The sequence below is a fragment of the Microcoleus sp. Z1_B2 genome, assembly GCF_036700325.1.
Taxonomy (GTDB): domain Bacteria; phylum Cyanobacteriota; class Cyanobacteriia; order Cyanobacteriales; family Microcoleaceae; genus Microcoleus.
Window position 1 is genome coordinate 97,869 of record NZ_JAUBOQ010000013.1, and the last position, 42,216, is coordinate 140,084.

General features: G+C 44.9%; 43 protein-coding genes and 2 rRNA genes. 22 read left to right on the plus strand and 23 right to left on the minus strand.

The window, feature by feature from the left end:
* Window positions 1–91 precede the first annotated feature (91 nt).
* The 3 genes from QT984_RS10005 to QT984_RS10015 form a co-directional block, all read right to left on the minus strand.
* Entirely contained in the window at window positions 92–556 is a 465-nt protein-coding gene (locus tag QT984_RS10005; RefSeq protein ID WP_333052012.1) for a YkvA family protein, read from the minus strand.
* A 49-nt stretch (window positions 557–605) separates the two neighbouring features.
* Complete coding sequence (locus QT984_RS10010) at window positions 606–1,793, minus strand: RNA-guided endonuclease TnpB family protein (RefSeq protein WP_333052010.1); 1,188 nt, start codon at window positions 1,791–1,793, stop codon at window positions 606–608.
* Window positions 1,794–1,876: 83 nt separating this feature from the next.
* Window positions 1,877–2,326 (minus strand): hypothetical protein, encoded by a 450-nt coding sequence (locus tag QT984_RS10015; protein ID WP_333052007.1) that lies wholly within the window; start codon window positions 2,324–2,326, stop codon window positions 1,877–1,879.
* 79 nt (window positions 2,327–2,405) lie between these two features.
* On the opposite strand from QT984_RS10015, the gene QT984_RS10020 reads away from it, so the two are divergent.
* Window positions 2,406–3,230 carry an NAD-dependent epimerase/dehydratase family protein gene (locus QT984_RS10020; RefSeq protein WP_333373875.1) on the plus strand — a complete coding sequence of 275 codons (825 nt, stop codon included), beginning with the start codon at window positions 2,406–2,408 and terminating at the stop codon, window positions 3,228–3,230.
* Window positions 3,231–3,327: 97 nt separating this feature from the next.
* Here QT984_RS10020 and QT984_RS10025 read toward each other — a convergent pair whose 3' ends face one another.
* The 5 genes from QT984_RS10025 to sufB all read right to left on the minus strand — a co-directional run bounded on the left by QT984_RS10025 (window position 3,328) and on the right by sufB (window position 9,376).
* On the minus strand, window positions 3,328–3,960 hold the full coding sequence (locus QT984_RS10025) for a Uma2 family endonuclease (protein ID WP_333052003.1): 633 nt from the start codon (window positions 3,958–3,960) through the stop codon (window positions 3,328–3,330).
* A 134-nt stretch (window positions 3,961–4,094) separates the two neighbouring features.
* Window positions 4,095–5,357, minus strand: coding sequence for a SufS family cysteine desulfurase (locus tag QT984_RS10030; RefSeq protein WP_333052000.1), 1,263 nt, complete (start codon window positions 5,355–5,357; stop codon window positions 4,095–4,097).
* Between the two features lie 166 nt (window positions 5,358–5,523).
* Window positions 5,524–6,867, minus strand: a complete 1,344-nt coding sequence (gene sufD / locus QT984_RS10035; protein ID WP_333373877.1) for a Fe-S cluster assembly protein SufD — start codon at window positions 6,865–6,867, stop codon at window positions 5,524–5,526.
* The gene (gene sufC, locus QT984_RS10040) at window positions 6,864–7,655 is read right to left on the minus strand and encodes a Fe-S cluster assembly ATPase SufC (protein WP_333051994.1); all 792 of its coding nucleotides are present in this window, start codon (window positions 7,653–7,655) and stop codon (window positions 6,864–6,866) included. Before sufC ends, sufD begins: the two co-directional genes overlap by 4 nt.
* 281 nt (window positions 7,656–7,936) lie before the next feature.
* Window positions 7,937–9,376: a Fe-S cluster assembly protein SufB gene (sufB, locus tag QT984_RS10045; protein ID WP_333051992.1), complete on the minus strand. Its 1,440-nt coding sequence runs from the start codon at window positions 9,374–9,376 to the stop codon at window positions 7,937–7,939.
* Window positions 9,377–9,563: 187 nt separating this feature from the next.
* On the opposite strand from sufB, the gene sufR reads away from it, so the two are divergent.
* Together sufR and QT984_RS10055 are read left to right on the plus strand one after the other, a co-directional pair.
* Window positions 9,564–10,262: an iron-sulfur cluster biosynthesis transcriptional regulator SufR gene (sufR, locus tag QT984_RS10050; RefSeq protein WP_333051990.1), complete on the plus strand. Its 699-nt coding sequence runs from the start codon at window positions 9,564–9,566 to the stop codon at window positions 10,260–10,262.
* 116 nt (window positions 10,263–10,378) lie between these two features.
* A complete protein-coding gene (locus QT984_RS10055; protein WP_333373879.1) occupies window positions 10,379–10,786 on the plus strand; it encodes a hypothetical protein in 408 nt (135 codons plus the stop codon).
* A gap of 1 nt (window position 10,787) precedes the next feature.
* Here QT984_RS10055 and QT984_RS10060 read toward each other — a convergent pair whose 3' ends face one another.
* The gene (locus QT984_RS10060) at window positions 10,788–10,970 is read right to left on the minus strand and encodes a hypothetical protein (RefSeq protein WP_333373881.1); all 183 of its coding nucleotides are present in this window, start codon (window positions 10,968–10,970) and stop codon (window positions 10,788–10,790) included.
* Between the two features lie 24 nt (window positions 10,971–10,994).
* Here QT984_RS10060 and rrf (QT984_RS10065) point away from each other — a divergent pair.
* The 5 genes from rrf (QT984_RS10065) to QT984_RS10085 all read left to right on the plus strand — a co-directional run bounded on the left by rrf (QT984_RS10065) (window position 10,995) and on the right by QT984_RS10085 (window position 12,630).
* Window positions 10,995–11,111 (plus strand): 5S ribosomal RNA (gene rrf, locus QT984_RS10065).
* A 216-nt stretch (window positions 11,112–11,327) separates the two neighbouring features.
* Window positions 11,328–11,450: a hypothetical protein gene (locus tag QT984_RS10070; protein ID WP_333270744.1), complete on the plus strand. Its 123-nt coding sequence runs from the start codon at window positions 11,328–11,330 to the stop codon at window positions 11,448–11,450.
* A gap of 238 nt (window positions 11,451–11,688) precedes the next feature.
* A 5S ribosomal RNA gene (gene rrf, locus QT984_RS10075) occupies window positions 11,689–11,805 on the plus strand.
* 155 nt (window positions 11,806–11,960) lie between these two features.
* Window positions 11,961–12,179 carry a DUF2283 domain-containing protein gene (locus QT984_RS10080; RefSeq protein WP_333207739.1) on the plus strand — a complete coding sequence of 73 codons (219 nt, stop codon included), beginning with the start codon at window positions 11,961–11,963 and terminating at the stop codon, window positions 12,177–12,179.
* 52 nt (window positions 12,180–12,231) lie between these two features.
* A complete protein-coding gene (locus tag QT984_RS10085; RefSeq protein ID WP_333231599.1) occupies window positions 12,232–12,630 on the plus strand; it encodes a transcriptional regulator in 399 nt (132 codons plus the stop codon).
* 189 nt (window positions 12,631–12,819) lie between these two features.
* Here QT984_RS10085 and QT984_RS10090 read toward each other — a convergent pair whose 3' ends face one another.
* Both QT984_RS10090 and vapB read right to left on the minus strand, forming a co-directional pair.
* Complete coding sequence (locus tag QT984_RS10090) at window positions 12,820–14,538, minus strand: hypothetical protein (protein WP_333338746.1); 1,719 nt, start codon at window positions 14,536–14,538, stop codon at window positions 12,820–12,822.
* A 127-nt stretch (window positions 14,539–14,665) separates the two neighbouring features.
* Window positions 14,666–14,887 carry a type II toxin-antitoxin system VapB family antitoxin gene (gene vapB / locus QT984_RS10095; protein WP_333338742.1) on the minus strand — a complete coding sequence of 74 codons (222 nt, stop codon included), beginning with the start codon at window positions 14,885–14,887 and terminating at the stop codon, window positions 14,666–14,668.
* Window positions 14,888–15,164: 277 nt separating this feature from the next.
* Here vapB and nadC point away from each other — a divergent pair, with 277 nt between their 5' ends.
* Window positions 15,165–16,049 carry a carboxylating nicotinate-nucleotide diphosphorylase gene (nadC, locus tag QT984_RS10100; protein WP_333373884.1) on the plus strand — a complete coding sequence of 295 codons (885 nt, stop codon included), beginning with the start codon at window positions 15,165–15,167 and terminating at the stop codon, window positions 16,047–16,049.
* A 147-nt stretch (window positions 16,050–16,196) separates the two neighbouring features.
* Complete coding sequence (locus QT984_RS10105) at window positions 16,197–16,319, plus strand: hypothetical protein (RefSeq protein WP_333373886.1); 123 nt, start codon at window positions 16,197–16,199, stop codon at window positions 16,317–16,319.
* A 48-nt stretch (window positions 16,320–16,367) separates the two neighbouring features.
* On the opposite strand, the gene QT984_RS10110 is transcribed toward QT984_RS10105, so the two are convergent.
* Both QT984_RS10110 and QT984_RS10115 read right to left on the minus strand, forming a co-directional pair.
* A complete protein-coding gene (locus QT984_RS10110) occupies window positions 16,368–17,396 on the minus strand; it encodes a C39 family peptidase (RefSeq protein ID WP_333051967.1) in 1,029 nt (342 codons plus the stop codon).
* A 616-nt stretch (window positions 17,397–18,012) separates the two neighbouring features.
* Entirely contained in the window at window positions 18,013–19,341 is a 1,329-nt protein-coding gene (locus QT984_RS10115; protein ID WP_333051964.1) for a pitrilysin family protein, read from the minus strand.
* 319 nt (window positions 19,342–19,660) lie between these two features.
* Here QT984_RS10115 and QT984_RS10120 point away from each other — a divergent pair, with 319 nt between their 5' ends.
* The 6 genes from QT984_RS10120 (at window position 19,661) to QT984_RS10145 (ending at window position 23,190) form a co-directional block, all read left to right on the plus strand.
* The gene (locus QT984_RS10120; RefSeq protein WP_333051961.1) at window positions 19,661–20,056 is read left to right on the plus strand and encodes a RusA family crossover junction endodeoxyribonuclease; all 396 of its coding nucleotides are present in this window, start codon (window positions 19,661–19,663) and stop codon (window positions 20,054–20,056) included.
* A complete protein-coding gene (locus QT984_RS10125) occupies window positions 20,053–20,724 on the plus strand; it encodes a hypothetical protein (protein ID WP_333051958.1) in 672 nt (223 codons plus the stop codon). The genes QT984_RS10120 and QT984_RS10125 overlap by 4 nt, the downstream gene beginning before the upstream one ends.
* Window positions 20,725–20,768: 44 nt before the next feature.
* Window positions 20,769–21,641, plus strand: a complete 873-nt coding sequence (locus QT984_RS10130) for an ABC transporter permease (protein WP_333051956.1) — start codon at window positions 20,769–20,771, stop codon at window positions 21,639–21,641.
* A gap of 364 nt (window positions 21,642–22,005) precedes the next feature.
* Complete coding sequence (locus tag QT984_RS10135) at window positions 22,006–22,215, plus strand: DUF2997 domain-containing protein (RefSeq protein WP_015176940.1); 210 nt, start codon at window positions 22,006–22,008, stop codon at window positions 22,213–22,215.
* 40 nt (window positions 22,216–22,255) lie between these two features.
* Window positions 22,256–22,642: a DUF1257 domain-containing protein gene (locus QT984_RS10140; protein WP_333051955.1), complete on the plus strand. Its 387-nt coding sequence runs from the start codon at window positions 22,256–22,258 to the stop codon at window positions 22,640–22,642.
* A gap of 77 nt (window positions 22,643–22,719) precedes the next feature.
* Complete coding sequence (locus QT984_RS10145) at window positions 22,720–23,190, plus strand: ferredoxin (RefSeq protein WP_333373888.1); 471 nt, start codon at window positions 22,720–22,722, stop codon at window positions 23,188–23,190.
* 95 nt (window positions 23,191–23,285) lie between these two features.
* On the opposite strand, the gene QT984_RS10150 is transcribed toward QT984_RS10145, so the two are convergent.
* The 6 genes from QT984_RS10150 to QT984_RS10175 all read right to left on the minus strand — a co-directional run bounded on the left by QT984_RS10150 (window position 23,286) and on the right by QT984_RS10175 (window position 27,672).
* On the minus strand, window positions 23,286–23,567 hold the full coding sequence (locus QT984_RS10150) for a YiaA/YiaB family inner membrane protein (RefSeq protein ID WP_190739554.1): 282 nt from the start codon (window positions 23,565–23,567) through the stop codon (window positions 23,286–23,288).
* A 361-nt stretch (window positions 23,568–23,928) separates the two neighbouring features.
* Window positions 23,929–25,050: a hypothetical protein gene (locus tag QT984_RS10155; protein WP_333338736.1), complete on the minus strand. Its 1,122-nt coding sequence runs from the start codon at window positions 25,048–25,050 to the stop codon at window positions 23,929–23,931.
* A gap of 106 nt (window positions 25,051–25,156) precedes the next feature.
* Window positions 25,157–26,134 carry a hypothetical protein gene (locus tag QT984_RS10160; RefSeq protein ID WP_333373891.1) on the minus strand — a complete coding sequence of 326 codons (978 nt, stop codon included), beginning with the start codon at window positions 26,132–26,134 and terminating at the stop codon, window positions 25,157–25,159.
* A gap of 56 nt (window positions 26,135–26,190) precedes the next feature.
* Window positions 26,191–26,559 carry a hypothetical protein gene (locus QT984_RS10165; protein WP_333373893.1) on the minus strand — a complete coding sequence of 123 codons (369 nt, stop codon included), beginning with the start codon at window positions 26,557–26,559 and terminating at the stop codon, window positions 26,191–26,193.
* Between the two features lie 59 nt (window positions 26,560–26,618).
* Entirely contained in the window at window positions 26,619–27,320 is a 702-nt protein-coding gene (locus tag QT984_RS10170; RefSeq protein ID WP_333373895.1) for a hypothetical protein, read from the minus strand.
* 85 nt (window positions 27,321–27,405) lie between these two features.
* Window positions 27,406–27,672 (minus strand): hypothetical protein, encoded by a 267-nt coding sequence (locus QT984_RS10175; protein WP_332959099.1) that lies wholly within the window; start codon window positions 27,670–27,672, stop codon window positions 27,406–27,408.
* A 254-nt stretch (window positions 27,673–27,926) separates the two neighbouring features.
* Between QT984_RS10175 and QT984_RS10180 the strand changes: the two genes are divergently transcribed.
* The 3 genes from QT984_RS10180 to QT984_RS10190 all read left to right on the plus strand — a co-directional run bounded on the left by QT984_RS10180 (window position 27,927) and on the right by QT984_RS10190 (window position 29,924).
* Window positions 27,927–28,250, plus strand: coding sequence for a helix-turn-helix domain-containing protein (locus QT984_RS10180; RefSeq protein WP_006634885.1), 324 nt, complete (start codon window positions 27,927–27,929; stop codon window positions 28,248–28,250).
* A gap of 15 nt (window positions 28,251–28,265) precedes the next feature.
* On the plus strand, window positions 28,266–28,955 hold the full coding sequence (locus QT984_RS10185) for an ImmA/IrrE family metallo-endopeptidase (RefSeq protein WP_333051939.1): 690 nt from the start codon (window positions 28,266–28,268) through the stop codon (window positions 28,953–28,955).
* Between the two features lie 87 nt (window positions 28,956–29,042).
* Window positions 29,043–29,924, plus strand: a complete 882-nt coding sequence (locus tag QT984_RS10190; RefSeq protein ID WP_333312621.1) for a YheC/YheD family protein — start codon at window positions 29,043–29,045, stop codon at window positions 29,922–29,924.
* Between the two features lie 39 nt (window positions 29,925–29,963).
* On the opposite strand, the gene QT984_RS10195 is transcribed toward QT984_RS10190, so the two are convergent.
* The gene (locus QT984_RS10195) at window positions 29,964–31,211 is read right to left on the minus strand and encodes an L-lactate MFS transporter (RefSeq protein ID WP_333051935.1); all 1,248 of its coding nucleotides are present in this window, start codon (window positions 31,209–31,211) and stop codon (window positions 29,964–29,966) included.
* Between the two features lie 358 nt (window positions 31,212–31,569).
* Window positions 31,570–33,348 (minus strand): arginine--tRNA ligase, encoded by a 1,779-nt coding sequence (argS, locus tag QT984_RS10200; RefSeq protein WP_333051932.1) that lies wholly within the window; start codon window positions 33,346–33,348, stop codon window positions 31,570–31,572.
* A 349-nt stretch (window positions 33,349–33,697) separates the two neighbouring features.
* On the opposite strand from argS, the gene QT984_RS10205 reads away from it, so the two are divergent.
* The 3 genes from QT984_RS10205 (at window position 33,698) to QT984_RS10215 (ending at window position 40,814) form a co-directional block, all read left to right on the plus strand.
* On the plus strand, window positions 33,698–34,093 hold the full coding sequence (locus QT984_RS10205) for a hypothetical protein (RefSeq protein ID WP_333051930.1): 396 nt from the start codon (window positions 33,698–33,700) through the stop codon (window positions 34,091–34,093).
* Between the two features lie 1,005 nt (window positions 34,094–35,098).
* Window positions 35,099–36,490 (plus strand): malic enzyme-like NAD(P)-binding protein, encoded by a 1,392-nt coding sequence (locus QT984_RS10210; RefSeq protein ID WP_333051927.1) that lies wholly within the window; start codon window positions 35,099–35,101, stop codon window positions 36,488–36,490.
* Between the two features lie 481 nt (window positions 36,491–36,971).
* Window positions 36,972–40,814 carry a PAS domain S-box protein gene (locus QT984_RS10215; protein ID WP_333373898.1) on the plus strand — a complete coding sequence of 1,281 codons (3,843 nt, stop codon included), beginning with the start codon at window positions 36,972–36,974 and terminating at the stop codon, window positions 40,812–40,814.
* Window positions 40,815–40,910: 96 nt separating this feature from the next.
* On the opposite strand, the gene QT984_RS10220 is transcribed toward QT984_RS10215, so the two are convergent.
* Together QT984_RS10220 and QT984_RS10225 are read right to left on the minus strand one after the other, a co-directional pair.
* Window positions 40,911–41,393 carry a GNAT family N-acetyltransferase gene (locus QT984_RS10220; protein ID WP_333051923.1) on the minus strand — a complete coding sequence of 161 codons (483 nt, stop codon included), beginning with the start codon at window positions 41,391–41,393 and terminating at the stop codon, window positions 40,911–40,913.
* 91 nt (window positions 41,394–41,484) lie between these two features.
* Window positions 41,485–42,081 carry a tRNA isopentenyl-2-thiomethyl-A-37 hydroxylase MiaE gene (locus QT984_RS10225; protein WP_333051921.1) on the minus strand — a complete coding sequence of 199 codons (597 nt, stop codon included), beginning with the start codon at window positions 42,079–42,081 and terminating at the stop codon, window positions 41,485–41,487.
* Window positions 42,082–42,216: the final 135 nt, after the last annotated feature.

Genomic DNA, 42,216 nt, shown 5'->3' on the forward strand with positions numbered 1-42,216 from the left:
ACTGACTACTGACTACTGACTACTGACTACTGACTACTGACTACTGACTACTGACTACTGACTACTGACTACTGACTACTGACTTCTAATATTATTTGCCAAACCAATCTTTCATTTTTTGTTTTGCTTGTTCTTTAGTATCAGCATTAATGTATACTGAAACAGTAGCTATTGCCGCCAGCAATACTCCTAAATCATCGGTAAATCCGATGCCGACTAATATATCGGGAATCGCATCGACAGGAGATATAAAATAGGTCAAAGCTCCAACTACAACTCCTTTTGCCCAAGCAGGCACGTTTGGGTTTTGAGCCGTATAGTAGAGAATCAAAGCTTTTTCAACTACTTCTCTTCCTGCGGTTAAAGCAAAGTTTTTAAGTTTAGCCCAAAAACTTTCATCTGAATAGTTAATTTGGGGGTTGCTGAGGTGTGTTGTGGTTTCTCTTCGGTCGATCACATCGAGAGGAATGCCCTTAGTTTTAAGCTGGTAAACAGCAGAATTGAAAGATGCTGAAACCTGATTTTTATTGGGCGCGGCCTCCCGTATTTGTTTCATGTCTGCGTTGACATCCACCCCGCCCTATAAGGGCGAGGATTCCTAAGACTCACGACTTAGGTTTCTGCTTCTGTCCCCTAGGGAGTTTCGCACCAGCCTTAACAGATTTACTCTGTTGGGGTCTTACAGTCGCTCCACAGACTGAAACGGCAAGCCCTGCCGCCAAAATGTTCTTCGCCGCATTGATATCACGATCATGGTGCGTCCCACAACTAGGACAATCCCATTCCCGAATATTCAACGGCAACTTGTCAACGATGTGTCCGCAATTTCCACATCGTTTAGAACTCGGAAACCAGCGGTCAATCTTAACTAAAGTGCGACCATACCAATCACACTTGTAGTCAAGTTGTCTGACCAATTCGCCCCAACTTGCATCACTTATAGAAGCGGCAAGTTTGGGGTTTTTAATCATATTCTTCACAGCTAAGTCTTCTACGGCGATGGTTTGGTTTTCACGCACCAACCGCGTCGTTAACTTGTGAAGATAGTCTTTTCTTGCATCAGTAATTTGTTGATGCACTTTCGCTACTTTGAGCCGTGCTTTGTAACGGTTATTTGATCCCTTTTGCTTACGGATTAAAGCTTTCTGCGCTCTTCTGAGCTTGCGATACTTTGTCTTAAATCCTTTGGGATTGGCAATCTTTTCACCAGTGCTTAAAGCAAGCAAGCTTGTAATTCCCAAGTCAATACCGACTTGATCACCTGTTTTGGGTAACTTTTCAATTTCAACATCTACCAGCAGAGAAACTGACCACCTGCCTGATGGTGCAAGCTTTACTGTAATAGTTGATGGTGTCGCACCATTAGGTAATGTCCGGCTCCAGCGAATTGGCAATGCTTGGGTGCTTTTTGCTAGGTAGACTTGTGCATCCCTAAATTTGAACGCTGACTTAGTGAATTCTGCACTACCACCATTGCGTTTCTTTTTGAAGTTAGGATATTTTGCCCGTCCATCAAAAAAGTTGGTATAAGCCGCTTGTAAATGTCTCAAGCATTGTTGCAATGGCACGCAGCTAACTTCGTTAAGAAAATCTAGTTCTTCAGTTTTCTTCCATTCGGTTAACATTGAAGAAGTCTCAGCATACCCTACCCGTTTCTGTTCTGTGTACCAAGCTTCAGTTCTTACTGCTAAAGCACGGTTGTAGACTAAACGGGCGCAACCCAAAGTACGTCGCAACAAACTTTCTTGTTCTGGCGTTGGGTAGAATCGGTAGCTGAAGGCTTTTAATGTCATATTTACCTTAAATGTGCTGCTTTACATAATAGCACGTCTTATGTGAAATAGTACGTCTTAACAAATATCTATGTAAAGCCGTCCTACAAGGACGGGGTTTCAGACCCATTTTCCTTGATGAATTCCTGCATGGCTTGGATTTGCAAGTCGGAAACCGCTAGCAGTTTTTTGGCTGATTGGATCGCCTCGCTTTCTGCAGGATGCAGCGTCTTATTTGCGCCAGCAATGTTAATTAAAAAATACATGACTCCCAAACGCAGCGGTTGTTGTGAATGGCTGAGTGTTTGCAAACAGTCGCCCAGTGATGGGGGACTGGCTGTGTAGGATTGGATTTGAGTCTTTGCAGAGTCAGAAAATTTGTCTAAATTTATGGTTTTAAACAACAAATCTAGTTCGTCAATATCAATGGAACCGTCGGCGGCTGCGATCGCAAACAAAGAACCATAAAAAGCTAAAAGTTCGCTTTCTGAGGAGGTGGCAAAAATATCTCTCTCGGACATGATGCTACTCCGATTGATAACGATGCTTTGCATTTTACCACAAAACTCAGCGCGCCATGATTTCAGAAACCGGCAATAATTTTAGACAGCATGAAACAATGGAGGATTTTTTATGAAAGTTGCGATCGTCGGCTGCGGCTATGTGGGTACTGCGACAGCCAAACATTTACGTGGCAAATCTGATTGTACCGTGACGGCGACAACTACCACGGCGACGCGAGTAGTTGAGTTGGAGGGTGTCGCGCAGCGGGTAGCCGTGCTCAAAGGAAATGACAAAGATGCAATGAGGGCTGTACTGCAAGAACAAGATGCTGTTATGCTGTGCGTAGGTGCTCCAAATCCTCATGCTTATCGGGAAAGTTATTTAGATACGGCGACAACTTTAGTAGCGGTTTTACAGCAGATACCGACAGTCAAGCAGGTTATTTATACGGGTACTTATTCTGTGTATGGCGATCGCCAAGGTGAATTGGTAAATGAAGAATCCCCCGTCGCGCCTGCTAATCCAAACGGTGAAATTCTCGCAGAAACAGAACAGGTTTTATTAGCAGCATCTAGTCCCAATCTTCAAGTCTGCATTCTCCGTTTGGGAGGAATTTATGGGCCTGGGCGAGAATTAGTTAAAATCTTTAGAGGCTGGGCTGGGAGCACTCGTCCCGGTAGGGGGGAAGATGCTACTAATTGGGTGCATCGAGATGATATTGTTGGGGGGTTAACTTTTGCTTTGGAAAATCAATTGCAGGGAATTTACAATTTAGTCGGGGATGTGTCGCTATCGAGTGGTGAATTGCTCGATCGCATTTTTGAAGCTAATAATTTGCCTAAAGTTTCTTGGGATGGAAGTCCTAGCGTGCGGCCTTATAATGCTAGCGTGTCGAATCAAAAGATTAAGGCGGCGGGTTATCAGTTTGTTTATCCTGAAATTAGGGAGTTTTAGTTGGGCGATCGCTCTTTTGTTAAACCGCATCTTTTTCACAGGCGGGACGCCCGTGCCACAATGAACGCGGATGGACGAAAGGGCGATATTCACCGCTTTAGATTTTTTCCCTAACCCAAATTCTAAATGATTTCAGTAATGCAATTTCTCCCATTGTTTTAGTCTGCTCAAAAAACCTACTCATTTCTGTTGATGATAAAAAGGGAAAAGCAATACTGAAATTGCATTCAACATACTCCTCGGAAGCTAACTGATAAAATTTTAAAACTCGCCCGTTATATCTCCAGAGTTCGGGTACGCCAAGTGCCGAGTAAATTCCTGACTTATTAATTGAACTGCTGGTAATATCTATTTCAATTGCCAAGTCGGGCGGTGGGGCAGTTTCTAAGTCTAGTTCTTGCCTGCCTCTGACTGCTGGTTCACTTTGAATATAATAACAATTGTCAGGTTCTATACCCTTTTTAGCCTGTTCTTGCTTGAGAGTCATTGAGCCAGCACTTTTGATTTCAATGCCGAGTTCTTCTGCTAAAATGAAAATGAAGCGATCGGACTGAATCTTGGGATTTTCATGTTCGTATAAAGGACTCATAATTTCCAACATCCCGTTATCATAAGCTATGCGATAACCTCGGCGATCGCCTATTTCTTTGAGCAACGTTTCAAAGGTTGACCAGCTAATGTTTTCTAGCAGTGTTCTCTGTTCGGCTAAACTTGAAGTAGTAGCAATCATCTCAAAATCTCCTTGAGCTGAGAAAACTCTAGTTTTATTTTACCACAGGCCCAGATACTATGAAAAAGGGGGTTGTTTTTTTGAACCGCCGACATCTGCGGTTCAAAAAAAAGCCATTTCAATCACTAATTAACTTACCCCATAATCCCACCAAAAAAGTCGATCGTCTCTTTCAACGCTTTCACAAACACATCAATCTCCTCGCGAGTATTGTAAAAATACAAACTCGCCCGCGCCGTAGATGAAACGTTCAAATAGCGGTGCAAAGCTTGCGTGCAGTGATGCCCGGAACGAATCGCGACTCCCTCCTGATCTAACATGGTAGACAAGTCTTGAGGGTGAATTTCTCCGGCTGTAAATGCCGCTAATGCAGCCCTACCTTCACCGTTGCTGTCTGGTTGTGGCCCGTAAATTTTGATTTCGGGAATTTGCCGCAATTGTTGGAACATATAAGCATTCAATTCTGCTTCGCAAGCGTGAATCTTATCCATGCCAATGTTACTAAGATAATCGATTGCTGCACCGAGGGCGATCGCCTCTCCGATTGCAGGCGTGCCGGCCTCAAATTTGTGCGGCAAATCGGCATAGGTGGAGTAATCGAGAAACACGTCAGCAATCATCTCGCCGCCGCCGAAAAACGGAGGCATTTCTCTCAGCAAGTCCAGTTTACCGTACAGAAAACCGATGCCAGTCGGAGCGCACATTTTGTGACCGGAAGCAACCAGCCAATCGCAATCTATTGCTTGCACGTCTACTATCATGTGCGGCACGCTTTGGCAAGCATCTATTAAAACTCTTGCGCCGAAACTGTGGGCAATTTTGCAGATTTCTTTGACTGGACTGATGCAGCCCAAAGTATTAGAAACGTGAACGGTTGACACCAATTTAGTTTTATGGGAAATCAGCGTTTTAAACTGTTCCAAATCAAACTCGTTAGTTTCCGTTAACTCGACAAACTTCAGCACCGCACCGGTTCTTTGAGCCATCATTTGCCAGGGAACGAGATTGCTGTGGTGTTCCATCACCGACAGGATAATTTCATCTCCGGCTTGCAGATTGCTCAAACCCCAAGAATAAGCAACCAAATTAATCGCTTCGGTGGCGTTGCGAGTGTAAACAATTTCTTGCCGCGACGCGGCATTGACAAAAGCAGCAACTTTGTCTCTAGCACCTTCGTAAGCATCAGTGGCTTTGGCACTGAGAGTGTGAGCGCCACGGTGGACGTTTGCATTGTATTGTCCGTAGTAATCACGCCAAGCGTTGAGCACAGCTAGGGGTTTTTGAGAAGTAGCTGCATTGTCTAAATAAACTAGCGGTTTACCGTTAACTTTTTCATTCAAAATTGGGAAGTCGCCGCGAACTTTTGAGGCAAGTGTTTTTTCTTGAATAAGTGTCATATTTTTTGAAGTTAGTGATTTGTCGTTGGGTGGGGGCGGGTTTACGAGATTGTTGGTTTGAGGCAATTATTATTCGTGAAACCCGCCCCTACAGGCTGTTAAAAATGGTGCAAGATGTTGTAGGGACACAGCACTGCTGTGTCCTCTGTGTCCTCATATTTATGAGTTATCCTTGGACGGCCACGCAGGTAGAAAGCATTTTCGCCACTCCAAGAATCGGTAATTGATTGAGCATTTCCGCCGCAAAAGCATCGATTAGCAAATAGCGACTTCTTTCTAAATCCAAACCGCGACTTTGCAAGTAGAAAAGTTCATCATCTTCTAATTGACTGACAGTTGCACCGTGGGAACATTTAACGTTGTCGGCGACAATTTCCAACTGCGGTTTGGTATCTACGCGAGCTCTCGGCGACAGCAACAAATTCCGGCTCAATTGTCCGGCATCTGTCAATTGGGCGGCTTTGCGAACGAAAACTTTGCCGTTAAATACAGCGCGAGCTTTGTTGCCAACAATGCACTTGTGCAATTGGCGGCTTGTACCGTGGGGGTGATTGAAATCGATTAAACTGTGAGTGTCTGATAACTGTTCGCCAAAGGCTACAGTTAAACCATTTAGAGTTGTTTCAGTGGCTTCGCCGCGCTGAAATACTTCTAAATTGTGCCGCGATATTTTGCCTCCCAAACTGATAGCATGACAAGTGTAACGGCTATTACGAGATTGTTCGATCGCACTTTTGCCGATATGAACAACTTCTCCACCTTCCCGCTGCAGCCGAACGTGATTCACAGTGGCGTTTTCGCCGACAATAACATCCGTTACAGCATTAGTAAACGCTGGTACATTACCGATAGTTGCGTAATCCTCAACTAGCGTGACATTGCTTCCAGGCTCAGCTATGACCAAGCAGTGCGGCTGGGACATCGTGCCAGATGCACCGGGCGCTGTCAGGAACAGCAAGTGAATCGGAAGTTCGATCGACATATTGGCCGGCACGAACACCACCGCAGAATCCGCCAAACCCGCAGTATTCAGCGCGGTAAACACCTCAGTTTGCTGTCTGTGCTTGCTCAAAACATCGCTGATGCGCCCTTGATATTTTTCGGGTACATTGGATAGATTACCTGCGTAAAAGTCGAGCGGCAAATTCGGAAAAACCGACGACTCCACCGTTGACAAATCCGGCGCATAAAACCCGTTGACAAACACCAATCTTAATGGTAAATCTGCCTTGTTTTTCACTGGCATAATGATATCAGCCAGCTTAACTTTTGACTGATTGCTCTGGGGTATATGAAAAGGAATTTGCAACACCGACGACAAATCAGTAAAGCGCCATTCTTCATCCTTCACCGTCGGAAAAGTCGAAGAAAGCACGTATTCAGTCGCCGCATCCCGCAAATCCTGCAACCCGTAAGCAGAACTTTCCTTATTAGCTGCGCCCAACTTGCCGCACTGATTCACCAAATCAGTCAAAAACATTTCCCTACTAGCAACTTGCGTATTCATCATCGCGCGCCCACTCCTGCTGCTTCCTCTTCCACAACCCAGTCATAACCGCGCTCTTCCAATTCGAGCGCCAACTCTTTCGGGCCAGTCAAGATAATTCTACCGGCTTCCATGACGTGAATAAAATCAGGAATAATGTAATTCAGCAACCGCTGATAGTGAGTAATCACCAACATCGAATTCTCAGCAGTTGACAACTGATTCACACCGCCGGCGACAATCTTGAGAGCATCGATATCCAAACCCGAATCAGTCTCATCCAAAATAGCTAACTTCGGTTCCAACAGCGCCATTTGCAAAATTTCATTCCGCTTTTTCTCGCCGCCGGAAAAACCCTCATTAACGCTGCGGCCTAAAAAAGAATCATTCATCTTGACAATATCCAGCTTGTCCTCGATTAAATCTTGGAAATCAAAAGCATCCAATTCTTCCAAGCCGCGATGTTTGCGGTGAGCATTGTAAGCCACGCGCAAGAAATCCAGATTGCTAACGCCGGGAATTTCTAAAGGATATTGGAAAGCTAGGAACACGCCAGCCAAAGAACGTTCTTCCGGCGCTAATTCCAGCAAATTTTGACCCAGAAAAGTAACTTCTCCGCCCGTTACTGTATAAGCAGGATGACCCGCTAATATTTTGGATAAAGTGCTTTTCCCCGAACCGTTCGGGCCCATAATCGCGTGAATTTCACCCGATTTAATTTCCAGATTTAAACCCTTAAGGATTTGGGTATCTTCCACATTCGCAGTTAAATCGCGGACGGATAGCACCACTTGACTATTTTCAACAATCATCTATTTTTGTCCTTTTCCTCAATGCACTTTACAGTTTTTTTCTCGTTGCTAGCCTGTACCCATTGGTGACAATTTAACGTTAAACCGATAGTCCGCCAGGGAATGAATTCCCTGTCTCAAAGCTAAAGTCCTCGCTATGAGGACTGAGAAGAAAACTTTTAAACTCATTAGTCCTCTTTAGAGGACTTTAGCTATTAGCCAGGGAATTCATTCCCTGGCGGACGGGGAGCTTAAGTTGTCACCGATGGACTCGGCCTGGAAGGGTTTATCGGCCGCGAAAATTATCCGACACTTCCTTCGAGTTTCAGACTCAACAGCTTATCAGCTTCCGCCGCAAATTCCATCGGTAACTGATTGAAAACATCTTTACAGAAACCGCTAATCATCATCGAAATAGCATTTTCTGCGGAAATTCCCCGCTGTGCGAAGAAGAACAATTGCTCTTCCCCAATCTTAGAAGTAGAAGCTTCGTGTTCGACTTTAGCAGTGTGGTTCTGCACTTGAATATAAGGGAAAGTATTCGCTTGAGCGTTATCCCCAATCAGCATGGAATCGCACTGAGAGTAATTGCGAGATCCTTTAGCATTCGGCCCCATTTTCACCAAACCGCGATAGCTGTTGGATGAATTTCCCGCCGAAATTCCCTTAGAAATAATCGTGCTGCGAGTATTTTTACCAACGTGAATCATTTTGGTGCCGGTGTCAGCTTGCTGCTTGTTATTTGTCAACGCTACCGAGTAGAATTCGCCCACCGAGTTGTCGCCGACTAACACGCAACTGGGATATTTCCAAGTAATCGCTGAACCGGTTTCTACTTGTGTCCAAGAAATCTTAGAATTGACTCCTTGACACAAACCCCGTTTCGTCACGAAGTTGTAAATGCCGCCTTTGCCGTTGGCATCGCCAGCGTACCAGTTTTGCACTGTGGAGTATTTGATATCGGCATTGTCCATTGTTACCAATTCGACTACGGCGGCGTGCAGTTGATTGGTGTCAAACATCGGCGCGGTGCAGCCTTCTAGGTAAGATACAGAACTGTTTTCTTCTGCAACAATTAGTGTGCGCTCGAACTGGCCGGAATCTCCGTTGTTGATGCGGAAATAGGTTGACAATTCCATTGGGCATTTGACCCCTTTGGGAATGTAAACAAAGGAACCGTCGCTGAATACGGCGGAGTTGAGGGCTGCGAAAAAGTTGTCGCCGACTGGTACGACGCTGCCGAGATATTTTTCTATTAGTTCGGGATAATCTTTGACGGCTTCTGAGATGGAACAGAAAATAACGCCATCTTTGGCTAACTTTTCTCTAAATGTTGTGGCAATTGAAACGCTGTCGAAAACGGCATCGACGGCGACATTTCCCAGCCGTTTTTGTTCGGATAGGGGAATGCCGAGTTTCTCGAAGGTTTCTAGCAGTGTCGGGTCTACTTCGTCCAAACTGTTGAGCTTTTTGGGCTTTTGTTTGGGCGCGGAATAGTAGATAATTTGTTGGTAGTCGATCGCGGGATAGTTGACGTGGGGCCAGGTGGGCTCGGTCATTGTCAGCCACTTCCGGTATGCTTTGAGGCGGAATTGCAGCATGAATTCCGGTTCGTTTTTCTTGGCGGAAATCAGGCGGACTACATCTTCGCTCAAGCCGCGGGGGATGGTGTCTGACTCGATGTCGGTGACGAAACCGTATTTATACGGCTGGTTGACTAGGGTTGTGACTGTAGAGCTCATTAATTTTGCGCTTTCGAGTGTTCTGGATATGTCTCTCAAAGATGGCAGACGCGGAACTGTCGGGGGCCCGGCGAGTTCTGGGGGCTGCTGCAAGGAAGTTAAACAACAGATTTGTTGCTTTAGTATATTTTAAGCTACATTAACAACAGTGATATTGTCAAAGTCAAATTAATAATTTTTTGTGAAGATGATGGAGACTACTCAGCAGACTTCCACGAAACAAGACATCCTGCAATATTTGCTCAAGGGGGGGCAGGGGACGGCTCTTGAGTTGGCGGAGTCTTTGGATATCAGTCCGCAGGCGATTCGCCGTCACTTGAAGGATTTGGAAGCGGAGGGGCTGATTCAGTATCAGTCGGTTCAGGCTGGGATGGGGCGGCCGCAGCACATTTATGAGCTTACCAGTCAGGGGCGCGATCGATTCCCGAATCGTTATGGTGATTTTGCTGTCTCTTTCCTGGATACGTTGGCGGAAACCGTCGGCCGCGAGCAAGTGATTACTATCTTGCAAAAACAGTGGCAGCGCAAGGCGACGGAGTATCGGCGGCTGGTGGGTGCGGGCTCGCTGCAAGAGCGGGTGACTAAGTTAATGGAACTCCGCAGGGCTGAAGGTTATATGGCTGAGTGTTATCCTGTAGAATCTGTGGAGGTTGGGATCTGCGATCGCACTGGTTTGGGCGATCGATTTGTGTTGATGGAACACAATTGCGCGATTTCTAATGTTGCTGAAACTTTTCCGAGTGTTTGTGGCAATGAGTTGGAAATGTTTGCGGCGGTTTTGCCGGATTGTATTGTGGAGCGAACTCACTGGATTATTGATGGGGAACACCGCTGCGGTTATTTGATTGCAAGGAGGAAGGAAGAAGTTCGGCAACGGATTTTGTAACGGATTTAACGGATGTCACGCATGGAAGTTCGACAACGGATGAGTGTAACCGATGTCACGGATATCAGGGATTACCGATTACCGATGACCGATTAGCAATTACTAATTTTTAATATATGGAACCGCTAGCAGATTTTTTAAAGCCGGAAGAGTGTGCGGAAGTTGATATGGCGCTGCTGTCGTCGAAGGAAAAGTTTTCGGCGCGGGTGGCAATTTATGCTTTGAGGGTGCTCAAGCAAATTGCTGGGGAGACTGGGAAGCCGGTGGCTGAGGTGACTAATGGGCAGGTGATGGATTGGATTAAGAATGATGAGAGTATTAAAGGGTCGATCGAACTTGATGCGAGTTTTGAAAACTTTTTTACGAATTTGGTAATTGCGTCTTTGCGGCCGTTGAGGCAAATTGCGACAGAATCTGAAAGCGCGATCGAACAATTAACAGTTAAGCAGGTCGTGGCGTGGTTTGTGAAGGACGGGAAGATTCGCAGAGAACAGGGAACCGAGGCGGCTTTTTTGGATTTGTGAGTTAAAGGTCGATCGGCCCCACCCCCAAACCAGGCCTCAAACCCCGATCGTTCCAGCGGTTTCGGACGATCGAAAAAAACTTTTGACAAAGGGGTTGACAGACAGGGGAAAACTTGATAAGGTAATTAAGTCGAGCGAAAGAGATGCAGCGCATCAAGCTTAGCATTAAGCTAAACGCAGACACAGGATTAAAAGTTTTCAAAGCTTTCCTGGTGCTTATGATGTAATGGAACCACTCCGATCCATCCCGAACTCGGTTGTTAAACGTTGCTATGGCGAAGATACTCGGCGGGTCACTGCCCGGTAAAATAGCTCAGTGCCAGGTTAATAATAAATTAAAGCTCTTTTCCCGCAACAACGGAAAAGGGCTTTAGTTTTTTGGTGAGTTATTAGGCATCTACACAAAAGCTGGTCTTGGGCCCTTTGTAGAAATCTCAATATTCTGGGTCAGCAGCAGATTTGTGGTCGATCGAGCTTGATGCGAGTTTTGAAAACTTTTTTACGAATAGGGTGGTGGCGTCTTTGCGGCTTTTGAGGCAAATTGCGACAGAAGCCGAGAGGGGCGATCGAACAATTAACAGTTAAGCAGGTTGTGGCGTGGTTTGAGAAGGACGGCAAGATTCCCAGAGAACAGGGAACCGAGGCGGCTTTTTTGGATTTGTGATCTGCCTGACGCGCGGAGACCACAGAAACCGGGTTTTTTACCGAATCTGTGGGATCTAAAGCGTCTTCTCGTGAAAAACCCGGTTTCTAGACTCCCATGCGTCCAGGGCGATCGAAAAAAAGTTTTGACTTTGGGGTTGACAGACCGGGGAAAACTTGATACAGTAATTAAGTCGAGCGAAAGAGATGCAGCGCATCAAGCTTAATGCAGACACAGGATTAAAAGTTTTCAAAGCTTTCCTGGTGCTTATGATGTAATGGAACCACTCCGATCCATCCCGAACTCGGTTGTTAAACGTTGCTATGGCGAAGATACTCGGCGGGTCACTGCCCGGTAAAATAGCTCAGTGCCAGGTTAATAATAAATTAAAGCTCTTTTCCCGCAACAACGGAAAAGGGCTTTAGTTTTTTGGTGAGTTATTAGTCATTCTCTTTATGGCTTGGCGGTTGAAACCGCTACTAAACAAACGAAGTCGGCCGACGCGGACTGAATAATAAGAGGTAAAAATTTATGAAGATTAGTTATGATTCCGAAATTGATGCTCTCTATATTAGACTTGTAGAAGGTAAGCATCAGTGTCGCACTTTAGAGTTAACTGACGAAATTGCTTTAAATATTGGGGAAAATGAGTTATTGGTAGGGATAGAAGTTTTAGATGCTACACAGGTTTTAGGTAGTGGAAATGTACCTAATGTAGTGCTAGAAAATATAGCTTTTACTGTAGCTTAAATAGGGAAATCAATCGCTACCTGTGTAAATATAAGTAAGGATGAGTGGAAAAATGATCCGTACTTTGGATGCAAAATCTTATACAGATTTACTTGTTCGCTATCAACCAAAACCGATCGCAAATGAGGCAGAAAACGAGGCCGCGATCGCTCTCGCTTGCGAACTGGAACACCGCCCTATGCGATCGCTGGAGTCAGAGCTATTTCTGGAGCTTTTGATAACGCTGATTGAAAAATTTGAATCTGAAAATTATCCGATTCCTGCAGGAAATGCTGCTTCAATGTTGCAACATTTAATGGATGCGAGAAATTTGGACAAATCAGATTTGATTCCTGTTTTGGGAACGGAAACAGAGGTTGAGCAAGTTTTTGTTAGTGGAAGGGCGATCGAAATAGATGAAGCCACGAAGTTAGCCGATTTTTTCCAAGTGGATATTAGTTTGTTTCTTTAATCGCCAGCCGCTACTTGTTGAGTAGGAATTGCTGATATTCGCTCTCCGGCTGATTAATCATTAGTTTTAAGCGATCGCCCTTATTTTAGCAGTGAATAGTGGGCGATCATCTTGCCTTTTCCTTTGCACCTATATGAGCCGTCAGGATACTGGTAGAGGCAGACCTTTTCGATGCTTCCATAGTTCTTCCTACTTTAGATACGAATTTGCCCATTTATAGCGATTTGAATCTTTACTCAGAAGATACTCTGCAACTTCTCTACGTTTATCCTTGTCTTTTGTCATTCTGACAATTCTTTCAATTTCGTCATCGGTATCGTCAGCCCCACGTTCTGCGGCCAGTTCAAACCAATTATCACCATCCGCATATTCACCTCTGTCGTAACAAATTGCTCCCATAAGGGTATAGGGTTGGTGACTATCAGGGTGACATTCTCTTGCTTGCGTTGCACAATTTTCTGCTTCATCTAGTTGATTAAGATCCCGAAATGCTGCACCTCTAGTTACCCACAGAGCTGATTTCAGGTCAGATTCTTGTACTTTGTTCCAGTTCACATTTTCTGTTACTTTTAGAGCTTTTTCCGGCTCATCTGCCTTCCGCCAGTTACTACTTGCACTCGGTAGCTTCCATCTGTTTCCAGTTCGTTGATGTTCTTTTTCGCAAAATATTGCTTCTAATCTGTAGTAGGCGATCGCTATCTTTCCATGTCGAGCAAGACGACCTTCTTCAATTAATTGAATGACTTGTTTTGGGTCGAGTCGTTCCTCTCGCTCAAGTTTGAGCATAATTTCATAAAATGGGTCGAGCGCTAATTGACCCACAATCTGATACTTGGTTTTTAATGTCCTGAAGTGGATCTGTTTGGCAATATCTACTGTCTCAACAAGTCCTTCTTCTGACAACCACTGAATATCTTTTTCGTCAATCAATACTTTCGATTCCTCAGAAGGGTTGGAAGTTTTTGATTCACTAATCTCAAAAATTCTAAGGATTAAAAATAAACGGCTCGAAGGTTCTGAGCTTTGATATTGAGTGGCTTTGTATTTCTTTTTAAGTTCCGCAAAGAATCTTCTGTCCTTACGCTCTCGATCGATTGAAATTAACTCGCTCAAGTTTTGCTGTTTCAACCATTCACATTCACTAGGCTCTAATTCTAATTCTGAGTTGAATTTGCTCAAAATAGAATATAGTAGACTAGAAATAGAAGTATCTGGGTGAGAATCAATCTGATATTTAGACTTTAGTTCTGAAAATTCAATTTCAGCTTTCCTTTCATCCTCTTGCTGCCAATGAATTTCTAGTGTTTCTCCAAAATCTAATTCTAAAAGCCATTCAGCTTCGAAGTTAGATAATTGCTCTCTCGCATCAAGCTTTTTCAGAATTGAATACAGAGGCTCTTCAGGAAATTGGTTTAGATTCTTAGTCGCTTTATAGTTAATTTTGAGTTTTGAAAAGTTACGAATATCTTGAATCAAAGTTATTGTGTCTACAAGACCATGATTATTTAGTAGTTCCAACTCTGAATCTGTAAGGCTATACCCAGGATCTAATTTCCAAAGTATTGAATAGACTGGGCTGGAGATTGGAATCTCTAACTGTTTTGGAATATGGTACTTAGTTCGCAGTTGTAGAAATTCAGCTTCTAGCCTCTTCTTGTCTTGTGCTTGGTATTGCTGTAAAGAAATGATTTCAACGGTTCCGACAAGGCGATTCTCTGTTAGCCATTGAAACTCTAGGTTTGTGACCTGAATGCCCAGGTCGGCTTTTCTCAGTATCAGATATAGGAAACTATCAGATACACCACTATTATACTGACCTACTTGATATTTCTGTTTAAGAGCAGCAAAGTGCCTTTTCTGTAGCTCACTATTATCCATACCTGCATCCATACCTGATGTGATATTCACGGCAATTAGTTAACCCTATATGAGTCAGATGAACAGCCTTAAGAGGCTCAATCTTTTTTTGATACCAAAGTAAACCCATTTATCCCATCAAAGCACCAATACCCAACGTTGTCAACAGGAGACTCGTTTACATATAATCCTTCAAATCTTCGAGAGGTTCATCAAAATCATCAGACATCCAGATTTTACCTTTCCAAATACCAAGTCCGCCTCGCTTGGCAGCTTTTGCCGTTTTAGGAGGCTCTTGGGCGTATCGGTTCACCAGAAATTCTATATAGTCAAGGACTGCCTGTTTGACAGATTCAGGTAATTTTTCGAGATTTTTTAAGATGGCGGTTTCTATCATCATTTTTTACTCTCCTTTAAAAATGACTGGTTGTATCATGGTTTCTGCTCGCGCTCGCCCCATCTACTCCATTAAAGCACCAACACCCAATGTCAGCCACAGAATACCCCATTATCTAGTGCGATCGCCCCCGCCTCCCAAATCCCGTGAAGCGAAGCTATCCCGAAGGGAATCGCCCCAGATCCCACTAACACCATCATCATTCTGCAACTTGCCTAAAATTACCCGATCGACTATTCTTCCTAGTAGATATCATCTTGATATAACAACCAACAAAAACATGACAGCAATATTACCGCCTTGGATAGTTTTAGACTCCCTATTGCACAACTGGCTACTAGAAGATATCGGTAGGGGCGATCGCACAACATCGGCCTTATTTCCCGCAAACAGCATCCAGGGTACGGCTAAATGGATTGTCAAAGAAGCTGGAGTCATTGCTGGATTGCCAATTGCCGATCGCACATTTAAACTTTTAGACAGCAGCCTCAGTTTCATCCCCCAAGTACCAGAAGGGAAACTGTGCGAAAAAGGAGAAGTAATTGCCGATATTTCCGGCAATTTCGATGCGCTGCTAACCGGAGAAAGAGTAGCATTAAACTTGGCAATGCGTTTGAGCGGCATCGCTACTTTAACTCAGAAATATGTTGACAAAATTGCCGATTTGCCCGTGCAATTAGTGGATACTCGCAAGACAACGCCCGGATTGAGATTGTTGGAAAAATACGCAACTCAAGTCGGCGGTGCTTGTAATCACCGGATGGGATTAGATGACGCGGTGATGATTAAAGACAATCACATTGCGGCGGCTGGGGGAATTGCAGAGGCGATCGCCCTAATTCGCAATTCTATCCCCTATCCGCTGACAATCGAAGTCGAAACAGAAACTCTCGCCGAAGTAGAGACAGCTTTGCAGCACAAAGCCGATATTATCATGTTAGATAATATGTCCTTTGATTTGATGCGGCAGGCTGTGGCAATAATTCGCCAAAAGAGCGATCGGGTAAAAATTGAAGCTTCCGGTAATGTTACTTTAGAAACTATTAGAAGTGTAGCCGAAACCGGAGTTGACTATATTTCTACCAGTGCTCCGATTACGCGATCGACTTGGCTGGATTTGAGCATGAAAATTAATAGTAATACCCGCAGTCCGGCAGGGGTTTAAACCCCTGCCTCAAAGCTGAAGTCCTCTAAAAGAGGACTAAGAGACATCTCCAAAAAAGAACTTGAAACCCAAGTCAAGCCTAAGCTAAAATCTAATTTCGGGAGAAGTCTAATGAATTATTCAGTCCTCTTTTAGAGGACTTTCGCTATGAGCCAGGGGTTTAAACCCCTGGCGGTATTTGGGGCCCGATCGATATTGCGGCTGAAGTTGGTACCAATGGGCAATGCCGTGTCCGACATTGCTGAGAGTCAACTGTCAACTATTGGTTAGTTATTACCAATAACCAATAACCAATAACCACTAACTACTAACAAATTACTACTTAGAGATAAAATGAACCCAAAAATGCCCGTCAGGTATACAGAGGCTGCGGATTAAACGGTAAGTATAGTGCAAGTAAGCACCGCTGACACTTGTATCGTAGCCAGTTCGGAACCACTCGCCATAGGGATCGTGAACGAAGAATCCCTCGCTGTCGTAGCCTGCGACAACTATAATGTGACCGAAAGACGTGAAGTATCCGTGGATGACAGCGGGATTTCCGCTGGCTAGCCAATCTTGAACGTCATCAATAGTTGCATTCTCGGTAAAGAAATCTTGAGCGCCGTAATCTCTAACAATTTTTGCTAAATCGTAGGGATCCCAACGACTGTAACCTTTGGCGATCGCATATTCGTAAAGTTCGTCTTCATATTGCCCGGTTTGTTTGCGCCGTGGCACCTTCAAAAAGTCCAGACACATCGCTAATGAAGTTACATTGCAAGAACCTGTAGGATTATTCAAGTTATCCATTTGCGATAGATAAGGAATGCCAAGCCTGACAGTTGGGGGATTAGGTTTCGGAAAAAGTAGAATGCTGTCTTGAGTAATTTGAGCGTGTCCTCCGAAAACATACCAAACCCCTGAACCTTTGAAAGACTCGTTGCGGAGAGCAACTCTGATGTGACAGCGAGCCGGAGCAAAAGCCAGGATCTCCAACTCTTTTCCGGCTGGTATTACTTGTTTTTCTGAGTCCTGAAGTTGAGAAGACGCGACCGGTTTTGATTTAAAAATGGTGTCTCTGAGCGTTTTCAGGATCAGGGGCTGTGTGGGAATGTCCTCTGGTTTGGTTTCGATCAGCTTTTTGGCTGTGACTGCTCCCAAAAAACCCGCTTCGCCGCACTTCATCAGAGTTTGAAATCGGTGGAGGGTGGCGGTAGAGAGAGGGCCAAAAATTCCGTCTACAGGAGGTTTCAGTAAACCTAGGTCAATGAGGCGACTTTGAATTTGGCCACTGAGTTCGTCGTCTGCAGCGATTGCTTTGGCATCGTACCTAATGTTTGAGTTGAGAAAGTTTTGTAATTTCATGCTTGCGTGCCCTGTCAGTCGATTTTAGATTTTAGATTTTAGATTTTAGATTTGACAATTACGACCGCAGATAAATCAGGTGGCCCCAGACTAAATTGCTTGATTGTCAATAATTCCCTGTTTATCGTCTCATAAAATTACGGTGATTTTACCGATCGATCGATTTTAGATTTTAGATTTTAGAATTACGATCGCCGATAAATCCGGTTTCCCTAGACTAAATTGCTTGATTGTCAATAATTCCCTGTTTATCGTCTCATAAAATTACGGTAATTTTGTCGCTCAATCGATTTTAAATTTTAGATTTTAAATTTTAGATTTTAGAATTACGATCGCCAATAAACCCGGTTTTCCTAGACTAAATTGCTGGCTCGTCAATAATTCCCAGTTTATCGTCTCATAAAATTACGGTAATTTTGCCGATCGCCCGTACCTTAAAGGCTTCATACTAATTATTGGATACAAAACCTTCAAGGCGAGAGCCGATCGAATTTCACGCACTATTGACTAAAAATCCCTCGTGCGCGTTGACATTGTTTCTGCCGAATTCCGAATGCTGTTGGATGCCCTAAAAGCAGATGGATGGCAGAATTCCCCTGTTGAGGCGCAGTCAGATTTATGCTTCGTCGGGGCGAATTACCACAACACCCATTGCGTCGGGAGACAGATATTTGACAGCGGCTTCTCGGAGATCCTCCGCAGTCTGAGCTTGGATGCAAGCGGCATAGTTGAGGGCGGGAGCGATATCTCCTACCATCGACTGATAGTAACCGTACAAACTTGCTCGATCGCTCGGAGTTTCGTTACCAAAGATAAACCGATTGGCTACTTGGGTGCGAATGCGGGAAATTTCGGCATCTGTCACCAGTTCGGTTTGGAGAGTGCGGATGTGTTGGACGATCGCAGCTTCCACTGCTGCCAAGTTTTCTGTCGGTAGTTGAGCGGAAATTGAGAATACACCGCCGAGTCGCTGAGTCATGTTGCTGACCGAAATTGACGAAACTAGCCCTTTTTCTTCGCGCAAATCCTGAACCAAGCGAGTTGTGCGGCCGTGTCCCAAAATTGTCGCCAAAACGTCGAGGGCATAAGTTTCGGACATTTCCATGAAACCTGGCACTCGCCACATCACGATCAGTCGGGCTTGCTGAAGGGAAGAGTCTACAAATTCGCGGCGGACTGTTTCTGTAAATGGCGATTCTTGACCGTAGTTCAGGATTTGGGCTTCGGGGTGAAAGTTGCCCACAGCAGGCACATTTATTTTGTTGTGTTGTGCTGTACTTTTTGCTGCAAAACTGTCTGCGACAATTTCTATTAGTTGCTCGACTGGCAAATTGCCGACAGCTACGGCTGTCATGGCCCCTGGGTGATATCTGCTGCTGTGGAAATCCCGCATTTGTTGCGCTGTCAACTGTTCGATTACCGCAGTCGGGCCGAGTACCGGTCGCTTGTAGGGCAGGACTTCAAACGCTAATTCCATTGATCGCTGATAGGTGCGGCGGCGGGGATTGTCTTCCGATCGTCTAATTTCTTCTAAGACTACCAGCCGTTCGCGATCGAAGGCGTCGTCGGGAATGCTGGCGTTGAGCAACACATCGACTTGCAGAGGAGCTAGTTCGGCAAAATCTTTAGGAGCTGTGGTGATGTAATAGTTAGTGTAATCTTGGCTGGTGGCAGCATTGGTGACAGCGCCGCGTTGCTCGATCGCGCGCTCAAATTCGCCACTGGGAATGCTGGGAGTTCCCTTAAAAATCATGTGTTCTAAAAAGTGAGCCATGCCGTTAATGTCGTCTGGTTCGACGGCTGAGCCTAAATTGAGCCACACGCTGAGGTTAACAGCATCGACCGGCAAGTGTTCGGCTATAACTGTGAGGCCGTTGGGGAAATGGCGGACTGTTGGGGCGTTGAGGGGCGATCGAGCGGAGGTTTTGAGTAGGGTGGATGTCATTGTGCTTTTAAATTTATCTTGTTCTTTATATCTTAAAGGGTCATCCGATTTTAGATTTTAGATTTTAGATTTTAGATTGATCCCACGGCTGATGGTTGCTGGGGATGTTGTCGGGGGCGATTCCCTACCCTTCGGGAACGCTTCGCGAACGGGATAGCTTCGCTTCACGCGAAATGCGAGAGCGCTGAGGGCGTGAGGGTTATGAGAAATCTGTGCGATCGACAAAACAAAAGTTGATTTGTTAAAAGTTGCAAGTTATAGTCTAGTTTGAATTTAGCCTTTAATCCCTTCTTTTCGCATTCAATTTTCGGAGTTGCAAATGCAATTTGAGTTTCTGATTCCAAAACGCCCTGTATCTTTGCAAACGAGGCAGAGAAGCAAGCTACAGGATTGGCAAGCATTTGTGCGTACAGAAGCGTCAAAAACTTGGGTAGTAACTCCTTATTCAGGAAACGTTCATTTAACTTTAGTATACCTTTATGATGCTGACCCAGTTGACACTGACAATATCATAAAGCCCATACAGGATGCACTAATTGGGTTAGTTTATGAGGATGATTCACTTGTCACAGATGTGGAGTCGCATCGTCGCTCGCTTAGTGACACGTTTGACGTTGCTTTATGTCCGTCATTGTTGGTCCGTGGCATAATATCTGGCAGTGAGTGCGTTTACGTTAGAATAAATTCAGCAAAAGCATTAGAGAGTTATCTATGACCGCTAAATTAATACACGACAAATCCGTATCTCAAATTGCCGAAAAATACCGACAAGAAGGCTATACAGTATTGGTTGACCCTGAACCAGAAGACATCCCTTTCGATTTAGGGACATATCGTCCAAATTTGATTGTAAAAAAGAACGAAGCCGAAGGTTACATAATCGAATTCAAACGTTCTGCCAGACAAACATCCATAGACAGGTTGAAAGAAATTGCTGAAATTGTTTCTGAAAATATAGGCTGGCGTTTTTTATTGATTACTGAAGAAGATGCTTTACTGAAAGAGAACGCCAAGGAAGTAAATCTATTATCTTGGCAACAGATTTTTAGTAGAAAAACACAGGGTGAACGTCTAATTTCATTAGGAGAAAATGAAGGCGCGTTTTTATCACTTTGGGGAACAATTGAAGCACTCCTGCGTAAACGAGCTGAGGAAGTTACTATTCCCATTGAAAGATTTCCAACTGTATCTCTGATCAAACATATGTATTCCCAAGGAGAACTTTCAATCGAAGAGTACGATCGAGCCATGCTACTTTTAAGCGTAAGAAACCGATTTATTCATGGATTTGAAGCGCCCGAAGCCAATGAGTCTGTATCTGAATTGCTCGCCCTTGTCAATGAATTAATCAGTTTATGGGCACCACAGGCATCTCAGTCCTGAAAGGTTTGGCAATAAGTCCTGAGTTTTTTTTGTGACAGCATTCGATGGAAAATCTAAAATTGCATAAAAACTTAATATTTCCACAGCCGGCTTTTCAACGATTTTGGCGATCGACTTCGGGGAAAATCGGCTTAATTTTGACTGTAGCGCTGACGATCGCGGCACTGTTGGCCCCCCTACTTTCCCCTTACGATCCGGCGGTCGATCGAGATTATTTGTCGCGCTTAGTGGCTCCTAGCGCTAAACATTGGTTTGGCACCGACAGTTTGGGGCGAGATTTGTTGGTGCGGGTGTGGCACGGATTGGGGATATCTTTACTCGTCAGCCTGGTTTCTGTGGGTGCGGGTTTAATTGTGGGAGCGCTTTTGGGGCTGGTGGCCGGGTATTTTCGGGGGTTGCTGGAAATGGCGATCGGCACTTTGGCGGATATTTTGTTAGCTTTTCCTTCGATTTTACTGGCGATCGGCGTTGTTACCGTCACCGGGCCGAGCCTGCAAAGCGTAATTATCGCCGTCAGCCTCGTGCAAATTCCAATTTACATCCGCTTAACTCGCAGTATGGTGCTGTCTCTGCGGGAACAAGAATTTGTTTTGGCTGTCAAAGCCTTGGGCGCCAGCGACTTGCGGATTATTTTTCGCCACATTTTGCCGGGAAGTCTCGCGCCTCTAGTTGTACAAGCAACTCTTTCGACTGGTACGGCGACACTAGAATCTGCCGGTTTAGGTTTTTTGGGTTTGGGCGCACAGCCGCCGGTTCCTGAGTTGGGGACAATGCTTTCTGATGCTTTTAAGGGCGGATACGCTCTTTCTTCTCCTTGGACGATCGTGTTTCCAGGTTTGCTGATTACCTTGACTGTTCTTGGTTTCAACCTTTTGGGAGATGGCCTGCGAGACGTTTTAGACCCCAGAGGGAATTAGAGGGGAAGTGGGGAATTTATACTTCTGCCTTTTACCTTCTGCCTTCTGCCCTCTGCGCCCTCTGCGCCCTCTGCGGTTCATCCCCTCTTCCTTCCTCCTCCCTCTAAAATCTAAAATCTCAAATCTAAAATCGACCGACTTGACTGCTGTCACGATCTACGCGAAACTTTACATACAACTGATGTATTGCTTCTACATATTAATAACTTCTGTTAAGTTGTGACTCAAAACCTATCAATTAGTCAAAATTGATATAGCGCTTTGTCAGTCAGCCAACTCTCAAGAAGCTACTTCAGGAGGCATCGTCCCTGGCTTGCTGGTGTCGGTGTCTGTTCTCAATATTCCTATTCAGTCAGCCCGCATTATGGAAACACTAGAGTTTGTGATCTATCCAGATGGCCGCGTACAGGAAACAGTCACCGGCATTGTCGGTGCTTCCTGTGCTGAGGTAACGGCTGCAATTGAAGCTCAGCTCGGCGTGGTGCTTCACCAAGAGTCAACATCTGAATATTTCACGCAAGCGCTGCATCAGTCAGCCGAAGCGACGGCCCAAGTGGCTTTTAGCGATTGGTAATTTTTTTTGTTGAGTTCACTTAAATTTTTTTGGAATCACCATGTCACACTTTAGCCAAATTAAGACCCAGATCCGCAATTTGAATTCTTTGGAAGCTGCTTTAACTGACTTGGGTATTGACTGGAAGTCTGGCCCGACTGAGGTGCGTGGCTATCGCGGCCTAACCAGCACCGCTGAGGTCGTGATTGAGCAAACAAACGGCTACGACGTAGGTTTTAGCTGGAACGGGACTGAGTATGAATTGGTGGCTGACTTGCAGTTTTGGCAGCAAGCTTGGTCTGTAGACCGTTTTCTCAATAAGGTGACTCAGCGCTACGCTTACCATACTGTGGTGAATGAAAGCGCTAAGCAGGGTTTCCAAATTTCTGAGCAAAAGCAAAATCAAGACGGTTCGCTCCGCTTGGTGGTGCAACGCTGGTGCGCTTAATAATTTTTCGAGATTTTTGCAATCTTGTTTCATCAAAGTCCGCCTGCGCGGACTTATTTACTATTGTGGGGGTCTAAATGTCTGAGCTTTCTGGACTCGGAATAGATACAGCAATCGATCGCTCTGGTTTAGAGCCGGAGTTGGGGGGTTTTTTGCGGGATGCGCCCGATCGCTCTGGTTTGGAACCGGAGTTGGGCGGGGTGTTGCGCCAAAAAGGTGTCTATGTTGATGAGATTACCTGCATTGGCTGCAAGCACTGCGCTCATGTTGCTCGCAATACTTTTTATATTGAACCGGATTACGGTCGATCGCGCGTAGTTCGACAAGACGGGGATTCTGAAGAGTTGATTGCTGAGGCGATGGACACTTGTCCGGTGAATTGCATTCACTGGGTTGATTACACCGAACTCAAGAATCTGGAAGAAGAACGCAAGGATCAGGTGATTCCTGTCGTTGGCTTTCCCATTGAGTATGCGACGATTCGGGCCCGTGGTCGCCAGCGGAAAAAAGCTAAATTGGGCGATCGCAAGTTCAAAGGTAGCCCTTGAAATCCCCAATTCCCATCCGCAGCTTGAAACCTGTGGATCGAACAACAAAAACAGCCCGCGCGGGCTGTTTTTTGTATACATTGTATAATTTAAGCTTATTTGAGAGGATGGTGCTCAGCGAGAATTTTCTCAACTCTAGCTTCGTCGATTCTGGCAGTTAATGTTGTTGCCTCGTTGTTATCCCGAATGGTTTTTGCTAAAGTAAAAGACGAGCCGATTGAAAAAGTTAAACCCATACCCATAAAAGCTTTCTGCCAGGGGTCTACCTGTAAATAAATGATACCTACAGTAGTTGCGGAAATGGCAAGAATAAAAGAAACCCAGCACTGAAGTATCCAAGCATTAGTATCTTTTTGGCGTATGATTTGTTTCTGCATAGTGCCTCTAAGTCACATATATCTTTTGGTTGATTAACTTAAAGCATAGAAAGCGTGAGTGAAGCGGTCAGGAGAGCAGGGGACAGTTTCGATAAGTGAACAGTGCGATCGGGCTTTTTACTAAAAACTATAATGCTGTAGATAGGGTTTGAGGCTCAAGGAAGACTCGCAGCGAGTGGACAGTTTGAAAACTCCACTAAGGAAAGCCAGTTTTTTCTCAAAATAGCGTAAGGTGCGCCGAAGAGGATCTTACTTCTCCCAGTCGGCCTCCGCAGACTTCGTTTGACTCTCTTTGCGGTTGAAACCGCCGGGTATTATCTACTTCGTTTATGTAGCCCCGGTTTCAACCGCCGAGTTTTATCTACTTATTTTTCTGCTGAGTCTTCGCTTGTTCGATCGCAATTTCCCTGACTGCTTGGAAAGAACTCAAATTCGATGCACCTTCAATTGCCTTCACCGCCAAATCTTGAACCTGTTTCAAAGCAGAATCCAGTTGTTTCGACAAGCTAGCAAGGCGCGCATCTTGATTTTGAATTGTCTGCAACATCCCTTGAATTTGCAGTTCATAATTTTGCTTTTGCCCTTCAACATCTTTAGCAGACAAATCAGCCTTAACTTTAGCTTGATAATTGCCAATATTGCGGCCGTTATCTTTCCCGTTCTTGATAGTAGCTTCCAGTTCTTTCGGGAAAGCTTCTACCTTCGCTTTCACCTCAGCATACAGTTTTTCCCGTTCCGAAATAGATTTTTCGCGTTCCGCCCACTGTTTCTCCTGTTCTTGCTGAAACTCTTCGATTTCTTGATACAGCCTTTTCTGGCGCTGTTGGTATTCTTCGATGTCCATATCTCGCTGAAGATTCAAATCATAATTATACAATTCTTCATCCCGCTGGCGAGCTTTTTGCTGATTCTCATTGCGTTCTTTAACGGCCAACTTGTGGAGTTCCTGCTCTTTTTCCCAAGCTTGCCGGCGTTCCAACAATTCCTGTTCAACAGTTTCGCGCTGTTCGCTGAGTTCGCCAGCAAAAGTTTTCGCGCTTTCTTCGTACTGTTGAATTAAATTGTCCAGCGTATCTTCTGCAACATCTTCTAAACTGTGCAACTCTTGCAGTTGTTGAACTTCCTCGCCCACAGTGCGCCGCAATTCTTCGACTTTAGCAGCTTCTGAAGTTAATTTTTCAGACAACTCGCTAACAGCGCCGCCAAAGCTAAATTGCAGCAAAATCAAATTGTCGATTGTAGACTGCATTTTTTGCTTGCTTTCAATTAAATTCATTGCTTTTTTTGCTTCCGCTATTGCTAGTTCTTTGACTGCGACTTCTGCTTGAGAAAGATTTGCAGATTGGTCGTTTTGAGAGAAATTTGTAGATTGCCAGTTTTCAAGCTGCTTCAGTTGGGAATCTAATGTGGCTTTTTCCTTTTCCAACTGTTTGTAAGCTTCTAAGATTTCAGCCTTAGTATTTTTGTCACTCAATTTCGCCATTACCTTCATCTCCTAACTCTGTTAGTCCGCGAAGGCGGACTTTGTTTATGTAGTCGCGGTTTCAACCGCCGATTCTTCTTGTCAAAATTTGGGCTGCAAACCAACCTTAAGCTTTGCTAGCAAAAGCTTTCATTGCCAAATCTTGCGCTTGCTTCATCGTGGCTTGCAGTTGCGCGGAAATTTCGGCAATTTGTTCGGTTTGTCGCCCAATTGTCTGCTGTAAAGATTGGACTTTTAATTCATATCCTTGCTTGCTTCCTTCCCATTCTTTATCCACTAAATCTGCCTTGACTTTAGCTTCGCGGGAAACTTCTTGAATTGCTTCTTCTTTGGCTTTGACATAAGCCTGTTTGAGTTCTTCCTCAAATCCGGCGGCTTTTCTTTGATTCTCTTCAAACTCCGCTTGATTGTCGCTGAGGACTTTTTCCCGTTCCACCCAATTTTTTTCTTTTTCGCGGGTAGATTCTTGCAAATGCCGTTCTAGTTTACGCTTCGTTTCTTCGTATTCGTCGGTTTCGATTTTGCGGGTGCGTTCTAATTCATATTGGTAATCGGCTGTTTCTTCCTGACGCTTTTTAGTTATGAGTGCAGCCTCTTCTTCAACTGCTGCCTCAAATTCTTGCTGTTCTTTTTCCCAAACCTTGCGTTTTTGGGTCGTGTCTTTTTCGAGAATTTCGCGCTGGTTAGCAGCGTTTTGTTCTAGCAGGGTCAATTTTTCTCGGTGCTCTTGAGTTAAAATGTGGAGGGCGTCTGCTACAACTCTGATTTGCTGCAACTCTTGCAATTGTGCCGCTTCAATTTCGATCGCGCGTTTTAATTCGTCTAATTTGGAAGATTCCGCTTTCAGTTTTTCCGAAAGTCCGCTGATGGTGCTGCCGAAATCTAATTGCAAGTCAGCCAAGCCTTTGACGATGCTGTCAATTGTGTAGGTGGAAGCGACTTCGAGGAGTTGTTTGTTTTTGGCTTTTTCGGCTGACTGTTCTTTGGTTTCGACTTTGGATTCGATCTTTTTTTTGTCGGCTAAAATCTGCTGAAAGTTTTGCAAAATTTGGGCTTTGCTATCCTTGGCAGTTGCTATTGTCATAATGTTTGCTTCTCCTGATTCTAAGTTTTCGAGATTTTTTAGTGAAACGTTTTCAGTTATTCTAAGTTGCGGAGTTGGCTGAGAATGGAACGGTATTTTCTGGCTGCATCGGATTTTTCTTCGGGATTGGCGCTGGCTAGAGTTCTGAGAATTTTGCAGCAGCGATCGCACCGATTTCCTTCCCAGCAGGCGCACTCATCAATTATACTCAAAAGTGCGCCTTTTAGCAATTGATTTTCGGCTAACAAAGCTCGGTAATTCCGCTGGACTGATTCGGCAACTAAAGTCATGTGCTGGAAGTCTTCGGTGAGACTTTCGATGTCGTTAACTGCGTCTGCCCGAATTTGGTCGAGCAGCTCAATATTCTCTTTCAAACGGCTTTCTTGCAGGTTTGGTTTGGTTTTAAGCTTGGTTAATTTCTTCATTTCAGTCTGTGGTAACAGTTATGGTAAAGGCGCGATTTAATCGCGCCTTTACAACAAAATTAGAACAAGTCAGCAGTTAATTGCTCTTCGGCTGGCGGTAGCGACTTACTGCCGTTGGAATTCAAAGCAATAGCATCGCTTTCACCGCCAGCGTGAGCAGCCATCAAGCAGGCAACTTGCTGTGCCGGCAGGTTATCTAAACACACCATAGCTTTTGTTCCTTCTAAGTCAATCATCCGCGATTGATTGCTAGAATCTGACAAAACTGCTGCGGCTTGGTCGATAACCGCCCAATCTTTCCGCTCGTTCCAAGACCATTTCAAGCTGTAGTAGTTTATCGGTTTTACTACTCCGCTGTCATCTGGTTTCTGACCGGAATGTTTGACAAATTCGGGGATGAAAATCCCGGTTGCAGGTTCTACGCCGCGAGATTGAACTGATGCTACCAAGCGGTTAAAATCGTTCAAGCTGCGGTTTTTGATGTATGTCACCATGACAACTCCTTGCGGCAATTCACCACTTTCTGCGACAAACCAGAGTTGACCCCACAATGTGTGCGAAGTTTGACCGAGGGAACCGAAGAATTTGGAGAATTTGAGGATGGTCATGGAACACTTGGAACCGTAGTCTGTATCGCCGATCGCCCACTGGCCACTTTGGCAATTATTGCGGACGGCGATCGGGATTTCCGGTACTAGCAAAGCATTGCTCGGTTTGGCACCAAATACTGAAAATGTCGGTCTTTCTTGTGTTTTAGTCATTGTTCGTTTTTCCTTAGTTCTTTATTGTTTTACGGGGAATTGGTAATCCGTTAAATCTCGTACATTGCTCGCGGCTGAACTTCGATTACCTAATGAGATGTGTTGTCGCTTTTGGTTCTGGATAGGTATACTCAAGCCTCGCCTCTTGTTGAGCTTTGATAATCCGCAGCGCGGCGAGCAAATGCTCTAACGTTTCTAAGTGCGCTGGGGTGAAGTGGATGCTGAAGCCTTCGCCATCCCGCGCGTAGCCGGGACAAACCAGTGAGGCTGAGCTTTGTTCTTCGTGGGTGGCGATGTATAGCCAGTCATCGTCTTCGAGCTTGTAATGCGTGTCTGTCCAGGTTCTCAGCATTTGCGATCTGCTCCTCCTTATTTGCTGCGTACAAGCGTTTTGACGCCCAGCGCTTCTCACTCCTCTGAAGTTGACGACGCTATATGTAGCGTGTGAGCTAGGCTAATTTGCACCCTTAACCCTACCAGTCCGGGTTAATTGGTTGATTAAACCGTCAACTAACCTCATGGTAGCGCGGGTTGATTTTCCCGTCAAGTATTTTGTTGAACTTTTCATCAAAACAGGCTAGAATGCTTGTCAGGAGGCAAAAAACCGTGGAACAAACATTTGGAAGACTGATCCGTCAAGCTCGCAAGGACAAAGCTTACTCACAACGTGAGCTAGCAGCTATGCTAAGTGTGGACTTTACTTATTTGTCGAAGTTGGAGAACGATCGAGCGGATTATGCGCCAAAAGAGGAGGTAATCCGAGCATTAGCGCGGAATCTAGACATAAACGAAGAGGAATTGATTTTCTTGGCGGGGAGGCTGCCGCAGCAGTACGAAGCGCTGCTGAAGCAGAATCCGAAGGAAATGCAGGCTCTTTTCCGCCGGATGCAAGAAAATCCCGATTGGCTCAAACAGTCTTTTGAAGCGTAAGAGAGGCCCCTCATAGTGAGTATTTTTAAGCCGTATTGCTTCTATCCCAAAGAAACGATCGAGCGTTTGGCAAATGACATCTTGATGCAGATGCAGAAAACGCAAAATTTTGCTCCGAGATGGCCTTTTGATGCGACAACGGTTGCTGATTTTCTGGATTTAGGCGTAGTTTGGGAGTGCATTGAGCCGGATGAAGAAGGTGCGATCGCGGCAAGGATTTTGCCGCAGCAGCGGTTAATCGAAATCAACGAACAGATTCTCGAAAAACCGCCGGGCTTCATCGAATCGACGATCGCCCACGAAATCGGCCACTGGGTGCTACACGTCAATCAAGACGAAGCAGACGGCACTGTGGAACAGTTGGAATTAAACTTAGGCAATGAAGGAAAAACGGCGTCTGATTTCGAGGAACCGTTTGTTTGTCGGGGTGCGAGTGCTGATAATAAGGTTTTGTCGATCGAATGGCAAGCGCAATATTTTGCAAGCTGTTTATTGATGCCTCGGTGTATTTTGGAGGAAAAAAGACAGGGACGCGATTTAACTAAGTGGTCGCATTTATACAAAATGAGAGATGAATTGGGAGTGAGCATTTCCAATTTAACAAACCGCTTGCAAGAATTCGATTGGATTTATATTCCCAAGGGAACGCGCGAGATTTATGCCGGGAAAGATGCGGCAAACGGACAGCAGCGGTTGTTTGGATAGAAGTGCGATATAATTTGAGGTTTGAGATTTGGAAGCGATTCTCAAATCTCAAATCTTTAGAATTAATTTCTAATTAAGTTACATTTTATGCTAACCAATATTGAAATCCTGCTGGCGGCTTGTGAGGAATTAAATATCCCTTACGAAATCCTGCATCCTTCCCAAAACTTGATTAGACTCAAACAGGGCGGCGAAGAATATTATTTTGTCAATTACATGACGGCATTTAACAGCGCGTCAGTAGCAGAGATTTTTAAAGACAAAGAATATACCTATCAACTATTAAACGGCAAAATAAATACTCCCAGAACTCTCGGTTTTGTCTCGCCTCACTGCGAGGAGAAGTATAAAAAGTATTTGAGTTTCCCAGATATTGAATCAATAGTTTTAGAAGTAAACAAAAAATTCGCTTTCCCGGTGATTCTCAAAAGAAATCGCGGTGCTGGTGGCAACAATGTTTTTTTGTGTGAAACTAGAGAGCAAATTAAAGAAGCCCTAGAAATTATATTTAATGTCAACAGCAAAGATTATGACCACGTGGCCATAGCTCAAGAATATATCGAAATTGCCCACGAATATCGGGCTGTATTCTGCAAAGAAAAGCTAGTTTTGCTGTACGAGAAAGACAAATCTCAGGCTAAATTTGCGGGCAATTTAAGCCCGCTGCACTGGGAAGGTGCAAAAGCTAAACATATAATTAACCCCAATCTCATTTCTGAGATTGAAGATTTTGTTAAACCTGTTTTTGCAGAAATTGCGATTAATTATGCTGGGTTTGACATCGCGCTAGATACAAAAGGAGCATATTGGTTGATTGAAATTAACTCAAGCCCCAATTACGATATATTTGTGAGAGATAACGATCGCCAAATTGCTGTAAAGATGTTTAAAGATATTTTAGAAAATTGGAAAAGCCGAGAAACTGGGTTGTTCACCGATCTTCACGGCTCAAATCCCATATTTTCCTAAAAAACCCGGTTTCTGCGATCGGGGGTGTGCAAGTCCCGATTAAGAAACATCGGCTTCGGCTGCAATTTTAACCCCTCCCTTCAGCGCAAACACGGCGGTGATGATGCCAACAACCGCAAGAATTGCCGTAATGTAAAAAGCGTTGGTATAGCTGCCAAAAGTATCGCGAATTTTCCCCGCAGCAATTGTACCGAAAAACGCTCCAACTCCGTAGGCTGTATACACAATGCCGTAGTTTTTCGCGTAGTCTGTGGGGTCGAATAAAGTTAAAGTTGCCGTGGGCGCGATCGCCAGCCATCCTCCTAACGACAGCCAGAACAAACAAAACGCAATGATATAAGTTGCGACTTGTCCAACGCCCGCCTGAGTCATCATAATCGATGCGATTAAGATGAGAATGTAGTTGGCGATTGCGGCATATTTTGGCTTAAATCGATCGGTTATCCAACCAAACATCGGACGCCCCATACCGTTAAATATGGCAAACAGAGAAACCGTTGCCGCAGCCGTTCCCGCGTCTAATTTAATAATTTCCTGCGCCACGGAAGAAGAAATTCCGATCGCGCCCAATCCCACCAGCGTGCCAATGGTGTAGCACACCCACAGCCCGTAAAATGCGGGAGATTTCATCATCGGTGCGCTCTGGCTATTTACCGCTGTTCGCGATCGGGCGGCCGCAAATCCCGCAGGCGTCCATCCAGTTGGCGGCATTTTCAAAACGGTCGAAATTGCCAAAATAATGACGGTAAAAGCGATGCCTAAAATCAGAAATGTTTGCGCTATTTGATAGGTATCGATTAAATATTTGGCAATCGGTGCGGTAATTAAAGGCGACAAACCAAACCCAATTACTGTTAGCCCAACTGCCAATCCTTTTTTATCGGGAAACCACTTGGCTGCTACTGCTAGCGGTACGCCGTAAGCAATTCCCACCCCGGCACCGGCGATAACTCCATAGGTGAGTACCAGGACAGTAATATTAGGTGCAAATGCCGATAAAATATAGCCGATTCCCGTCACGACGCCGCCGACTGCGGTCACGGTGCGAGAACCGTAGCGATCGATAAAAAAGCCGGTAATTGGCATCAGTACGGCAAAAACTACTAACAATACGGTAAACGGCAATAAACTATCCGTTGCACCGATATCGAGCTGCTTTTCTAGCGGCTTTCTAAAGATACTCCAAGAATAAACTGTACCCAGACAAAGCAAGACCGTGATTCCCAGCGGAACGAACAACCAGCGGCCTTTTTCTGCTGGCATTCCGAAAACTTTTGTTTCGTTCATGTTTTTAATTTTTATCGAGGATGCCTTAATAGGTAATGGCTGTGCATTCCCCGATAAATTGTAAATTTACTATAAGTTTGTTACCGATGCAATAGTTGTGTTTAAAAAATATTAAACTTAACTAAAATCTGCGCGCAACTTGGAAATTTTTGTGAGATATCGCAACGATCACCCGATGGCTAAAAAGATGTTTCAAGACATCTTAGAAAGTTGGAAATAATGCGCTAAACTTAATTGGAGAAATGGGCTAGCGAATTAAATATGTAGGGTGCGCTTCGGCGCACCGCAACTAAATAATGTAGCGCACGGAGCACCGCAACTAAATAATGTAGGGTGCGCGCCCCGCACCCCTTACCGCTTACATTCTTTCCAATACCTTAATCCCCAACAACTCCAAACCCAACTTCAAAGTTCTTGCAGTCAAATCGCACAAAATCAACCGCGAAGTCCGCAACGGTTCCTCAGCTTTCAAAACCGGACACTGTTCAAAAAATTGATTAAACTTTTGGCTCAATTCAAACAAATACTGACAAATTCGATTCGGCAACAAATCGCCTCCCACAGCATTCACAACTTCATTCAACTGCAATAAATGCTTTGCCAATACCAACTCGGCATCTGATTGTAAAATCACTTTCGCACCAGCATCTAAGTTATCAAAATTAATCTCACCTTTGCGGCGAATTCCCTGCACGCGCACATAAGCATACAGCATATAAGGAGCGGTATTTCCTTGCAATGCGAGCATTTTGTCGTAACTGAAAATATAGTTGCTGGCGCGATTTTGACTTAAATCGGCATACTTAACGGCACTCAAACCAACTGTTCGAGATACGTTAGCAATAAATTCCTCAGTTTCTTGTCTTTCTTCGACTTTTAATCTCTCTTCTAAATCTTGGCGCGTGCGGACGATCGCCTCATCTAACAAATCCTGCAACCGCACTGTTTCCCCAGAACGAGTTTTGAGTTTTTTGCCGTCTTCTCCCAATACCAAACCGAAGGGAATGTGGACAATTTCGACATCTTCAGGAATCCAACCGGCTTTTCGGGCTACTGCAAATACTTGGGCAAAATGGTTTGCTTGTCCTGAATCGGTGACATAAATTAACCGCTTTGCATTGTCTTTTTGGATGCGGTAGCGCACTGCTGCTAAATCTGTTGTGGCGTAATTGTAGCCGCCGTCGGTTTTCTGCACGATTAGCGGCAGTGGTTCGCCTTCTTTGTTGGTGAAACCGTCTACAAAAACGCATTTCGCGCCGTCACTTTCTACTAGCAAACCTAAGTTGGTTAAATCTTCGACTACAGCGGGCAATAGAGGATTGTAAAACGATTCGCCGCGTTCGGTTAATTTGATATCGAGCAAGTCGTATATTACTTGGAATTCGCGGCGCGATTGATCGCACAGCAATTTCCAAGCGCGGCGGGTGTCTTCGGCGCCTGCTTGCAGTTTTACTACTTCTTGGCGGGCGGTTTCTTTGAAGGTTTCATCTGTGTCAAAGCGCTGTTTTGCTTGGCGGTAAAATGCGACTAAATCTCCTAAGTCTAGGGCGTCAGCGGTTGTGAGGGCTTCGGGGTGAACTTCGCGCAAGTATGCGATCAGCATTCCGAATTGGGTGCCCCAGTCGCCGATGTGGTTGATTCTGAGTACGTCGTGGCCTTGAAATTCGAGGATGCGGGCGATCGCATCTCCGATGATTGTCGATCGCAAATGTCCGACGTGCATTTCTTTGGCTATATTCGGACTGGAAAAGTCGATCGCGATTGTCTGAGGCGTTTTCGTCGGTTCAATCCCCAAACGCGAGTCGGCGGCGATCCTCTTCGAGGGCTTCGCTAACGCACTAATTTGCGCTTCCAAATAAGCCGGTTTCAGCTTCAAATTGATAAAACCGGGCCCGGCGATTTCTGGGGTTTCGCAGATGTCAGTAATATCTAGGTTTTCGATAATTGTCGAGGCGATCGCCCGTGGGGGCTTTCCTAACTTTTTCCCCAAACTCATCGCCGCGTTGCACTGAAAGTCCCCAAAGTTGGGATTGCTGGCGGCGGCTAGCATCGGATCTGCACCTGCATAACTTTCGCCGAATGCAGCGGTGAATGCTTTTTCAAATTTTGCTTTTAACTGTTGGGCGATCGAGTTCATCTTGAATATTTTGATTGGATGTTTATTTTAAACTCTAGATTAAGCACTTTGTGGCAATAATACTCTTACTACTTAGGTAATTTCCCTCTGGTTCTCTCCCTCTGGCCCTCTCCCCCTCTCCTCACCTACTAGGAAATTTTGTACTTAGCTTTGAGCTGCTGATGCGATCAAAATCACTGGCCGTGATAGCACAGAGTACATTTTATCACAGTTGCGATCGCTACACAAATTAAAAAATGTCACATCAAGTCCATGATCTCGATCGCTAGATAATTTTGTTAAATCGCTTACATTAAGGTATGTTAAAATTTTTTCAATGCTCCCAAAAATCCTACGAAAGGAAGTAGTTATGTTACCTCAACCTATTTTTGGCGATCGCTCTCTGACAATCGCCTTTTATCAAGCAGTAATCGCTCGATTCTACGACGGTTTCAGTCTCTCCACCCAAGCACTATTACGAGAGTGTACCCTTGGCTTCGCTCCTTGTCCCGATGGAGTCAAAACCTTTTTCATCATCGCGCCAAGTCTCGATGCAGCAGAGCAACTAATGGAAAAAATCGACAGTATTTTGGAGCGAGTTGCCGAACTCATGGCTGGAGTCGGACAAGTTGCTCTGTGCATAGTTCCCCCCGGCAGCGAAGCAGAGCAACCGGTAGATATGCAAGACTTAGAAAAAGTTCCCCCAGATTGTCTGGCTTGCAAATTCTTTACAATTATATGGGCCGATGCTGCAGCCGATCGGTAAAATTGACAGTTAGCAACCACCTACTCAACAGGGTTCGGCCCAAGCTGTGCCTGTGTCGGCGCGGGGTAGATTGTCTGTTAGTTACACTCCCTGGAATTATCGGGCAAAGCGTGCAGGTAATTTAGAGCGTTTGCAAGGTTGCAGTCGCAATCTTTGGCAAGTGTTAAACCAGACAAAATATATATCAAAGACCCGCTTGTCAGTCGCTCAGATTTTTACCTGCCGGCTCAAACAGCCGTGCATCTACTTTTTACATTCCCCATAAAGGCCACCAAAAAGCCGCATCAACTCTCCTGGGTGTCTCGCTTCAAAAGACAGCAGCAGGAATTAGGCGGTATCGCTAGAAAATAGATTTTTGCGAAATATCTGCTGATGTTCAGAATAAGCAGAAATATTCTCAAAAATAGATAATAGTTCCGCAGGTTGACCGAAAGCATCCCGGATACAAGCCCCCGGATTCATCCGTCCCGAAATAAAAAACCTGTATCCGATAAAGAAGTCCCCGAATTTATCCCTGGGGTCAATGCTTCAATTCTTTAATCTAAAATCTAAAATCTAAAATCTAAAATCGATTGACCTCATAAACCAGGTTTTTACATCCGCGCTTCATATTCGCGGTTCGCGGGGAAATTGACAAAAAATAGGCTATTTGTGGGAGAGTCAATCAATTTTAGATTTTAGATTTTAGATTTTAGGTTGACTTGCGCGAGATAAATGCGGGGGACGCAAGGATTTTTGATTTTAGATTTTGGATTGATTCCACGGATAAATCACGTGGCGGGTACCACATGAAGAAATTCCTGGTAACAAGCTAGAAACAGAGCACAGATTTACTCAAAAAAAGAGCTGTTTTCCAGCCACACCCCTGGCAGTGCAGAGCGATCGCACCACAGGCTCATAGAATTTGTTAAAAATTTCAGTTGAAAATTTGAATTATTAAATTTTATGCCTAACATTGGCGATAAAATCTAAGATTGAAATTCTCAAATCTGAAATCAAGACATCATGGTAAAACTGACACCCAATCCCAGCTTTAGTTTAACAATTCGGGTTGCTCTGCCGAACCAGCCGGGAATGCTCGCAAGAGTCACCAGCGCGATCGCATCTGTCGGCGGCAACTTCGGCCAAATCGACTTGATCGAGCAAACCCGCGCCACTACCGTTCGCGATATCACCGTCGATGCTTACAGCCTCGAGCATAACGAAGAAATAGTGCAAGCAGTGAAAGCACTGCCAGATATCAGAGTGATCGACGTGTACGATCGCACTTTCAACTTGCACCGCGGCGGAAAAATCAGCGTAGTTAGCAAAATTTCCCTCAAACGCCAGTCGGATTTAGCTATGGCATACACTCCAGGAGTGGGCCGCATCTGCACGGCGATCGCCAATGACCCGCAACAAGTTTATAACCTCACAATCAAACAAAATACTGTTGCCATTGTTACCGACGGTAGCGCAGTTTTGGGACTGGGAAACCTCGGCCCTGCCGCCGCACTGCCAGTTATGGAAGGCAAAGCCATGCTATTTAAAGAATTTGCAGGTATTGACGCCTTTCCTATCTGTTTGAATACCCAAGATACTGAGGAAATTATTCGCACAGTGCAGAATATCGCCCCGGTTTTTGGCGGCGTTAATCTCGAAGATATTTCTTCTCCCCGCTGCTTTGAAATCGAAGCAAGATTGCGGGAAACCTTAGATATTCCGATTTTTCACGACGACCAGCACGGCACTGCGATTGTTAGTTTGGCAGCATTAATTAATGCCTTGAAAATCGTCAAAAAAACCATCTCAGAAGTGTGTATCGTGATAAACGGAGCCGGTGCGGCCGGAGTCGCGATCGCCCGGTTGTTGCGTAAAGCAGGTGCCCAAAACATCATCATGTGCGACTCCAAAGGCGTCCTCTCCGAAGACCGCACGGATATGAACCCAGAAAAACTAGAATTTGCCGTGGCTTCGAGCGGTACTTTGGAAGATGCGATCGCCGGTGCCGATGTATTTTTAGGCGTCAGCGCCCCCGGCGTAGTCACCCGATCTATGGTGCGTTCGATGGCCGAAAATCCCATTGTTTTTGCAATGGCAAATCCCATTCCCGAAATTCAGCCAGAATTAATTATGGAAGATGCGGCGATCGTAGCAACCGGACGCAGCGATTACCCGAATCAAATTAACAATGTTTTGGCATTTCCGGGGATATTTCGAGGCGCTTTGGACTGCAAAGCGACCACGATTACGCCCACTATGTACTTGGAAGCAGCTTATGCGATCGCCTCTTTAGTCAGTCCTTCTCAGCTTGACAAAGAGCACATTATACCCTCGGTTTTTGACGAAAGAGTTGCCATTGCTGTCGCCGGTGCAGTACAGTTGGCCGCTCGATCCGAAGGTATTGCCCGCGATTAATTGAAGGAAGTTCGGCAACGGATTCGCTCGACGGATGTCACGGATGTCACGGATGTAATGGATGTCCGTCGGAAGAGGGAAGAAGGAAGAAGGTTGGAGGGAAGATACCATGTATAAATTAATGGTCTTTGTACCAGTTTTGTACTTCTTCTTTTGTGATTTTTCGGGTTTCTTCTCATTCCCTCTTTCCTCCTCCCCGGTGATTATTACTCACTTTTGTTTCCCCATCTTGTCTTTTTCCTCAACATCCATCCGTTAAATCCCGATCGCGCGATCGTTGCCGAACTTCCCTCGAACCTCGAACCTCCAATCTCTTCCTTCTTCCCTCCAAGCTCAGCATCTATCCGTTACATTTGTTAAATCCCGTAGAGGGATCGTTGCCGAACTTCCTTCTTCCCTCTTTTTTAATTAAGGATAAAACTCACAGCAATAAACAAGATAATAAAGATATAATTAAATAAACCAAGTCCAGCTAGGTCAGATGCAAAGCCAGTTAGGAAAAGCCAAGCGCAATCGCTCCCGTTGCCAATTGTTAGAACTGTGCCCGATAGGGCTGGCATTGTGCCGGACGGACGGGACTTTTCTCGACGTAAATCCAGCTTTTGCAAGTATTATCGGCCGCACAGTTGCAGAAACTCTCCACCTCAACTACTGGGAAATTCAGCAAACACAGTGCGCGGGCCCAGAAAAATATCTAGAATGTCAAGCAAAAAATAGCCACACGCACCTGTGCGAAGCAGCATACAAACATAAAAACCAGCATCTCGTACCCGTGCGAGTTTCCGAGCGGGCAATTGAAACAGAGGGACTGTCCGCGATTTGGCTAAGTGTTGAAGAAATCTTTAATAATCGGGATCAAAATAGCGCTCCCCTAGAATCAGCGTCGCCACACAGCAATTCACATCTAGAAAAATTGCTGACAAAGCAGACTGCGGAACTGGAAAAAACTCAGAAACTACTCGAAGAAAAAATCGCCGAACTGGAGCAAACTCAAGAAAAATTGCGTCTCCAAAGTCAAATTATCGACCAAATTCACGAGGCGGTAATTTCTACAGATATGGACGGCTCGATCACCATGTGGAATCAAGCCTGCCAAAAGTTATACGGCTATGAAGCAACTGAGGCTATCGGACAGCACATTTCTCTAATTTACCCGCCAGAAGAACACGAATTTTTGTTACAGCAAGTCATCAAACCGCTACAAGAAAAAGGCGAGCATGAAATAGAAGTTATAACACGCCGTAAATCTGGAGAAAAATTTTACTCGCACCTGATGCTCTCGCTATTGAAAGACAAAATGGGAGAAGTTGTGGGGATGATGGGATCTTTAACCGATCTCAGCGTTTGCAAAGCTTTAGAACAAGAATTAGCACAAAGACAAGGACTATTTGATGCGTTTTTAAAGGAGGCTCCGGCGGGACTTTGTATTTTGGACTCGCAGTTGCGCTACGTGCAAATTAATCAATTTTTAGCAGAAATAAATTGCCTGAGTCCAGCAGCTCACATCGGCAAGACTGTACGCGAAATATTGCCAAATATCGCTCCCATAATAGAGCCTTTGTACGAAAAAATTTTGAGGACAAAACAACCATTAATTAACATAGAGATGAGTGGTGACAACCCCAGAAAGCCTGGGTTTGTCCGACACCTAACAGGCTCTTATTTTCCCTTGCTAGACAAAGATGGCGAGGCGATCGGCATCGGTGCAGTTGTAGTTGACATTAGCGATCGCAAACAAGCAGAAGCTGCGCTGCAAAAAAGCGAACAGCTTTACCGCACTATGGCAAGCAACTTTCCTAACGGTGCGGTGATGTTGTTCGATCGAGAAATGCGCTACACGCTGGTAGAAGGTACAGAACTAGCCGCGGTGGGGCTTTCCAAAGAGTTGATGGAAGGCAAGACAATCTGGGAAGTATTCGAGCCAGATTTTTGCGCTGCTGTCGAGCCAAATTATCGGGCGGCACTGGCAGGAGAAACAGTTGTTACAGAATTTATTTACAGCGATCGCATCTACCTCGGTTATACTTTGCCAGTCAGAAACGAACGGCAAGAAATTATCGGCGGTTTGCTAATGACTCAAAACATTACGGCTCGCCAATTAGCAGAAGAAGCGCTTAGGGAAAGCGAGGACAAATACAGGTGCATTGTCGAGACAGCAGACGAAGGAATTTGGATGATAGATACGGATGGTAAAACTACTTTTGTCAACCAAAAAATGGCTAATATGCTCGGCTGCACTCCAGAGGAAATGATCGGGGAGTCGCTATTTGCTTTCATGGATGCAGAAGGCATGGCGATCGCACAAATCAGTCTCAAACGCCGCCGTGAAGGAATTCGCGAACAGCTCGATTTTAAGTTCCGTAGCCGAGACGGCAGGGACTTGTGGGCGATGGTTTCTACTAATTCCTTGGTAGATAAACAGGGACGCTATATGGGCGCTTTGGCAATGGTTGCCGACATTACCGATCGCAAGCAAACAGAAGCCGCATTGCAGCAGTCGGAAGCCAAATTTCGATCGCTCTACGAATTAACCAGTTTGCCTGTTTTTATGTTATGTGACAATGCCATCACCGATGCCAACACAGCCACCCTAAAACTATTTGGCTGCACTACCCCGCAAGAGTTGTACGGCCAAAACCCTGGCACACTCTCGCCTCCTTTTCAACCCAACGGCAGAGATTCTTTGAGCTTGGCCCACGAAATGATCGCGATCGCCTTTGAGCGGGGAAAGCACCGTTTTGATTGGGTTCACCAGCGCTTAGACGGTACTGATTTTCCCGCAGAAGTGGTGCTGACAGTCATCGAGGTGGGAAATGAAAAAATTATCCAAGTAGTGATCCAAGATTTAACCGATCGCAAACTTGCAGAAGAAACTTTAGTGCGATCGGAACAAGCCCTCAGACAGCAAGCTCAGCGAGAATTACTGCTCAATCAAATTGCCAACCAAATCCGCACTTCTTTAGATTTAGACACAATTGTAGCAACCGCAGTTGAAGAAATTCGCAATCTGATGCACCTAGATTGGTGCATCTTCACTTGGTATCGCCCCAACACCAATCCTCCGGTTTGGGAAGTAACTTACGAAGCGAAGAATGCAGATTTGCCAAGTATGCTTGGCACTTATCCTGTAGAGGACAAATCTAGTCTCGCAGTGCGACAGATTTTGCGGCGAGAAATTCTGCGAATTGATGATGTCAGCACTTTTGAAGATGTAGAATTGCGCGAAGTTTTCCAGGCTTCAAATTTTAACTCTGTGCTGTCGCTGCCAATTCATACTGCAGCAGGCGATATTGGGGTGATTACCTGCTATCAGGCTATCTCCATGCGAAATTGGAGCGAATCGGAAGTCGAACTGATGCAAGCGGTAGTCGCTCAAATTGCGATCGCGATCGACCACGCTGAACTTTACACCCAAACCCGCCAAGCTGCCCGACTAGCTCAAGCTCAAACTCAACAGCTAGAAGAAACTTTGCGCGAACTCCAACGCACCCAAACTCAATTAATTCAAAGTGAAAAAATGTCGAGTTTGGGACAGTTAGTAGCAGGTGTCGCCCACGAAATTAACAACCCGGTTAATTTTATCTATGGCAATCTCAGCTACACCAGCGAATATACTCAAAACTTGCTAAAAATGCTGCGACTTTACCAGAAAGAATACCCGCAGCCTAGCGCAAGAATTGTAGATGCAAGGGATGACTTAGAAATTGATTATCTCATTGAAGATTTACCTAAAATTTTAGCATCTATGAAAGTCGGAGCCGATCGCATCCGCGACATAGTTTTGAGCCTGCGAACTTTTTCAAGACTTGACGAAGCCGAAAAGAAACAAGTTGACATTCACGAAGGCATTGAAAGCACACTGCTGATTTTGCAAAACCGCCTGAAACATAAAGCCGATTACCCGACAATTAATGTGATTAAAGAATACGGTAATTTGCCTTTAGTTGAATGTTATCCCGGTCAGTTAAATCAAGTATTTATGAATTTGTTGAGCAATGCGCTAGACGCATTGGAAATGGAGATGAAGAAATCCGATCGCACCGACAAAAATCTCGCAATTACGATTCGCACCCAAGTAACCGACAATAACAGCGTTGCCATCTGGATAGCTGACAGCGGCCCTGGGATGAGCGAAGATGTGCAAAAGCGCTTGTTTGACCCGTTTTTCACTACTAAACCCATTGGCAAAGGAACTGGCTTAGGATTGGCTATTTCGCACTCTATTATAGTAGAAAAACACGGCGGCAAGCTTTCTTGCAATTCTGTAGTGGGAGAAGGTTCCGAATTTGCGATCGAGATTCCTCTGCAGCAAAAAATAAATTAAAACCCAATGCAAAATTCCCAGAAACCGGGTTTCTTCCGAGATATTTTGCCACCCAACCGACATTTTCTCAGAAACCCGGTTTCTTAGACTTTGCTTCTAACCTAGATATTTTACGTAAACCCGATCGCACCTTGGCGTCTCCACACCAGTTGTCGGTAGATATCCACTATTTTCGTACATTTTTACAGCTTCTTTGAGAATGCTAGCAGTTTCTATCCAGATTTCATCAAAGCCGCGAGCGATAATTTTACTTTCCAATTCTTGCAGTAAAAATTTACCCAAACCCTGTCCTCTTGCTGCTGGCAAAATATACATTTTGCGAATTTCCACAGCATTATTTCCGCGCTCAATCGGATAGTAAGCCGCCGTACCGACTATTTTATCCTGCCGCTCAACTACCCAAAATTCGCCACCTTGATTATGATAATGTAGTTCTACATCATAGACATCTCGATCTGCCCCGTGAGGTTCGCATTTTAAACCGTACTCTGCTAAAACATCCCTAATTAAATAGAACGCCTCAGCGCGATCGCGGGTTTCCCATGAACGAATTAAAAAATCCAGATGTTGGGTTTTCATTGGTTATTGCAACGTATATTTATTTTTTGACTTTAGCAACTGTAAACTTACTCATTTTTTGTGTTTTACAGTTTTTAAATGCACCTAGCTTTTAACTGTGAATTCTCGGTTCGGGATGAAGACTTGCGAGCAACTCGCTCTCTACTAATGATAATTCCTCCAACCTCTGCATCACAATATCCCGATCGAAATAAGTTGTTGCTAAAATCCAATATACCCCGTAATGGCGCGCCTCCGAAGCCATCAAACTGCGGTAAAACTTAGCTAATTGGGCGTCGGGACAGCGATCGCCCAGCAGCCCCAACCGTTCGTGACTGCGCGCTTCTATCAAACCAGAAACCAACAAAGAATCCAAAAGTCTCTCCGGTTCCTGCTTGCGAATTTGGGCGGACAAACCGGCACCATAGGGAGGTGCAGCCAAAGGGCCCAAAGCAATGCTGCGCTGTTCTAACCGCTGGTTGACTTGCTCGAAATGCTCTAATTCTTCGCGGGCGATCCCCGTTAGCATCCTCACCAATTTTTCCTTTGCTGGGTAGCGAAACATTAAATTTAACGCTACTCCCGCCGCTTTCCGCTCGCAGTGAGAATGGTCTAATAAGATTGTATCCAAATGGGCGATCGCCTGTTCCACCCAAGCTTCCGAAGTCGGCTGTTTTAAAAACTTAATAGTTGGCAGTGTTGAAGTCATACCATTTTAGATTTCAGATTTTAGACTTTAGATTAGTCATTTTAGGGTGCGTCAGGTTAGGATCGCGAATTAAATAACTTATAATTTTAATTGTTATTGTGGGATGGGCGTCCCGCCCGTCCACTCATGACGGGC

Bases quoted from the DNA above. Each gene is read 5' to 3' on its own strand.
- QT984_RS10005 (WP_333052012.1), bottom strand. From the start codon at position 556: ATGAAACAAATACGGGAGGCCGCGCCCAATAAAAATCAGGTTTCAGCA.
- QT984_RS10010 (WP_333052010.1), bottom strand. From the start codon at position 1,793: ATGACATTAAAAGCCTTCAGCTACCGATTCTACCCAACGCCAGAACAA.
- QT984_RS10015 (WP_333052007.1), bottom strand. From the start codon at position 2,326: ATGCAAAGCATCGTTATCAATCGGAGTAGCATCATGTCCGAGAGAGAT.
- QT984_RS10020 (WP_333373875.1), top strand. From the start codon at position 2,406: ATGAAAGTTGCGATCGTCGGCTGCGGCTATGTGGGTACTGCGACAGCC.
- QT984_RS10025 (WP_333052003.1), bottom strand. From the start codon at position 3,960: ATGATTGCTACTACTTCAAGTTTAGCCGAACAGAGAACACTGCTAGAA.
- QT984_RS10030 (WP_333052000.1), bottom strand. From the start codon at position 5,357: ATGACACTTATTCAAGAAAAAACACTTGCCTCAAAAGTTCGCGGCGAC.
- sufD (WP_333373877.1), bottom strand. From the start codon at position 6,867: ATGATGAATACGCAAGTTGCTAGTAGGGAAATGTTTTTGACTGATTTG.
- sufC (WP_333051994.1), bottom strand. From the start codon at position 7,655: ATGATTGTTGAAAATAGTCAAGTGGTGCTATCCGTCCGCGATTTAACT.
- sufB (WP_333051992.1), bottom strand. From the start codon at position 9,376: ATGAGCTCTACAGTCACAACCCTAGTCAACCAGCCGTATAAATACGGT.
- sufR (WP_333051990.1), top strand. From the start codon at position 9,564: ATGATGGAGACTACTCAGCAGACTTCCACGAAACAAGACATCCTGCAA.
- QT984_RS10055 (WP_333373879.1), top strand. From the start codon at position 10,379: ATGGAACCGCTAGCAGATTTTTTAAAGCCGGAAGAGTGTGCGGAAGTT.
- QT984_RS10080 (WP_333207739.1), top strand. From the start codon at position 11,961: ATGAAGATTAGTTATGATTCCGAAATTGATGCTCTCTATATTAGACTT.
- QT984_RS10085 (WP_333231599.1), top strand. From the start codon at position 12,232: ATGATCCGTACTTTGGATGCAAAATCTTATACAGATTTACTTGTTCGC.
- vapB (WP_333338742.1), bottom strand. From the start codon at position 14,887: ATGATGATAGAAACCGCCATCTTAAAAAATCTCGAAAAATTACCTGAA.
- nadC (WP_333373884.1), top strand. From the start codon at position 15,165: ATGACAGCAATATTACCGCCTTGGATAGTTTTAGACTCCCTATTGCAC.
- QT984_RS10105 (WP_333373886.1), top strand. From the start codon at position 16,197: ATGAGCCAGGGGTTTAAACCCCTGGCGGTATTTGGGGCCCGATCGATA.
- QT984_RS10110 (WP_333051967.1), bottom strand. From the start codon at position 17,396: ATGAAATTACAAAACTTTCTCAACTCAAACATTAGGTACGATGCCAAA.
- QT984_RS10115 (WP_333051964.1), bottom strand. From the start codon at position 19,341: ATGACATCCACCCTACTCAAAACCTCCGCTCGATCGCCCCTCAACGCC.
- QT984_RS10120 (WP_333051961.1), top strand. From the start codon at position 19,661: ATGCAATTTGAGTTTCTGATTCCAAAACGCCCTGTATCTTTGCAAACG.
- QT984_RS10125 (WP_333051958.1), top strand. From the start codon at position 20,053: ATGACCGCTAAATTAATACACGACAAATCCGTATCTCAAATTGCCGAA.
- QT984_RS10130 (WP_333051956.1), top strand. From the start codon at position 20,769: ATGGAAAATCTAAAATTGCATAAAAACTTAATATTTCCACAGCCGGCT.
- QT984_RS10135 (WP_015176940.1), top strand. From the start codon at position 22,006: ATGGAAACACTAGAGTTTGTGATCTATCCAGATGGCCGCGTACAGGAA.
- QT984_RS10140 (WP_333051955.1), top strand. From the start codon at position 22,256: ATGTCACACTTTAGCCAAATTAAGACCCAGATCCGCAATTTGAATTCT.
- QT984_RS10145 (WP_333373888.1), top strand. From the start codon at position 22,720: ATGTCTGAGCTTTCTGGACTCGGAATAGATACAGCAATCGATCGCTCT.
- QT984_RS10150 (WP_190739554.1), bottom strand. From the start codon at position 23,567: ATGCAGAAACAAATCATACGCCAAAAAGATACTAATGCTTGGATACTT.
- QT984_RS10155 (WP_333338736.1), bottom strand. From the start codon at position 25,050: ATGGCGAAATTGAGTGACAAAAATACTAAGGCTGAAATCTTAGAAGCT.
- QT984_RS10160 (WP_333373891.1), bottom strand. From the start codon at position 26,134: ATGACAATAGCAACTGCCAAGGATAGCAAAGCCCAAATTTTGCAAAAC.
- QT984_RS10165 (WP_333373893.1), bottom strand. From the start codon at position 26,559: ATGAAGAAATTAACCAAGCTTAAAACCAAACCAAACCTGCAAGAAAGC.
- QT984_RS10170 (WP_333373895.1), bottom strand. From the start codon at position 27,320: ATGACTAAAACACAAGAAAGACCGACATTTTCAGTATTTGGTGCCAAA.
- QT984_RS10175 (WP_332959099.1), bottom strand. From the start codon at position 27,672: ATGCTGAGAACCTGGACAGACACGCATTACAAGCTCGAAGACGATGAC.
- QT984_RS10190 (WP_333312621.1), top strand. From the start codon at position 29,043: ATGCTAACCAATATTGAAATCCTGCTGGCGGCTTGTGAGGAATTAAAT.
- QT984_RS10195 (WP_333051935.1), bottom strand. From the start codon at position 31,211: ATGAACGAAACAAAAGTTTTCGGAATGCCAGCAGAAAAAGGCCGCTGG.
- argS (WP_333051932.1), bottom strand. From the start codon at position 33,348: ATGAACTCGATCGCCCAACAGTTAAAAGCAAAATTTGAAAAAGCATTC.
- QT984_RS10205 (WP_333051930.1), top strand. From the start codon at position 33,698: ATGTTACCTCAACCTATTTTTGGCGATCGCTCTCTGACAATCGCCTTT.
- QT984_RS10210 (WP_333051927.1), top strand. From the start codon at position 35,099: ATGGTAAAACTGACACCCAATCCCAGCTTTAGTTTAACAATTCGGGTT.
- QT984_RS10215 (WP_333373898.1), top strand. From the start codon at position 36,972: ATGCAAAGCCAGTTAGGAAAAGCCAAGCGCAATCGCTCCCGTTGCCAA.
- QT984_RS10220 (WP_333051923.1), bottom strand. From the start codon at position 41,393: ATGAAAACCCAACATCTGGATTTTTTAATTCGTTCATGGGAAACCCGC.
- QT984_RS10225 (WP_333051921.1), bottom strand. From the start codon at position 42,081: ATGACTTCAACACTGCCAACTATTAAGTTTTTAAAACAGCCGACTTCG.